This window comes from Kineococcus gynurae, assembly GCF_042433995.1.
Taxonomy (GTDB): Bacteria; Actinomycetota; Actinomycetes; order Actinomycetales; family Kineococcaceae; genus Kineococcus; species Kineococcus gynurae.
Genome location: NZ_JBHLUI010000008.1, coordinates 1 through 56,497, shown reverse-complemented (window position 1 = coordinate 56,497; position 56,497 = coordinate 1). Strand labels below are relative to the sequence as shown.

56 protein-coding genes, 1 tRNA gene and 1 other RNA gene (1 of these 58 cut by a window edge) are annotated in these 56,497 nt (G+C 74.3%); 12 read left to right on the top strand and 46 right to left on the bottom strand.

Annotation, left to right across the window (positions count from 1 at the left end):
* Window positions 1-459: the 5' portion of an NAD-dependent epimerase/dehydratase family protein gene (locus ACFFKU_RS06620; RefSeq protein WP_380136656.1), read on the bottom strand. The gene continues 399 nt to the left of window position 1, outside the view; the window shows 459 of its 858 coding nt (coding positions 1-459); its start codon is at window positions 457-459; its stop codon lies beyond the left edge, outside the window.
* Window positions 460-591: 132 nt separating this feature from the next.
* Here ACFFKU_RS06620 and ACFFKU_RS06615 point away from each other — a divergent pair, with 132 nt between their 5' ends.
* Together ACFFKU_RS06615 and ACFFKU_RS06610 are read left to right on the top strand one after the other, a co-directional pair.
* Window positions 592-1,509 (top strand): cation diffusion facilitator family transporter, encoded by a 918-nt coding sequence (locus ACFFKU_RS06615; RefSeq protein WP_380136655.1) that lies wholly within the window; start codon window positions 592-594, stop codon window positions 1,507-1,509.
* Between the two features lie 25 nt (window positions 1,510-1,534).
* The gene (locus tag ACFFKU_RS06610; RefSeq protein WP_380136654.1) at window positions 1,535-2,008 is read left to right on the top strand and encodes a hypothetical protein; all 474 of its coding nucleotides are present in this window, start codon (window positions 1,535-1,537) and stop codon (window positions 2,006-2,008) included.
* Window positions 2,009-2,020: 12 nt separating this feature from the next.
* On the opposite strand, the gene ACFFKU_RS06605 is transcribed toward ACFFKU_RS06610, so the two are convergent.
* The 5 genes from ACFFKU_RS06605 to ACFFKU_RS06585 form a co-directional block, all read right to left on the bottom strand.
* Window positions 2,021-4,426 (bottom strand): FdhF/YdeP family oxidoreductase, encoded by a 2,406-nt coding sequence (locus tag ACFFKU_RS06605; protein WP_380136652.1) that lies wholly within the window; start codon window positions 4,424-4,426, stop codon window positions 2,021-2,023.
* Window positions 4,427-4,435: 9 nt separating this feature from the next.
* Complete coding sequence (locus tag ACFFKU_RS06600) at window positions 4,436-4,861, bottom strand: RidA family protein (RefSeq protein WP_380136651.1); 426 nt, start codon at window positions 4,859-4,861, stop codon at window positions 4,436-4,438.
* Window positions 4,858-6,165: a cytochrome P450 gene (locus tag ACFFKU_RS06595; protein ID WP_380138023.1), complete on the bottom strand. Its 1,308-nt coding sequence runs from the start codon at window positions 6,163-6,165 to the stop codon at window positions 4,858-4,860. The genes ACFFKU_RS06600 and ACFFKU_RS06595 overlap by 4 nt, the downstream gene beginning before the upstream one ends.
* Window positions 6,166-6,236: 71 nt before the next feature.
* Entirely contained in the window at window positions 6,237-6,557 is a 321-nt protein-coding gene (locus ACFFKU_RS06590; protein WP_380136650.1) for a GroES family chaperonin, read from the bottom strand.
* 3 nt (window positions 6,558-6,560) lie between these two features.
* Window positions 6,561-6,851, bottom strand: a complete 291-nt coding sequence (locus tag ACFFKU_RS06585; protein WP_380136649.1) for a DUF3618 domain-containing protein — start codon at window positions 6,849-6,851, stop codon at window positions 6,561-6,563.
* A gap of 163 nt (window positions 6,852-7,014) precedes the next feature.
* On the opposite strand from ACFFKU_RS06585, the gene bcp reads away from it, so the two are divergent.
* The gene (bcp, locus tag ACFFKU_RS06580; RefSeq protein WP_380136647.1) at window positions 7,015-7,500 is read left to right on the top strand and encodes a thioredoxin-dependent thiol peroxidase; all 486 of its coding nucleotides are present in this window, start codon (window positions 7,015-7,017) and stop codon (window positions 7,498-7,500) included.
* A 25-nt stretch (window positions 7,501-7,525) separates the two neighbouring features.
* Window positions 7,526-7,607: transfer RNA gene (locus tag ACFFKU_RS06575), tRNA-Leu, on the top strand.
* A gap of 75 nt (window positions 7,608-7,682) precedes the next feature.
* Here ACFFKU_RS06575 and ACFFKU_RS06570 read toward each other — a convergent pair.
* From ACFFKU_RS06570 to clpS, 13 genes are all read right to left on the bottom strand, one after another.
* Window positions 7,683-8,813: a glycosyltransferase gene (locus ACFFKU_RS06570; RefSeq protein WP_380136645.1), complete on the bottom strand. Its 1,131-nt coding sequence runs from the start codon at window positions 8,811-8,813 to the stop codon at window positions 7,683-7,685.
* Window positions 8,814-9,060: 247 nt separating this feature from the next.
* Window positions 9,061-9,918: an anti-sigma factor gene (locus ACFFKU_RS06565; protein WP_380136644.1), complete on the bottom strand. Its 858-nt coding sequence runs from the start codon at window positions 9,916-9,918 to the stop codon at window positions 9,061-9,063.
* Window positions 9,915-10,493, bottom strand: coding sequence for an ECF RNA polymerase sigma factor SigK (gene sigK, locus ACFFKU_RS06560; protein WP_380136642.1), 579 nt, complete (start codon window positions 10,491-10,493; stop codon window positions 9,915-9,917). Before sigK ends, ACFFKU_RS06565 begins: the two co-directional genes overlap by 4 nt.
* Window positions 10,494-10,558: 65 nt before the next feature.
* On the bottom strand, window positions 10,559-11,230 hold the full coding sequence (locus ACFFKU_RS06555) for a fasciclin domain-containing protein (RefSeq protein WP_380136641.1): 672 nt from the start codon (window positions 11,228-11,230) through the stop codon (window positions 10,559-10,561).
* A 203-nt stretch (window positions 11,231-11,433) separates the two neighbouring features.
* Window positions 11,434-13,032, bottom strand: a complete 1,599-nt coding sequence (locus ACFFKU_RS06550) for a molybdopterin-dependent oxidoreductase (RefSeq protein ID WP_380136640.1) — start codon at window positions 13,030-13,032, stop codon at window positions 11,434-11,436.
* Between the two features lie 64 nt (window positions 13,033-13,096).
* Window positions 13,097-13,702 (bottom strand): RdgB/HAM1 family non-canonical purine NTP pyrophosphatase, encoded by a 606-nt coding sequence (gene rdgB, locus ACFFKU_RS06545; protein ID WP_380136639.1) that lies wholly within the window; start codon window positions 13,700-13,702, stop codon window positions 13,097-13,099.
* On the bottom strand, window positions 13,699-14,472 hold the full coding sequence (gene rph, locus ACFFKU_RS06540) for a ribonuclease PH (protein ID WP_380136638.1): 774 nt from the start codon (window positions 14,470-14,472) through the stop codon (window positions 13,699-13,701). The genes rdgB and rph overlap by 4 nt, the downstream gene beginning before the upstream one ends.
* A gap of 31 nt (window positions 14,473-14,503) precedes the next feature.
* A complete protein-coding gene (gene murI, locus ACFFKU_RS06535) occupies window positions 14,504-15,319 on the bottom strand; it encodes a glutamate racemase (RefSeq protein ID WP_380136636.1) in 816 nt (271 codons plus the stop codon).
* Window positions 15,320-15,376: 57 nt separating this feature from the next.
* Window positions 15,377-16,021 carry an HAD-IA family hydrolase gene (locus ACFFKU_RS06530; RefSeq protein ID WP_380136635.1) on the bottom strand — a complete coding sequence of 215 codons (645 nt, stop codon included), beginning with the start codon at window positions 16,019-16,021 and terminating at the stop codon, window positions 15,377-15,379.
* 34 nt (window positions 16,022-16,055) lie between these two features.
* Entirely contained in the window at window positions 16,056-17,078 is a 1,023-nt protein-coding gene (locus ACFFKU_RS06525; RefSeq protein WP_380136634.1) for an NAD(P)-dependent oxidoreductase, read from the bottom strand.
* Window positions 17,079-17,171: 93 nt separating this feature from the next.
* Window positions 17,172-17,726 (bottom strand): hypothetical protein, encoded by a 555-nt coding sequence (locus ACFFKU_RS06520; RefSeq protein ID WP_380136632.1) that lies wholly within the window; start codon window positions 17,724-17,726, stop codon window positions 17,172-17,174.
* 116 nt (window positions 17,727-17,842) lie between these two features.
* Window positions 17,843-18,451 (bottom strand): DUF2017 domain-containing protein, encoded by a 609-nt coding sequence (locus ACFFKU_RS06515; protein WP_380136631.1) that lies wholly within the window; start codon window positions 18,449-18,451, stop codon window positions 17,843-17,845.
* A 7-nt stretch (window positions 18,452-18,458) separates the two neighbouring features.
* Window positions 18,459-18,782 carry an ATP-dependent Clp protease adapter ClpS gene (gene clpS, locus ACFFKU_RS06510; protein ID WP_380136630.1) on the bottom strand — a complete coding sequence of 108 codons (324 nt, stop codon included), beginning with the start codon at window positions 18,780-18,782 and terminating at the stop codon, window positions 18,459-18,461.
* Window positions 18,783-18,858: 76 nt separating this feature from the next.
* Between clpS and ACFFKU_RS06505 the strand changes: the two genes are divergently transcribed.
* Both ACFFKU_RS06505 and ACFFKU_RS06500 read left to right on the top strand, forming a co-directional pair.
* A complete protein-coding gene (locus ACFFKU_RS06505; protein ID WP_380136628.1) occupies window positions 18,859-20,163 on the top strand; it encodes a nicotinate phosphoribosyltransferase in 1,305 nt (434 codons plus the stop codon).
* Entirely contained in the window at window positions 20,160-20,762 is a 603-nt protein-coding gene (locus tag ACFFKU_RS06500) for an isochorismatase family protein (protein ID WP_380136626.1), read from the top strand. Before ACFFKU_RS06505 ends, ACFFKU_RS06500 begins: the two co-directional genes overlap by 4 nt.
* A gap of 33 nt (window positions 20,763-20,795) precedes the next feature.
* Here the strand turns inward: ACFFKU_RS06500 and ACFFKU_RS06495 are convergent, their stop codons facing one another.
* The 6 genes from ACFFKU_RS06495 to ACFFKU_RS06470 all read right to left on the bottom strand — a co-directional run bounded on the left by ACFFKU_RS06495 (window position 20,796) and on the right by ACFFKU_RS06470 (window position 26,401).
* A complete protein-coding gene (locus ACFFKU_RS06495) occupies window positions 20,796-21,578 on the bottom strand; it encodes an RDD family protein (RefSeq protein ID WP_380136625.1) in 783 nt (260 codons plus the stop codon).
* A gap of 91 nt (window positions 21,579-21,669) precedes the next feature.
* Window positions 21,670-22,125, bottom strand: a complete 456-nt coding sequence (locus tag ACFFKU_RS06490) for an SRPBCC family protein (protein WP_380136624.1) — start codon at window positions 22,123-22,125, stop codon at window positions 21,670-21,672.
* A 49-nt stretch (window positions 22,126-22,174) separates the two neighbouring features.
* On the bottom strand, window positions 22,175-23,971 hold the full coding sequence (locus tag ACFFKU_RS06485; RefSeq protein WP_380138022.1) for a DEAD/DEAH box helicase: 1,797 nt from the start codon (window positions 23,969-23,971) through the stop codon (window positions 22,175-22,177).
* 26 nt (window positions 23,972-23,997) lie between these two features.
* On the bottom strand, window positions 23,998-25,461 hold the full coding sequence (locus ACFFKU_RS06480) for an MFS transporter (protein WP_380136623.1): 1,464 nt from the start codon (window positions 25,459-25,461) through the stop codon (window positions 23,998-24,000).
* On the bottom strand, window positions 25,461-25,781 hold the full coding sequence (locus tag ACFFKU_RS06475; RefSeq protein WP_380136621.1) for a DUF3039 domain-containing protein: 321 nt from the start codon (window positions 25,779-25,781) through the stop codon (window positions 25,461-25,463). Before ACFFKU_RS06475 ends, ACFFKU_RS06480 begins: the two co-directional genes overlap by 1 nt.
* A gap of 35 nt (window positions 25,782-25,816) precedes the next feature.
* Window positions 25,817-26,401, bottom strand: a complete 585-nt coding sequence (locus ACFFKU_RS06470) for a YqgE/AlgH family protein (protein ID WP_380136619.1) — start codon at window positions 26,399-26,401, stop codon at window positions 25,817-25,819.
* A 95-nt stretch (window positions 26,402-26,496) separates the two neighbouring features.
* On the opposite strand from ACFFKU_RS06470, the gene ACFFKU_RS06465 reads away from it, so the two are divergent.
* Complete coding sequence (locus ACFFKU_RS06465) at window positions 26,497-26,829, top strand: hypothetical protein (RefSeq protein WP_380136618.1); 333 nt, start codon at window positions 26,497-26,499, stop codon at window positions 26,827-26,829.
* 40 nt (window positions 26,830-26,869) lie between these two features.
* On the opposite strand, the gene ACFFKU_RS06460 is transcribed toward ACFFKU_RS06465, so the two are convergent.
* The 16 genes from ACFFKU_RS06460 to ACFFKU_RS06385 all read right to left on the bottom strand — a co-directional run bounded on the left by ACFFKU_RS06460 (window position 26,870) and on the right by ACFFKU_RS06385 (window position 40,317).
* Complete coding sequence (locus ACFFKU_RS06460; protein ID WP_380136617.1) at window positions 26,870-27,709, bottom strand: GGDEF domain-containing protein; 840 nt, start codon at window positions 27,707-27,709, stop codon at window positions 26,870-26,872.
* Between the two features lie 218 nt (window positions 27,710-27,927).
* Window positions 27,928-28,293: a transfer-messenger RNA gene (gene ssrA, locus ACFFKU_RS06455) on the bottom strand.
* A 123-nt stretch (window positions 28,294-28,416) separates the two neighbouring features.
* Entirely contained in the window at window positions 28,417-29,343 is a 927-nt protein-coding gene (locus tag ACFFKU_RS06450) for an NADP-dependent oxidoreductase (RefSeq protein WP_380136616.1), read from the bottom strand.
* 66 nt (window positions 29,344-29,409) lie between these two features.
* Window positions 29,410-31,275, bottom strand: a complete 1,866-nt coding sequence (locus ACFFKU_RS06445; RefSeq protein ID WP_380136614.1) for a DUF2207 domain-containing protein — start codon at window positions 31,273-31,275, stop codon at window positions 29,410-29,412.
* 106 nt (window positions 31,276-31,381) lie between these two features.
* Window positions 31,382-31,852 carry an SsrA-binding protein SmpB gene (smpB, locus tag ACFFKU_RS06440; protein WP_380136613.1) on the bottom strand — a complete coding sequence of 157 codons (471 nt, stop codon included), beginning with the start codon at window positions 31,850-31,852 and terminating at the stop codon, window positions 31,382-31,384.
* A gap of 95 nt (window positions 31,853-31,947) precedes the next feature.
* On the bottom strand, window positions 31,948-32,862 hold the full coding sequence (ftsX, locus tag ACFFKU_RS06435) for a permease-like cell division protein FtsX (protein ID WP_380136612.1): 915 nt from the start codon (window positions 32,860-32,862) through the stop codon (window positions 31,948-31,950).
* Window positions 32,863-32,915: 53 nt separating this feature from the next.
* Window positions 32,916-33,602 carry a cell division ATP-binding protein FtsE gene (ftsE, locus tag ACFFKU_RS06430; protein ID WP_380136611.1) on the bottom strand — a complete coding sequence of 229 codons (687 nt, stop codon included), beginning with the start codon at window positions 33,600-33,602 and terminating at the stop codon, window positions 32,916-32,918.
* A gap of 105 nt (window positions 33,603-33,707) precedes the next feature.
* Window positions 33,708-34,817, bottom strand: a complete 1,110-nt coding sequence (prfB, locus tag ACFFKU_RS06425; RefSeq protein ID WP_380136609.1) for a peptide chain release factor 2 — start codon at window positions 34,815-34,817, stop codon at window positions 33,708-33,710.
* A gap of 93 nt (window positions 34,818-34,910) precedes the next feature.
* On the bottom strand, window positions 34,911-35,600 hold the full coding sequence (locus tag ACFFKU_RS06420; protein WP_380136608.1) for an SDR family NAD(P)-dependent oxidoreductase: 690 nt from the start codon (window positions 35,598-35,600) through the stop codon (window positions 34,911-34,913).
* A 79-nt stretch (window positions 35,601-35,679) separates the two neighbouring features.
* Window positions 35,680-36,159 (bottom strand): pilus assembly protein TadG-related protein, encoded by a 480-nt coding sequence (locus tag ACFFKU_RS06415; protein WP_380136607.1) that lies wholly within the window; start codon window positions 36,157-36,159, stop codon window positions 35,680-35,682.
* A complete protein-coding gene (locus ACFFKU_RS06410) occupies window positions 36,156-36,602 on the bottom strand; it encodes a pilus assembly protein (RefSeq protein WP_380136605.1) in 447 nt (148 codons plus the stop codon). The genes ACFFKU_RS06415 and ACFFKU_RS06410 overlap by 4 nt, the downstream gene beginning before the upstream one ends.
* Window positions 36,599-36,976, bottom strand: a complete 378-nt coding sequence (locus ACFFKU_RS06405) for a TadE/TadG family type IV pilus assembly protein (RefSeq protein ID WP_380136603.1) — start codon at window positions 36,974-36,976, stop codon at window positions 36,599-36,601. The genes ACFFKU_RS06410 and ACFFKU_RS06405 overlap by 4 nt, the downstream gene beginning before the upstream one ends.
* Window positions 36,973-37,155 carry a hypothetical protein gene (locus ACFFKU_RS06400; RefSeq protein ID WP_380138021.1) on the bottom strand — a complete coding sequence of 61 codons (183 nt, stop codon included), beginning with the start codon at window positions 37,153-37,155 and terminating at the stop codon, window positions 36,973-36,975. The genes ACFFKU_RS06405 and ACFFKU_RS06400 overlap by 4 nt, the downstream gene beginning before the upstream one ends.
* 128 nt (window positions 37,156-37,283) lie before the next feature.
* On the bottom strand, window positions 37,284-38,201 hold the full coding sequence (locus ACFFKU_RS06395) for a type II secretion system F family protein (RefSeq protein WP_380136602.1): 918 nt from the start codon (window positions 38,199-38,201) through the stop codon (window positions 37,284-37,286).
* A complete protein-coding gene (locus ACFFKU_RS06390; RefSeq protein ID WP_380136600.1) occupies window positions 38,198-39,082 on the bottom strand; it encodes a type II secretion system F family protein in 885 nt (294 codons plus the stop codon). The genes ACFFKU_RS06395 and ACFFKU_RS06390 overlap by 4 nt, the downstream gene beginning before the upstream one ends.
* Complete coding sequence (locus ACFFKU_RS06385) at window positions 39,079-40,317, bottom strand: TadA family conjugal transfer-associated ATPase (protein ID WP_380136599.1); 1,239 nt, start codon at window positions 40,315-40,317, stop codon at window positions 39,079-39,081. Before ACFFKU_RS06385 ends, ACFFKU_RS06390 begins: the two co-directional genes overlap by 4 nt.
* 163 nt (window positions 40,318-40,480) lie before the next feature.
* On the opposite strand from ACFFKU_RS06385, the gene ACFFKU_RS06380 reads away from it, so the two are divergent.
* The 3 genes from ACFFKU_RS06380 to ACFFKU_RS06370 all read left to right on the top strand — a co-directional run bounded on the left by ACFFKU_RS06380 (window position 40,481) and on the right by ACFFKU_RS06370 (window position 46,001).
* Window positions 40,481-44,581, top strand: coding sequence for an FtsK/SpoIIIE domain-containing protein (locus tag ACFFKU_RS06380; protein ID WP_380136598.1), 4,101 nt, complete (start codon window positions 40,481-40,483; stop codon window positions 44,579-44,581).
* Between the two features lie 203 nt (window positions 44,582-44,784).
* The gene (locus ACFFKU_RS06375; protein ID WP_490054848.1) at window positions 44,785-45,207 is read left to right on the top strand and encodes an ATP-binding protein; all 423 of its coding nucleotides are present in this window, start codon (window positions 44,785-44,787) and stop codon (window positions 45,205-45,207) included.
* The gene (locus ACFFKU_RS06370) at window positions 45,204-46,001 is read left to right on the top strand and encodes a SigB/SigF/SigG family RNA polymerase sigma factor (protein ID WP_380136594.1); all 798 of its coding nucleotides are present in this window, start codon (window positions 45,204-45,206) and stop codon (window positions 45,999-46,001) included. The genes ACFFKU_RS06375 and ACFFKU_RS06370 overlap by 4 nt, the downstream gene beginning before the upstream one ends.
* 52 nt (window positions 46,002-46,053) lie before the next feature.
* Here the strand turns inward: ACFFKU_RS06370 and ACFFKU_RS06365 are convergent, their stop codons facing one another.
* A complete protein-coding gene (locus ACFFKU_RS06365) occupies window positions 46,054-46,431 on the bottom strand; it encodes a hypothetical protein (protein WP_380136592.1) in 378 nt (125 codons plus the stop codon).
* A 442-nt stretch (window positions 46,432-46,873) separates the two neighbouring features.
* On the opposite strand from ACFFKU_RS06365, the gene ACFFKU_RS06360 reads away from it, so the two are divergent.
* Window positions 46,874-47,122 carry a WhiB family transcriptional regulator gene (locus ACFFKU_RS06360; RefSeq protein ID WP_380136590.1) on the top strand — a complete coding sequence of 83 codons (249 nt, stop codon included), beginning with the start codon at window positions 46,874-46,876 and terminating at the stop codon, window positions 47,120-47,122.
* 87 nt (window positions 47,123-47,209) lie between these two features.
* On the opposite strand, the gene ACFFKU_RS06355 is transcribed toward ACFFKU_RS06360, so the two are convergent.
* Window positions 47,210-48,718 carry a sensor histidine kinase gene (locus tag ACFFKU_RS06355; RefSeq protein WP_380138020.1) on the bottom strand — a complete coding sequence of 503 codons (1,509 nt, stop codon included), beginning with the start codon at window positions 48,716-48,718 and terminating at the stop codon, window positions 47,210-47,212.
* A 50-nt stretch (window positions 48,719-48,768) separates the two neighbouring features.
* A complete protein-coding gene (locus ACFFKU_RS06350; protein ID WP_380136589.1) occupies window positions 48,769-53,736 on the bottom strand; it encodes an NAD-glutamate dehydrogenase in 4,968 nt (1,655 codons plus the stop codon).
* Between the two features lie 123 nt (window positions 53,737-53,859).
* Between ACFFKU_RS06350 and ACFFKU_RS06345 the strand changes: the two genes are divergently transcribed.
* Window positions 53,860-54,348: a DUF2505 domain-containing protein gene (locus tag ACFFKU_RS06345; protein ID WP_380136587.1), complete on the top strand. Its 489-nt coding sequence runs from the start codon at window positions 53,860-53,862 to the stop codon at window positions 54,346-54,348.
* A 6-nt stretch (window positions 54,349-54,354) separates the two neighbouring features.
* Here the strand turns inward: ACFFKU_RS06345 and ACFFKU_RS06340 are convergent, their stop codons facing one another.
* Both ACFFKU_RS06340 and ACFFKU_RS06335 read right to left on the bottom strand, forming a co-directional pair.
* Complete coding sequence (locus tag ACFFKU_RS06340; protein WP_380136585.1) at window positions 54,355-54,888, bottom strand: DUF6912 family protein; 534 nt, start codon at window positions 54,886-54,888, stop codon at window positions 54,355-54,357.
* Window positions 54,889-54,890: 2 nt separating this feature from the next.
* Window positions 54,891-55,625 carry a tetratricopeptide repeat protein gene (locus tag ACFFKU_RS06335; RefSeq protein ID WP_380136583.1) on the bottom strand — a complete coding sequence of 245 codons (735 nt, stop codon included), beginning with the start codon at window positions 55,623-55,625 and terminating at the stop codon, window positions 54,891-54,893.
* Window positions 55,626-56,497 lie beyond the last annotated feature (872 nt).

Here is a 56,497-nt window from a genome sequence, read left to right as displayed (position 1 = left end):
CGTCTTGACCAGGCTGTAGGTGGATTCCGGTCGCGGCCGGTACTCCTCGTCCACGGGGGCGTAGGGCGGGGGCGTCTCGAACGGCAGCCCGAGGACGGTCTCGCTGGAGGCCCACACGACGCGGCGGATCCCGGCGGCGCGCGCGGCGGTGAACACGTTCCACGTCGCGGGCATGTTGTTGGTGAAGGTCGCCGAGTTCGGCAGCAGACCCGGGGCCGGGACGGCGGCGAGGTGCACCACCGCGTCCACGGGCACGGTGCTGCGTTCGTCGGTGCGCGCCGCGAGGACCTCCACGACCTGCGCCTGATCGGTGAGGTCGACCTGCAGGAAGTCCCCCGCCCAGCCCTGCGGGCGCACCCGGTCCAGGGCCAGCACCGAGAACCCGTGCTCGGACAGGTCCTGGACCACCGCCCGCCCCAGCTTGCCCGCTGCTCCCGTGACGACGACGCGTTCGCTCATCGGTGATCCTCCGGTTCCCGCCGACCGGACGTCGGCGCTCGTGCTCGTACCCGTTGTAGTGTCTGTGGCCATGGCGACGCCCCACCCGGACGATGTCCTGGCGCGGGTCCCGGCGATCGTCCGGTCGCCCTGATGGGCGCCGGCCACGGGCACGGACACGGTCACGCTGGCACGGATCGCCGCCGGTTGCTCGTCGCCCTCTCCCTCACCGGGACCGTCCTCGTCGCGCAGACGGTCGGCGCACTCTGGTCGGGGTCGTTGGCCCTGCTGGCCGACGCCGGCCACATGCTCACCGACGCCGCCGGGCTGCTGATCGCCTTCCTGGCGGCCAGCCTGGCCGCGCGTCCCGCCGACCTGCGCCGCACGTGGGGGTTCCGCCGGGCCGAGGTCCTGGCGGCCGCCCTGCAGGCCGGGATCCTCCTGTGCGTCGGGGTCTTCATCCTGGTCGAGGGCGTGAAGCGGCTCGTGACGCCCTCGGAGGTGGCCTCCGGGGCCATGCTCGTCTTCGGCGTCGTGGGGCTGGCGGCCAACGTCGTCGCCCTGCTGGTGCTCTCCGGGGGCCGCAAGAACTCGTTCAACATGCGGGCCGCCTTCCTCGAGGTCGTCAACGACGCCCTCGGGTCGGTCGCGGTCATCGTGGCGGCCGTGGTCATCGCCACGACCGGCTGGACCCGCGCCGACGCGGTCGTCTCGCTCCTGATCGGGGCGTTGATCCTGCCCCGCACCGTGAAGCTGCTGCGGGAGACCGTGGACGTGCTGCTGGAGTCGGCCCCCCGGGGCCTCGACCTCGCCGACGTGCGCCGGCACCTCGAGGAGGTGCCGCACGTCGTCGCCGTCCACGACCTGCACGCCTCGACCATCGCGACGGGTCTGCCGGTGCTCTCGGCCCACGTCGTCGTCGCCGACGGGTGCTTCACCGACGGGCACGTGCCGGAGATCCTCGACCAGCTGCAGGAGTGCGTCGCGGAGCACTTCGCGGTGACCGTCGAGCACTCGACGTTCCAGCTGGAACCCGAGCAGCACGCCGAGCACGAGATCGCCACGCACTGATGGACGCCGGGACGGGGCCGCTCCCGTGAGCCGGGCCCGCCGCCCGACCACCCCCGGGGCGATCACGAGCGCCGTGACCGCGGCCGTGGCCGCGGCGGTGGAGCCGGACGTCACGGCGTTCGAGGCCGCCGTCCTGGAGCTGGCCACGATGGACGCGGAGCAGGTGCACGTCGTCCTCGGCTGGGCGCTGCGCGAGCAGCTGGAACGGGCCCATCCGGACGGGCTGGACGCCGACGACCTGCGCGACGCGGTGGCGTCCGCCGCCCGCGCCGCGACCTGGTGGCCGCGGCTCGAGCCGCAGCTGCTGGTCGTCGTGGTGACCGGGGCCCTCGGCGCGCACGACCTGGCCGAGACGATGGACGCGGCCTCCCCCGCCCTCACCCTGGGCCACGCGCTGCTGCTGCTGACCAGCCTGCTGCCGCCCCCGCCGGACCCCGGACCGACCCTGCGGTCGGCCCTGGCCGAGGTCCGGCGGGCGGAGCTCACCGAGATGCCCTGATCCCCGCGGGGCTCAGCTCAGGTGCGTGGTCTCCGGCGCCCGCTTGTCGGCGTCCAGGTCGCCGAACTCGGCCGCGACGTCGCGGATGTCGGCCCGCTCGGCCGTGGTCGGGTCGGTCGTCGAGGCCCGCAGCGTGACGACGACGCCCTTGGACGTGGGCGTGTTGCTCGCCTCGGCGGTGGAGTCCAGCGGCACCAACGGGTTGGTCTCGGGGTAGTAGGCCGCCGCGCACCCGCGGGCGATGTCGTAGACGACGACCCGGAACGCCGGGGCGATGCGCTCGACGTCGTCGTCCCACACACCGATGAGGTCGACCACGTCGCCGTCGGCGAAACCCCGCTCCTTGGCGTCGGCCGCGGAGAGGAAGACCACCCGGCGCCCGGAGTGGATGCCGCGGTAACGGTCCTCGAGCCCGTAGATGGTGGTGTTGTACTGGTCGTGGCTGCGCATGGTCTGCAGCAGGAGCTGCCCGGGCTGCAGCTCCAGGACCTGCAGGGGCACGACCCCGAACTGCGCCTTGCCGGAGGGGGTGTCGAAGGTCCGCGTGTCGCGCGGCGGGTGCGGCAGCTGGAAACCTCCCGGCCGGCGCACCTTGGCGTCGTAGTCCTCGCACCCCGGCACCACCCGGGAGATGTGGTCGCGGATGACGGAGTAGTCCTCGGCGAAGGCCGACCAGTCGATGGTGCCGGTGGCGTCCTCGCGTCCGGCCAGGGTCGCGGCCGCGATGCCGGAGACGATCTGCACCTCCGAGCGCACCCCGGGCGCGGGCGGCGCGAGCCGACCCCGGCTGGCGTGCACCTCGGACATCGAGTCCTCGACGGTGACGAACTGGTCGTAGACGCCCTGCCGGACGTCGCGCTCGGTGCGACCGAGCGTCGGCAGGATGATCGCGGTCTCCCCGCACACGGCGTGCGAACGGTTCAGCTTGGTCGAGACCTGCACCGTCATCCCGCAGGACGCCAGGGCGTTCTCGGTGACCGCGGTGTCCGGGGCCGCGGCGATGAAGTTGCCGCCCATGCCGAGGAAGAACCGGATCTTGCCCTCGGCCATGGCGCGGATCGAGTCGACGACGTCGTGCCCGTGCTCGCGGGGCGGGTCGAACCCGAACTCGTCGCGGATCGCGTCGAGGAAGTGCTGCGGTGCACGCTCCCAGATGCCCATGGTCCGGTCGCCCTGGACGTTGGAGTGTCCGCGCACGGGGCACAGACCCGAACCGGGCAGACCGATCGCCCCGGTGGCGAGGTGCAGGTTCACGATCTCCTTGATCGTGCCCACGGCGTTCACGTGCTGGGTGACCCCCATCGCCCAGCAGGTGATGAAGGACTTGGCCGACAGCAGCATCCGGGCGGCCTCGTCGAGCTGCACCCGGCTCAGACCGGTGGCCCGCAGGACCTCGGCCTCGTCCAGCGCCTCGACGTGGCGCGCCCAGTCGTCGAACCCGGACGTCTGCGACTCCACGAACTCCCGGTCGATCTTGCCGGCGCGCAGCGCGGCCCGCCCCAGCCACTGGAACAGCGCCAGGTCGCCGTTGCCGCGGATCGGCAGGAAGAGGTCGGTCAACCCCTGCCCCTTGACGAGCCCCTTGGGGGTCTGCGGGTTCTTGAAGGCCAGCAACCCGGCCTCGGGCAACGGGTTCACCGCGATGATGCGGGCGCCGTTCTTCTTGGCCTGCTCCAGCGCGGAGAGCATCCGCGGGTGGTTCGTCCCCGGGTTCTGACCGACGACCAGGATCAGGTCGGTCTCGGAGAAGTCGCGCAGGTGCACGCTGCCCTTGCCGATCCCGATGACCTCCCCGAGGGCGACCGAGGTCGACTCGTGGCACATGTTCGAGCAGTCCGGCAGGTTGTTCGTCCCGAACGCGCGGACGAACAACTGGTAGGCGAAGGCGGCCTCGTTCGAGGTCCGGCCCGAGGTGTAGAAGGTGGCCGCGTCCGGCGACGGCAGCGAGTTCAGGTAGGCCCCGATGATGCGGAACGCCTCGTCGTAGGAGACGGGCTCGTAGTGGCGCGACCCGGGACGCTTCACCATCGGCTCGGTGAGGCGCCCCTGCTGGCCCAGCCAGTAGTCGGTGCGACCGACCAGGTCGTCGACGGAGTGCCGGGCGAAGAACTCGCGGGTGACCCGGCGCAGCGTCGCCTCCTCGGCGACGGCCTTGGCGCCGTTCTCGCAGAACTCCGCCGTGTGGCGGTGGTCCGGGTCCGGGTCCGGCCACGCGCAGCCCTGGCAGTCGAACCCTCCCACCTGGTTCAGCCGCAGGAGCGTCTGGGCCGTCCGGCGCACGCCCATCTGCTGCACCCCGTGCTGCATCGCCACGGCGACGGCGGGCACCCCGGCGGCGTAGTGCTTGCGCGCGGAGACGTGCAGTTTCGACTCGTCGACGTCGTCGGTCGGCGCAGGCACACGTCCCAGGATGCTCATCCGGGGATGCTATCGATCACCCGCCGGACCGGCGGCCCCGACTCCGGCGACGAGGTCGACCTCCACGACGGCCCCGACCGCCAGCCCGCTCACCCCGACGCAGGTGCGGGCGGGCAGCGGCCCGCGGAACCAACCGCGGTAGGCCTCGTTGAACGCGTCGAAGTCGGCGAAGTCGGTGAGGTAGACCCGCACGTGCAGGGCGTCGTCGAAGGTCAGCCCGAACTGCGCGAGCACGGCCGCCAGGTTGGCCCGCACCTGCTCGGCCTGGGCCACCAGCCCACCCTCGACGAGGCGCCCCGTGGCCGGATCGGTCGGCATCTGCCCGGTGACGAACACCTGGTCGCCGAAGCGGACGGCGTGCGCGAACGGCCCCACCTGCGGCGGCACGCCGTCGGCGGGGGTGAAGACGAACGTCTGCTTGGCGGGGTGGCTCACCCGGGCAGTGTCTCGAACCGCAGTCGCAGGCCGCCCGCGGGCCGCAGGGTCACCAGCGACTCCACCCGGGGTCGGGGGCCGGTCCCGGGGCGGACGCGACGGTCGCGCAGCAGCGCGGCCAGGACGAGGACGGCCTCGACCAGGGCCAGGTCACGCCCGATGCAGAGCCGCGGACCGGCCCCGAAGGGCACGTACCCGACCTCGCGCCGGGGCGCCCCGAGGAACCGCTCGGGGCGGAACGTCTCGGGCTCGGGCCAGAGCTCGGGGTCGCGGTGCAGGGCCCAGGTGCAGACGATCACCAGCGTGCCGGCCGGGACGTCGACCCCCGCCACGGTGTCGGGGGCGAGCGAGGTCCGGGTGATCACCCAGGCGGGCGGGTAGAGCCGCAGCGCCTCGTCGAGCACGGCCCGGGTCCGGGGCAGTCGGGCGAGATCGTCCCAGGTGGGTTCCCGCGACTCCCCGGGGGCGCCCAGCACGTCGGCCAGTTCGGCGTGCAGCGCGGCCTGCTCGGCGGGATGACGGGCCAGCAGGTCCAGCGTCCAGGTGAGGCAGCTCGCCACCGTCTCGTGCCCGGCGACGACGAACGTCACCAGCTCGTCGCGGATCTCCTCGTCGCCGGAACCCGCGCGGAGCATGAGCCCGACCAGGTCGGTGGCGTCCTCGGCCACCGTCGCGGCCCGCCGGACCGCGACGATCCGGGCGCACACGGCGTCGATCTCGGCGACGGCGGCGCGCAACCGCCGCCGGGACGGGGTCGGCCAGGTCCCCGGGACGGGCGACTGCGCGCGGGCGACCACCAGTTCCAGCGCACGACCGACCGCGTCGACGAGCTGCTCGGCGACCCCGCGCAGGTCGGCCTCGGCCAGGGTCCGACCGATGACCTCCAGGGTCGCGCGGGCGGTGGCCTCGGCGACCTCGACCTCGGTGCCCCTCGGTCCCGGGTCGGTCGTGCGCCGCAACCGTCGCGCCGCGGCGACCGCCTGCTCGGCGATCCCGTCGAGGGCGGAGTGGTGGAAGGCGGGCTGCACGATCCGCCGGTGGGTCCGCCAGGGTGCCCCGTCGCTGGTCAGCAGGCCCTGGCCGGTGACGGTGGCCAACGCCTTGTACTGCAACGTGGCCCGTCCGTAGTTCCGGGCGTTCTCGACCAGCACCCGGCGGACCGCGGCGGGATCGGTCAGCAGCAGGACGGGGGTGCGGGGCAACGGGAAGGCGACCGCCCCGCCGTAGCGGGCCGCGGTGCGGGTGAGGAAGTCCACCGGGCTGCGCCGGATCGCCGGGACGGCGCGGACCATGTCCCACGGCAGCGGACCGTCGGCGGCCAGCGGGGTGTACCGGGCGTTGCGGAAGGGGCCCGGGACGGGCCCCGACGGAGCGCTCAGAGGTACAACCCCGTGTGCCCGTCCTCCACCCGGGGGGCGGCGACGGCGTGCAGGTCACGCTCGCGCAGCAGGGTGTAGGCCTTGCCCTGCAGCTCGACCTCGGCCTTGTCCTCGGGGTCGAAGAGGACGCGGTCGTCGAGCTGGACCTGCCGGACGTGCTGACCCAGGGCCATGACGGTCGCCCAGACCAGCCGTCGCCCGACGGCGGCCGTGGCCGGGATCACGATGCCCGCCGAGGACCGCCGTTCCGAGGCCTCGTCGGCGCTGACGAGGACCCGGTCGTGCAGCATCCGCACCGGGAGGCGGGACTCCGGCATCGACTACCTGCGCTTGCGGACGGCGCGGATGACGACGATCGCGACGACCCCGGTCACCGCCAGCCCCACGGCGGCGACGCGCTCGACCCGCAGCCCGCCGTACTCGTCGGTCGCGAAGTCGTTCACCGCGGCCCGGACCCGGGCGATGCTGCGCTGCTTGATGGCGGCGGGGGTGACCCGGCCGCTGAGCTCGTCCACGGTGCCGGCCAGCCGGTTCCGCAGCCGCTCGACCTCGGCCTCCAGGGCCCGCGGGTCGGTGATGGTGATCGGCTTCCGGCCCTCGGTACTCGTCACGGGCTGCTCCTGCTCTCATCGGCCTGCTCGGCGGGTCTGCGCAGGCCGACGCTACCGGAGCCGACCGGGGCCGCACCCTCGTACCCGCCGAAGCGCACCTCCCGGGGCGGTGCTCGCGGGGAGCGCCGCGGGAGGCGTCGGAGCCACGGGCTACGGTGCCGCCATGTCCGAGCCGTCCAGCCCCCGCCTGTCCCCCGGCGAGCCCGCCCCCGACTTCTCCCTCGCCGCCCACGACGGCAGCACGGTGACGCTCTCCCAGCTGCGCGGCGAGCACGTCGTCGTGTACTTCTACCCGGCGGCGATGACGCCGGGCTGCACGACGCAGGCCTGCGACTTCCGCGACAACATCGCCTCGCTGTCCGCGGCCGGGTATCGCGTCCTCGGCGTCTCGCCCGACCCGGTCGACAGGCTCGTGACGTTCGCCGAGCGCGACGCGATCCCCTACCCGCTGCTGTCCGACCCCGACCACGCCGTGCACGAGGCCTACGGCGCGTGGGGCGAGAAGAAGCTCTACGGCAAGACGTCGGTCGGCGTCATCCGCTCGACGGTGGTCGTCGACCCCGACGGGAACGTCGAGGTGGCGCAGTACAACGTCAAGGCCACCGGGCACGTCGCCAAGCTGCGTCGGGACCTGGGCCTCGACGCCTGACGCACGTCTAAGCTCGGACAGGTCGGCGGGAGTGGTGTAACTGGCAGCCACGCAGGATTTAGGTTCCTGTGCCTCACGGCGTGCGGGTTCGAGTCCCGTCTCCCGCACCGAGGACCGCCCCGACCCGGGTGGACCGCCCTGGGTGGACCGGCCCTCGTCGTGCGGCGGCGGGAGTCTCCGGGTCAGCGGGAGCGCTTGACCCAGGTCGCGGACTGCCCGCGGATCGCACGGGGCAGCGCCCGGCAGAACACGACCAGGGGCATCCCCACCGCCTGCCCGGCCAGCCGCAGCGGAGCGGTGGCCCTCCCGTGCAGGCGGTCGCCGACGGCGTAGGCCGCGAACGCGACCGCGTGACCGGCGAGCACCAGCTGCGAGGACCGACGCCGCGGGTGGGCCAGGGCCCCGGCCAGCAGCGCGACCTGCGCCGCCGGACCCACGGTCGAGCGCCACACCTTGTGGGCGGCGAACTGCCGGAACTCCCGTCGGCCGGTGAAGAACTGGGCGCGGTAGCGGGCGAACAACCGCAGCTGCCCCGCCATGATGCGGACGCGACGTTCCACCTGGTCGGGCCGGGGCGCGGACTCCTCCACCACCAGGCAGGCGGGTTCCACCCCGACGCTGTGCCCACGGGCGGCGAAGTCGAACGCCAGCCACAGGTCGTCGTTGGCGGTCCCGGCCGGGATGGGACGGAAGAGGTTGCGGCGGAACGCGATCGCCTCCCCCACCAGGGCCAGGCTGCCCCCCAGTCCCGCCTCGGAGGTCTTGATCCAGTTCTCGTAGCGCCAGTACAACCCCTCGTCGGCGGCGCCGCACTCGGCCCGCAGACCCGAGACCAGGTCGTAGCGTGCGACGCAGGAGTTCAGCAGCGCCCGCAACCCCGGCCCGTCGAGGACCGCGTTGGCGTCCACGACGACGATCAGCGGGGCCCGTGACGCGGCCACCCCGCGGTTCACGGCGGCGGCCTTGCCGGCGCGGACGGGCGCGTAGTCGACCCGGTACCCGGCCTCCCGGCACCGCACCCGTGTGGCCTCGTCGTCGTCGACGACGACCGTGATGGCGGAGCGCGGCACGGCGCAACGGCGTTCCAGCTGGCCGAGCGTCCGCAGGATCACCCCCGCCTCCCCGTGCGCGGGCACCAGCAGGTCGACGTCCTCCCAGGTCCAGCCGATCATCTCGTCGACCGGGGTGACGGCGTGCCGGTGGGAGCGATGGGCGAGCAGCCACGCGGGGTAGCCGACGTGGCCCGCGAACGCCGCGGCGGCGAGCAGCACGGTCCGGGCCGACGACGACGGCGGTGCGGTGATCCCGAGCACGATGTCCCCCCTGGCGAACCGGCACCTGGGGGTGCCGGGGACAGGACGCTAGCCAGGGCGTGCGAGCAGAGGAACCTGAAAATTCGCCGAACGTGGCAGCCGGGTGAACATCGCCAGAACTGGTCGGATCCCGTTACGCCGCAACCACACCGAGTAAGTCCTCCGCTCGACACCAGGTCGACGGAGAGTGCTTGTCCGAGTCCCCTGCGTGAATCCTTCGACGGCCGGGAGACCGCGGGACGGAGGGTCAGACGTTGGTCAGCAGGACCGGCGCCGTCGTCGGCACCCGGGAACCCCCCACGGGCTCGACCGAGATCGCGACGGCCTGTGCCGTCCCCGTGTTCTCGACCCACATGGTGGCCGCCGAGGTGCTCCCGAGCAGTCCGGCGGAGGTCACCCGGTCACCGTCCACCAGCCACAGCTGGTAGGTCCGGTCGTGCAGCTCGGGGAACCGGCTCGTCACGACGAGCGCGTGCCCGTCTCCCATGACCATCGTCGCCAGACCGCCGTCGGCGGCCTCGGCCCGGACGGTGCGGCTGTCGGAGGAGGCGAGGACCTGGTGGACCTGCTGCTCCGCCACCTGGCCCTGGTCCGCCAGCGCGGTCAACCGGACGACCTCGGCGCGGGCCGAGTCCGCGTCGCGGCGCGCGTCGACGGCGGACACGCCCCCGGCCACCGCGGCCACCAGGCAGGCCGCCGCAGCGAGCTGCCACCCGCGACGGCCGCGGTCGGCGCGACGCGGCGCGCTCCGGTGCGACCGGCGCGAGCGCGCCAGGGCCAGGTCCGTGATCTCGGCGGGCACGGTGCCACCGGGCGTGCTCTCCTGGACGCTGGAGGCATCCGCAGCCGGTTCCTGAGGCGTCGCGGCGACGGCCGCGAGGATCGAGGCCCGCAGGTGCTCCGGCGGCGCCACGGCGACCGCGTCGGCCAACCGGGCGGCGGTGTCCTGGAACTCGTCGGCCCGCTGCGCCGCAGCCGGTGAGACATCGAGTCGCCGCTCGACGGCGGCCCTCTCGGTGGGGTCGAGCGCGTCGAGCGCCCATGCGGCGAGGTCGGCGTCGTCGGGCCCGTCGTCGGGCGTGCGTCCATCCGTCCGGTCCTTCACGATCTCACCCCCATCACCGTCTTGAGTCGCAGCAGGCCGTCGCGCAGCCGTGCCTTCACCGTCCCCAGCGGGACATCCAACTCCGCCGAGATCTCACGGTGCGTGCGGCCCCCGAAGTAGGCCAGCTCCACCGCCTGTCTCTGCAACGGCGTGAGAGTGTCCAAAGCTTCCCGGACCTCGTCCCGTTCGGCGCGCGCGACGACCTCCTCCGTCACCGAGTCGAACGGGGACACCTCCTGCAGCGCGACCCGGTCGTCGCGCTCACGGTCGGCCCGGGCCGAGCGGACCCGGTCCACCGCCCGCCGGTGGGCCATCGTGACCACGAAGGAACTGGCGGCCCCCCGAAGCGGGTCGAAACGACCCGCCGTCCGCCACACCTCCAGGTAGACCTCCTGCACGACCTCCTCCGTCTGAGCCGGATCGCGCAGCACCCGCAGCACGACCCCGTGCACGGAGCCGACGGTGGCGTCGTAGAACCCGGCGAAGGCGTCGGCGTCCCCCGCGGCCGCGGCCAGCAGGAGGTCGTCCGCCGCCTTCCGGCCGGTCGCGCTCGGAGGGGAGGTGCTCACGAGCATCACTGTGGCACCTCCCCCCCGTCGTGCAACGTCGGTGGCACCCGCGTGGCGGGTACCTCCCCGGATCAGGCCGGGGGCATCAGGACGGAGTCGACCAGGTAGACCGTCGCGTTGGCGGTCTTGACGCCCCCGCAGATGACGTTGGTCGAACCGTCCACCGTCAGCATGTCCGGGGTGCCCGCGACCGTCAGGTCCTGGCCCTCGAGGGTCTTGTGGGTGCCCACGACCTCCTCGGGGCTCAGCTGTCCCTGGACCACGTGGTAGGTCAGGATCTTGGACAGCAGGGCGGTGTCGGTCTTCAGCGTCTCGATGGTGGCCGGGTCGATCTTGCCGAAGGCGTCGTCGACCGGCGCGAAGACCGTGTACTCACCGCCGTTGAGGTCGTTGACCAGGTTCACGTTCGGGTTCAGCTGGCCGGACACGGCCGCGGTCAGGGTCTTCAGCAGCGGGTTGTTGGACGCCGCGGTGGCCACGGGGTCCATCGCCATGCCCGACACCGAGGCGGGGCCGGAGGCGTTGGCCGCCGCGTAGTCGGCGCAGCCCGGGCCGACCGGCATGGCCATGGCGTCGGTGCCGGTGGTCGCCGACTCCGAGGGCGAGCTCGACGTCATCGACGGCGACGTGCTGCTCATGCTCGGGGCGTCCGAGCCGGTGGTGGTGGTGTCCCCGCCGCTGCAGGCGGCCAGCCCGAGGGTGGCGGTCGCGACGAGGGCCAACAGGGTTCCGGTGCGCTTCACGGGTTTCTCCTCGATCGGTGGGTGAACTTCCTGCACCGGTGATTCGGAACCCCGCCCCGGGTGGATGGGTCCGTCCCCAAGTTTTTTTCGTGCTCTCCGCCCTCACGGAGAAACCCCCGTGATCGAGGAGTTCCCGGGACGGCGGTCCGCGAAGATTCCTCGATCACAGGGGTGTGCCGGGTGGACGGGTGGGGGTGGGACGGTCAGGCGACGACGGTCACCGTGGTCGAGTCGTACCCGGAGGAACCGTTCGGGATGGGGGCGACGACCTCGTCGGTCTGCGGGACGCCCTCGCCGTCGGTAGCCCGCACCTCGACGACGTGCGACCCCTCCTCCTGCGCGTCCCAGTCGTAGACCCATTGGCACCAGGTGTCTTCCGAGGCCGACGGGACGATCGTGGCCGCCCCCCAGGAACCGGAGTCGATCCGCACCTCGACCTTCGACACGCCCCGGTGCTGGGCCCAGGCGACCCCGGCGATCGGGACCCGACCGCGGCGCACCTGGGCGAAACTGGCCGGCACGTCGATGCGGGAGGCGGTCTTGATCGGGGCCTGCTGGGCCCACCCCCGATCGGTCCAGTACGCCGTCTTCGCCGCGAACGTGGTGACCTCGATGTCGACGACCCACTTGCAGGCCGACACGTAGCCGTACAACCCGGGGATGACCATGCGGACGGGGAAACCGTGCTCGCGCGGGAGCGGGGACCCGTTCATCCCCACGGCCAGCATCGCGTCGCGGCCGTCGGTGGCCTCGCGCAACGGGGCGGAGAGGGTGAAACCGTCGACGCTGGTCGCGTAGAGCATGTCCGCGCCCCCGGTCGGGCGGACCCGCTCCAGCAGCGCGTCCAGCGGGTACCCCAGCCAGCGCGCGTTGCCGACGTAGGAACCGCCGACCTCGTTGCTGACGCAGGTCAGCGTGATCCAGCGCTCCCGCAGCGGGAGCGCGAGCAGGTCGGCGAAGGAGAGTTCGAGCTCCTCCTCGACCATCCCGTGCACGCGCAGGGACCAGTCCTCGGCCCGGACGTCCGGCACGGACAGGGCGGTGTCCACGCGGTAGAAGTCGGCGTTCCGCGTCGCGTACGGGGTGAGCCCGTCGGCCCCGATCCGCGGGTCGATCCCGGCCGGCAGGGCCGGGGCCGGCTCGGCGGGGGCGGGGAGGACGACGGCGGCGCGCGACGCCTCGGCGTCCCGGACCCGGGCCAGGAGGCGTCCCCCCGCCCCGGTCACCGCCCCGACGACGGCCACCCCGCCCAGCAGGCGGCGACGGGAGAGACGGGCGAGCGTCCCGCGCCGGGCCGGCCCCTCCTCCGGCCCGGTGCGGGTGGCCCGTCGCGTGAGCACGGTCAGGGCGAACACCCCGGCCCCCGCCCCCAGCAACGAGGGCAACGGGAACAGGGCGGTCGCATCCGGGCGCGTCGCGGCGGCCAGGACACCGACCACCCCCAGCAGGCCCACCAGCGCCACCCCGAGGGCGAGACGTCGACGGGCCAGCAGGCCCGCGGCCACGGCCAGCGCAGCCACGAGCACCCCGATGGTCAGGAGCAGGACGAGCTTGTCGTTCGAGCCGAACGTCGAGATCGCGAACTCCTTGACCGGCGCCGGGACGCGGTCGACGACCGCACCCCCGACCACCAGCAGCGGCGCCGCGGCCGGGGCGACGACCCCGGCGACGAGTTCACCGACCCCCAGCGTCAGGCCGGCCGAGGCCAGCCCGGCCAGGGCGGAGAAGCCCCACGAGGCGCGCCCGCCGGAGGCGTACGCCCGGCCGGGGACCGGTTCGCTGGTGCGTGCTGCTGCGCTCACACCTCTCCTTCGGAACGGACGGCCCGCCGGATGGGGTCCGCCGGCGGACGGGTGGCGAGGCGGGTCAGGCCAGCTCGGCGGCCAGGCGCGGGGCCAGCGCCCGGAAGGCCGCCCCCCGGTGGCTGATCGCGTTCTTCTCCTCGGCGGTGTGCTCGGCCAGCGTCCGGTGCGCGCCCGACGGCTCGAAGATCGGGTCGTAGCCGAACCCGCCGTCACCGGCGCGCTCCCGGCGCAGCGTGCCGCGCAGCTCCCCCAGCTCGACGAACTCTCCGCCCCCGGGGACGGCGAGCGCCGCGGCGCAGACGAACGCCCCGCCGCGGTGGTTGTCGCCCACGTCGGCGAGCTGGGCCAGCAGCAGGTCGAGGTTGGCCGCGTCGTCGCCGTGCCGACCGGCCCAGCGGGCCGAGAAGATCCCGGGCGCTCCCCCGAGGACGTCGACGGCGATGCCGGAGTCGTCGGCCACGGCCATCACCCCGGTGGCGTTCGCCACGGCCCGGGCCTTGAGCAGCGCGTTCTCAGCGAAGGTGACCCCGGTCTCGGCGACCTCGGGGACGTCGTCGAACGCGTCGACGCCGAGCACCTCGACCCCGTCGAGCAGGGGTTCGAGAACAGCGCGCAGCTCCCCGACCTTGTGCGCGTTGCGGGTGGCCAGGACCACGCGACGGGTCATCGCGACCCCTCTTCCTTCAGGGCGTCCTCCTGCAGGACGCGGAGTTCGGCGCACCCGGCGACGGCCAGGTCGAGCAGCGCGTCGAGTTCGGAGCGGTCGAAGGGGACGCCCTCGGCGGTCCCCTGCACCTCGACGAAGCGACCGTCGCCGGTGACGACGACGTTCATGTCGGTCTCGGCGGCGACGTCCTCGACGTAGGGCAGGTCCAGGACGGGGCGTCCGTTCACGACGCCGACGCTGATCGCCGAGACGGACCCGGTGAGCGGCTGCCGGGAGGCGCGCACGATGTTCTTCGACCGGGCCCAGGAGATGGCGTCGGCCAGTGCGACGTAGGCGCCGGTGATGGCCGCGGTCCGGGTGCCGCCGTCGGCCTGCAGGACGTCGCAGTCGAGGACGATCGTGTTCTCGCCGAGCTGCTTGGTGTCGACCACGGCTCGCAGGCTGCGGCCGATGAGGCGGGAGATCTCGTGGGTGCGTCCCCCGATCCTGCCCTTGACCGACTCCCGGTCGCTGCGGGTGTTGGTGGCCCGCGGCAGCATGGCGTACTCGGCGGTCACCCAGCCCTCACCGGATCCCTTGCGCCAGCGCGGGACCCCCTCGGTGAAACTGGCGGTGCACAGGACCCGGGTGCGACCGAACTCGACGAGGACGCTGCCCTCGGCGTGGTCGAGCCAGTTCCGGGTGATGCGGACGGGACGGAGCTCGTCGGGGCGGCGGCCGTCGGCGCGGGGGCCGTCGGGAGTGGTCGGGCCGTTCTGCGGGGTGCTCACGGGACCAGCCTGCCACTGCGATCGACAGCCGTCAGAGCGCGCCCAGGTAGAGGGGGCCGGTCTCCTCCACCGAGATCACCTGCGGGCCGAGGAACCGCTGGGCCAGGGTCCGGAAGGAGGTCGTGTCCCCGGTCGCGGTGAAGCGGTGCCGCGGCGGCGGGCCGCCGTCCCCGCGGAGCAGGTCGCGGGCCGCGAGCTCGCGGTAGACGTCGAACGCGGTCTCCTCGGCGCTGGAGACGAGGGTCACGTCGTCGCCGACGACACTGCGCAGCACGGCCATGAGGTGGGGGTAGTGCGTGCAGCCCAGGACCAGGGTGTCGACGTCGGCGTCGATGATCGGGGTCAGGTACTCCCGTGCCGCGGTGAGCAGCTCCGGCCCGCTGGTGATCCCGCGCTCGACGAACTCGACGAACCGCGGGCAGGCGGCCGAGGTCAGCGACAGGTCGGGGCGGGCGATGAAGGCGTCGTCGTAGGCGCGCGAGGAGATGGTCGCGCGGGTCCCGATGACCCCGATCCGGTTGTTGCGGGTGGCCCGGACCGCGCGGCGGACCGCGGGGTGGATGACCTCGACGACCGGGACGTCGTAGCGCTCGCGGGCGTCGCGCAGCATGGCCGCCGAGGCCGAGTTGCAGGCGATGACCAGCATCTTCACGCCCGACTCGACGAGGTTGTCGAGGACGTCGAGGGCGAACCGGCGGACCTCCGCGATCGGCTTGGGGCCGTAGGGGCTGTGGGCGGTGTCGCCGATGTAGTGGATCTGCTCGTGCGGGAGCTGGTCGAGGACCGCGCGCGCGACGGTGAGCCCGCCCACGCCGGAGTCGAAGATGCCGATCGGTGCGTCGTCCACGGGGACCGATCCTACGGTCGGAGGGGGCCGCTCCCCCCGTCGCGACGCGAGCCCCCGTCACCCGGGCAGCCGGTACTCCTCCTGCACGACGAGGTCGCCGCCCACGAGGCGGAGGCCCCGCAGGTCCTGCACGACCACGGCGGCCCCGTTCCCCCGGGCCCGCTCGCCGATGCCGACGACGGTCGCACCGGCGTCCAGCCCGGCCCGGATCCCGGCGGGGCTGTCCTCGCAGACGATGCAGTCGGCGGGGTCGACCCCCAGCCGGGCGGCGGCCGCGCGGTACCCCTCGGGCGAGGGTTTGCCCGCGGTGACGTCGTCGGCGGTGACCAGCACCTCCGGTCGCGGCAGCCCGGCGGCCCGCAGCCGCGCGAGGGCCAGGGCGGTGACCGCGGACGTCACGACGGCCCAGCTGCCCGCGGGGAGTCCGGTGACGAGCTCACGGCTGCCGGGCATCGCGGTGACCTGCAGCGCGTCCTCGACCTCGTAGCGGTCGACGGTGCTGAGCGCCTCCTGCTGCTGCTCGGCCGGGACGAGCAGCGCGACGGTGTCGGCGGACCGTCGACCGTGGACCATGTCGGCCACCTCGTCGGGGTCCAGCCCGTAGAAGATCGCCCACCGGCTCCAGGCCGAGTGCACGCTGGCGTCGGAGTCCACGAGGACCCCGTCGGAGTCGAACAGGATCGCGCGGTGCGGCAGTTTCATCGGTCCCTCCCGGGGCTCTGGCTGCGGTGGTGGCTCAGGTGACGGGGCGGTTGCGGTAGCGCCCCACCAGTTCCCGGGCGGCGACCTGCATGCGCACCGGCGGCAGGCCCCGCGCGATCAGGTCGAGGTCGTCGAGCACCATCTGCCCGATCTGCTCGAAGGCGGCCGGGATGCCGCCCGCGCGGTGGCCGGAGAACACCAGCCCGTCGATGCCGCGGGCCGGGTGGCCGGCCGGGACGGGTTCCTCGGGCCAGACGTCGACGGCGGCGAGGATCTCCCCGCGGGCCACGCGCGGGAGCAGGTCGTCGTAGTCGACGACGGCCGCGCGGCTGACCAGCACGAGCCGGGTGCCGGGGGCCAGGAGGTCGAGCTGGGGGCCACCGAGCAGGTGCTCGCTGTCGGCGGTGACGGTCGCGAGGACGAAGAGGAACCGGCTGCGCCGCAACACCTCCTCCAACGCGGCCGGGACGACGCCGTGCTCGCGGAGGTAGCTCTCGGGCAGCCAGGGGTCGTAGACCCGGATGGTCGCGTCGAAGGGGTGCAGCAGCCGGTGCAGGGCGCGGCCCAGGTTGCCGAACCCGAGCAGCCCGATGTCGGAACCGCGCAGCAGGACGGCGTCGGCGTTGCCCGCGGCGACGTAGGTCTCCTCCCCGCGGCGGAAGGCGCGGTCCTCGCGGCTGATGCCGCGCGCGACGTCCAGGGCCAGGCCCAGGGCGTGCTCGGCGACCGCCTGCGCGTAGGCCGGTCCGCAGCCGAGGACGTGGACGCCGAACTCGTGGCACGCCTGGTAGTCGACGTTGGGGAAGAAGTTCCCCTCCACGTTGCAGATGGCCCGCAACCGCTCGGCCCGGCTCAACCGGTCCCGGTCCAGGTCGGGTTGACCGATGACCGCGAAGGCCCGCGGCAGCGCCTCGTCGAGGCGGGCCGGGTCGTCGTCGTGCTCGAGGTCGACCACCTCGTAGCGCTCCTCCAGCGTGGCCCGGGCCTGCGGGGTGAAGATGCGGGCGGCGCTCTGGGGTTGCGGACGCAGGATGACCGTCGGGCGGCTGGGTTCCATCGTGCTCCTCGGGACGACCGGCCGGTCGGGAAGATCGCGCCGGGCCCGACAAGCTACCCCGCCCCCGACCGGCCCCCGACGGCGGTGGCGGCGTCAGCGGCGACGACGGCCCCACCGGGCTCGGAAGCGGCGCGTCGCACCCGAGGGCGGACGAAGTTCGACCTCGTCCCGGCTCTCCGGCAGGGCGGCCAGCCGGGCGGGGGCCGAGGCGAGCAGGGCCTCGTAGCGGGACCGGTCGAAGGTCAGCGTGGCCGGAACGCCCTCCACGAACGGTTCCTGGTCGTCGGGGACGTCGCGCCAGCGCAGGCCGGACCAGGTCACGGTCGTGGGGCCCAGGTCGAGCGCCGCGGAGACGTCGACCTCACCGCAGATGAAGCAGAGCAGGACGCCGGCCCGTCCCGGCCCGACCTCGCGGTCCGGATCGACCCGGCGACCGAGCAGGCTGTCGACCGTCTCAGGAACGTGCTCCTCCCATGGTCGGTGGAACGGGGTCACCCAGTTGTCGGCGGCCGGGATCCGACGACGCAGCGACTCGCCGTCGATCGTCCAGTCGAGGAAGTGCGAGGTCGTGCGGACGGTTCTGCGGCCTTGCTCACGGGTGGTCTCGACGGACGCCGGCGCCAACCCCAGCTCGACGATCTCCGTCACGCACCCAGTGTGGCGAGCCGGGTGGGCGGTGACCATCCGTTTACCCCGCCCCGGGACCGGCCTCTGGGGCAGGAGTCAGGAAATTCCTTGATCACGGAGAAATGGGGCGGGGCGGGTCAGCGGGAGGGGCGGCCGCGGGAGAGCGACTGGACGAGGGTCTCCTGCAGGTGGGTGGTGAAGTCGTAGACGGCCCAGGCGTAGGCCTCCGGGTCCTCGCCGTCGTCGGGGCCGTCGGCGAAGGGGTCGGGCTCGTCGTCGGGGTCGTCGCTCACGCCGAGACGGGTGCCGAGGGCGAGCCGGATGTCGTTGAGCGCCGCCAGCCAGGTCTGGGCCCCGGCGAGGTCGAGCTGCACGCGCCCGCCCTGGCCGAGGACGGGGGCCAGCGAGGCCAGCAGCGCGGTCGCGGCGGCCGCCTTGCGCTGCCGCAGCGAGGACTCGGTGAACCGCCGGAACTCGGCCGAGGCGTCGGGGTCGTCCCCGTAGGCGTCGGGCAGGAGTCGGGCGAGGACCTCGTCCTCGGGTGGCTCGACCGGTCCGCCACCCCCCAGGCCGGTGAGACCGAGCTCGATCGCCAGGGGATCCTGGGCCCCCGCGGTCCCCGCGGCGTCACCCCGGACGTCGAGCAGCTCGAGCACCTCCCGGGCCAGGGAGGCGAGCACGTCGGCCTCGACGGACTGGAGGTCCAGGGCGAGGGCGCCGTGGCGGGTACGCCGGAAGGTGGCCACGGTGCGCTCAGTCGTCCTTCTGCAACGTGGCCCACAGGCCGTAGCCGTGCATGGCCTCGACGTCGCGCTCCATCTGCTCGCGCGACCCGGTCGAGACGACCGCCCGGCCCTTCTCGTGGACGTCGAGCATCAGCGCCGAGGCCTTCTCGTCGGAGTAGCCGAAGTGGGTCCGGAACACGTAGGTCACGTAGGACATGAGGTTCACCGGGTCGTTCCAGACCAGGGTGATCCAGGGGGTGGCGAGGTCGGCGACGGTGTCGGCCTCGGGCACCTCCAGCTCGGTCGGAGCGGTCAGCACACCCGCGGCGGAAGCGGGGCGTGGCACGGTCACGGCCCGATTCTAGGAGCCTGCCGGGCGCGGGCCGTCCCCGCCGTCGGCGCCCGCCCCGAGGCCCTAGGCTCCGCGAATGGCTGCGAGCACGGCGCTTCTCACCGACCACTACGAGCTGACCATGCTGCAGGCCGCCCTGGCCGACGGGGCCGCCGGGCGCCGCTGCACGTTCGAGGTCTTCGCGCGTCGGCTGCCCGAGGGGCGTCGCTACGGGGTCGTGGCCGGGACCGCGCGGGTGCTGGACGCGATCCGGGACTTCCGCTTCGACCCGGACACGCTCGACCACCTGCGCGCCACCGCTCAGCTCGACCAGCGCACGCTGGAGTACCTGCGCGACTACCGCTTCACCGGTGACGTCGACGGTTACACCGAGGGCGAGCTGTACTTCCCCGGCTCCCCGTTGCTGACCGTGACGGGCACCTTCGCCGAGGCCGTGGTGCTCGAGACGGTGGTGCTCTCGATCCTCAACCACGACTGCGCGATCGCCTCGGCCGCCGCCCGGATGGTGACCGCGGCACGCGACCGCCGGCTCATCGAGATGGGCTCGCGCCGCACCCACGAGGACGCCGCCGTGGCCGCGGCCCGCGCCGCCTACCTGGCCGGTTTCGACGCAACGTCGAACCTGCAGGCCGGCGCCGACCACGGCATCCCCACCACGGGGACCTCGGCGCACGCATTCACCCTGCTGCACGACACCGAGGCCGACGCCTTCCGGGCCCAGGTCGCGGCCCTGGGGGTGGGGACGACGCTCCTGGTGGACACGTTCGACATCACCCAGGGGATCCGCACCGCGGTCGAGGTCGCCGGCCCCGAGCTCGGTGCGGTCCGCATCGACTCGGGCGACCTGTCCGTGCTCGCGGTCCAGGCCCGCAGGCAGCTCGACGACCTCGGCTGCCCGGGCACGCGCATCGTGGTCTCCGGCGACCTCGACGAGTTCGCGCTCGCGGCCCTGGCCGCCGCCCCGGTCGACGGCTACGGCGTGGGGACCTCGCTGGTCACCGGGTCCGGGGCCCCCACCGCCGGGCTGGTCTACAAGCTGGTGGACGTCGACGGGCGTCCCGTGGCCAAGCGCTCCACGTCGAAGAACACCCACGGCGGTCGCAAGATCGCCGTCCGGCGGCACCGGGCGACCGGTACCGCCACCGAGGAGGTCCTGGGCACGGACGTCGCCCCGCCGGAGGAACCCCACGACCGCCCCCTGCAGATCCCGATGATCCGCGGCGGGGAGCTCGTCGCCGGCCTCGACGACCTCGACGCCTCGCGCGAGCACCTGCGCCGGGCGCTGGTGACCCTGCCCTGGGACGGTCTGGCCCTGTCCCGCGGCGAACCGGCCATCCCGACGACCGTCCTGCCCCCGCCCCGTCGAGAGGGAACCGCATGACCCGCTGCCTCGTGATCGTCGACGTCCAGAACGACTTCTGCCCCGGCGGCGCCCTTGCCGTCGAGCACGGCGACGAGGTCGCGGCGGCGATCACGTCGCTGCTGGCCCGGGGCGACGTGACCTACGACCACGTCGTGGCCACCCAGGACTTCCACATCGACCCCGGCAGCCACTTCTCCCGCGAGCCGGACTACGTCGACTCCTGGCCCCCGCACTGCCGGGCGGGCAGCTACGGCGCGCTGCTGCACGACGCCCTGTCCACGAAGCGGATCGAGGCGGTCTTCCGCAAGGGGCAGTACGCGGCGGCGTACTCCGGGTTCGAGGGGTCGACCTCGACCGTGACCGCCGAGGGCGAGGAGGACGCCGTCGGGCTGGCGGACTGGTTGCGGGACAAGGGCGTCGACGACGTCCACGTCGTCGGGCTGGCCACCGACCACTGCGTACGGGCCACCGCGGCGGACTCCGCGGCCGCCGGTTTCCCGACCACCGTGCTGCTCGACCTCACCGCGGGGATCGCCCCGGCCACGGTCGAGGCGGCGCTGGAGCAGCTGCGCGCGGGCGGGGTCCGGCTGGTCGGCGAACCCCTGCTGCCCGGCTGACCCGGCGCCCCGCCGAGACGCCCGCCCGGCGGCTCAGCGCCGGACGACGACCGTCTTGCCGAGCTTGTCGTGCAGGCCCTGACGACGCTTGTCCCACAGCGGCCAGAGGGAGTCGAGCAGGAGGTAGACGCCCCCGACCACGCTCAGCAGGTTCGCCGGGGCCTCCCGGGTGAGCCACCGGAGGATGGCCTGGCCCCAGGTGGGCAGGCCGCTGCGGTCCCAGCCCCGCACCCGCAACCGGCAGAGCAGCTTCCCCGGCGTCCCCCCGAAGAACCGGGTGAAGGCGATGACGTAGACGGCGCTGATCACGACGGTGATCCAGAGGATCTGCGTCATGGCCGACTGCAGACCCGGCTGATCCATCAGTGAGAGCGCCGAGGGCGGGGGCGACCCGGCCCGGGCGGCGGCGAGCGAGTCACGGAACGTGGTCTCGAAGGCGGTGACGACGGTCTGCAGCGGGCCCCAGGCGGCCAGGGCCGTGATGGCCGACGTGAGCACGTAGTCGATGACCCGGGCCAGCAGGCGCAGGCCCAGGTTGCCCAGCGGCTGACCGTCGGGGGTGTGCGTCTGCCGGGCGGCCGGGTCGACGGCGGTCCCGCGGCTCCACGGGACCGGTCGGGCCTGAGGATGGGCCGACCCCGGCCCGCCCCATCGCTCGTCCGGCTTCTCGAAGCTCAGCCCGCCGACCGGCGTCTCGGGGACGTGGACGTTCTCGGTCCACGCCTGACCGTCCCACCAGCGCAACGGCCGGGGGGTCGAGGAGTCCCGGGCGGGCGGGGCGGACGGGTCGGGGTACCAACCGGCAGGCGTGCTCATGGTTCGACGGACTCCTCGTTCGGGTTCGGCCGGACCAACGTCCCACGACGCCCCGCCGTTCCGTCGCCGCCCCGACGACGCAGAGTCCCGGTCAGGAGAAGCGACGCACGATCTCGGTGTTCCGGTCGGCGAGCAGGGCGCGCAGGGTCCGGCGCACGAACAGCCCGTCGGCGATCCGACCGAGGGGGCCGAGCGGCGAGCGCCAGGCCATCCGGTCGGTCATGATCGTCATCTGCGGACCCTCGGTCTCGAAGGTGTGCTCGTGCCAGAACTCCGCGAACATCCCCTGGTTCATCCGGTCGACGAACCGCCGGGGGGCGGCGAGCTCGATGATCTCCGAGGTGTGGGTCACGGGGAGGCCGAACAGCCGCAACCGCCAGCGGACCGTCTCGCCCAGCCCGATCCGGCCGCTGGTCCGTCCACCGCCCTCGACCGCGCGGACCCGGAACCGTCGGCCCGCGACGCGTTCCACGTCGAGGTCGAGCGACATCGCGAAGACGTCGTCGACGGGCGCGCGGACCATGGTCCGCTGGACGATCTCGGGCACGCCGAGAACTTACCCGAGCACCGCCCGTGACGGAGGCGGGACGCCCAGGTCAGGTCTGGCCGAGCAGGTGGTCGCGGCGCCGGGTCAGCAGCTCGACCGGGGCCGAGGCGGAGGGGGGGCCGGGCACGGCGGAGCGGAGCTGGGCGTAGACCTTGGCGTGCGGCAGCTGCCGCCGCGCCGCGACCTGCCCGACGAGGCCGTGGATCTCCTTGCGCAGCAACGCGGCCGTGTGCCAGGTCGCGTCCTCGGCCGGGGCGCCGCCGGCGCCGGTCGGCTGCCCGGCCGGGTCCTCGACCTCGTCGACCGCGCGCGGGAGCGAGGTGCGCTTGCGGATCTCGGAGTCGCGCTGGGCGAGCAGGGTCGCGGTCTGCTCCGGGGAGAGCAGTCCCGGCAGCCCGAGGAAGTCCTCGTCCTCGCTGGTCAGGTCGCCGCCGGCGCCGTCGCTCCCGACGTGCGCGCGACCCCCGGAGAGCACGTGGGCGAACTCGGCCTGCGCCTCCAGCGCCTCGTACTCCTTCGGCCCGCCCGGTTCGCGCTCCGGCGGCGGCAACGGGTCGAGCTCGTCCCCGTCGGGCAGCTGCTCGCCGGAGGCCGGCGGGGCGATGACGTGGTCGCGATCGGTCTCCAGCGCCGCGGCCAGCGCCAGCAGGGGCCGGACGGCGGGGAGGAACACCGTCGCGGACTCGCCGCGGGCGCGCGAGCGGACGACGCGGCCGACGGCCTGGGCGAAGAACAACGGCGTCCGGTAGGACGTCATCCAGGCCAGGCAGGCGGCCCGGGGGACGTCGACGCCCTCGGAGACCATGCGCACGCAGACCGCGAACCGCTGGTCGCCGTCGGCGAACTCGTGGATCTTCTTCGACGCCTTCGGGTCGTCGGACAGGATCAGGACGGGCTTCTCCCCCGTGACCCGCTGGACGATCCTGGCGTAGGCGCGCGCGTCCTCCTGGTCCGAGGCCAGCACCAGCCCGGCGGCGTCGTGCATGCCGTGCTCGCGCAGGTGCTCCAACCGTTCGTCCATCGCGGCGATGACGTGCGGGACCCAGTCGCCGCGCGGGTCCAGCGCGGTCTTCCAGGCCAGCGCCTCGACCGACTTCGTCCCGGCGTCGGTGAGCGAGGCGGCGACCACCTCGCCCGCGGAGTTCCGCCACCGCGACGTCCCCGTGTAGGCCGCGAAGACGACGGGACGCACCACGCCGTCGGCGAGGGCGTCGCGGTAGCCGTAGGTGAAGTCGGCGACGCTCCGCAGCCCGCCCTCGGACTCCACGGAGTCGTCCTCGACGTAGGAGACGAACGGGATGCGCTCGTCGGCCTTGGTCCGGAACGGGGTCCCGGTCAGCGAGAGTCGACGACGGGCGTCGCCGAAGGCCTCGAGCACGGCCTCGCCCCACGACAGCCCGTCCCCGGCGTGGTGGATCTCGTCCAGGATCACCAGCGACCGCTTGGCCGTCGACCGGGCCCGGTGCAGCATGGGCCGGCCCGCGACCTGGGCGTAGGTGGTGACGTAGCCGCGCATGTCCGAGCGCACCGGGCCGACCGCGTTGCTCATGGTCGGGTCGAGCTCGATGCCCGCACGGTGGGCCGCCTCGGCCCACTGGGTGCGCAGGTGGTCGGTGGGGGCGACGACGACGACCCGATCGATCTGGCGACGCTGCAGCAGGTTCTGCGCCAGGGACAGGGCGAACGTGGTCTTGCCCGCCCCCGGGGTCGCGGTCACCAGGAAGTCGGCCGGCTCGCCGCGCCCGGGGTCCAGGTAGCGGGCGAGGGCCGCACGCTGCCAGGCGCGCAGCGGCCGACCGCCGGACTCACCGGCGGGGCGGTCGGTCGGGTCGGACTGGGCGGGGATGCCGAACAGGTCGGTGCTGGTCGTGCTCACGGTCCGGCCACCGTAGCCGACGTGGGCGCCCCCACCCCGCCGGTGCGCGTCGGGACGACGCGGGGGGCGAGGACCGCTGCCGCGAGCGCCACGACCCCCAGCCCGGCCCAGATGCCCGCGAACAGGGGCTCGTCGGCCCCGGCACCGACGTGCCCGGCGGAGAAGACGGCCCCGGCCACCGAGATGCCGAGCACCCCGCCGAGGTTGTCCGAGAGGGCCAGGGCGCTGGAGGCCCGCCCCTGCGTCCCGGGCTCGGCCATCCGCAGCGTCAGCAGGCTCGTGGTGGACATCCCGAGGCCCATGCCACCTCCGGCGGCCAGCCAGGCGAGCAGCACGAACCACCCGGGCGCCCCTGTCGCGGTGAGCACGGACAACGCCCCGATCCCGAGGGTCATGAGCACCCCGCCGGCCACGAGCAGGCGGTGGCGGGGGTAGTCGACGGGACGGCGGGCCTGGTAGGTCGTCCCGCAGAACCAGCCGAAGGCCCCGCTCACCAGGGCCAGTCCGGCCTGCGCGGGCGCGAAACCGCGTTCGCTCACCAGCATGAGCGGGACGAACGCCTCGGTCGCGAAGAACGCCGCGGTGAACAGACCGCGGACGGCGATCACGCTGGGCAGCCCGCGCACCCAGCGCAGGGTCCCGGGCGGCAGCAACCGCGGCAGCAGGACGACGACGACCACCGCCCCGAGGACCGTGGCGAGCACCGAGGGGACGCCACCGCGGGTGACCCCCTCGGCCCCGAGCTGGAAGGCGCCCGCGGCCAGCGCCAGGAGCAGACCCCGCAGCACGCGCGACCGGACGGTGCCCGGTGGTTCCCGTTCCCCGGACGCCTCGGCCCGACCGCCGATGCGGGGCAGGACGACGAGGGCGGCGACGGCCGCGAGCGGCACCACCCCGCCGAACACCCAGCGCCACCCCGCCCAGGCGGTGACCCAGCCCGCGACCGCGGGCCCGATCACCGCGGGCAGCACCCAGGCCGCGGAGAGGTAGCCGAAGATCTGCGGCCGCAGGGCGTCGGGGTAGCGGGCCCCGACGACGACGTAGATCGAGACCCCCACGAGGCCGCCTCCGGCCCCGGCCAGCGACCGGCCCAGCAGGAGCAGGGAGAACGTCGGGGTCAGGGCGCAGAGCAGCTGCCCGCCGGCGAACAGGGCGACGCCGACACCCAGGGGCGTGCGCGGCCCGGCCCGGTCGGCCCAGGGGCCGGCGGCGACGGTGCCGAACAGGCTGGCGGTGAGGAAGGAGGAGAACGCGAGCCCGTAGCTGCGGACGCCACCGAGCGCCTGCGCGGTGACCGGCATGGTCGTCGCGACGGCCATGCTCTCGAAGGCGATGATCGTCACCAGCCCGACGACCCCGAGGGTCGTGGCCCGGTGGGCGGGCGAGAGCGGTCCCCGACCGCGGGGCACCCCCCCGGTACCCGCCCCGTCCGGCGCCCCCGCGTCGGTGGGGGCCGCCATCAGGAGCGGGAGTCGTCCCCGCCGCCGCCCTGGATGCCCTCGTAGATCTCCTTGCAGGTGGGGCAGACCGGGAACTTCTTCGGGTCGCGACCGGGCACCCAGACCTTGCCGCACAGGGCGATGACCGGTTCCCCGGAGACCGCGGACTCCATGATCTTGTGCTTCTGGACGTAGTGCGCGAACCGCTCGTGGTCGCCCGCCTGGGTCTCCTCGCGGACCTGCTCCTCGCGGTCGAGGACCGCCGTGCGCGACGGGGTGGCCGAGGGCTGCGTCTGCGGCTGCGGCTGGTCGGAGCGGGGGTCGTCGAAGGGCGAGCTCATGGCCGCGATCCTACGTCCGGGACCGGCGGGCGGTCTCAGTTGAGGGTGGGGTCGGCGGGGAAGCTGGCCACCAGCGCGAGGTCGCCGCCCTGTCGCCGCAGGACGGCCGCCCAGAGATCCTCGGGATCGTCGGTGAAGGCGTCGCGGGCCTCGGCGGGGAGCACGAACCAGGCGCCGTCGGCGATCTCCTCCTCGAGCTGGGCCGCGCTCCAGCCCGCGTAGCCGGCGAAGATGCGGAGGCCGGCGAGCTCCGGACCGACGGTCTCCGGCGGGGTGTCGAGGTCGACGAGCCCGACCGAGCCCAGACCGGCGGAGCCGAACACCCGCCGCACGCCCACCGGGTCCGGCCGGTCGCCGGGGACGGCGACGAGGCCGAGCGCGGAGTCGAGGGCGACGGGACCACCCTGGAAGAGCTTGCCCGGAGCAGTGGCCAACGGCTGCCAGGCGGGCAGGACGACGTCGACGTCCACGTCGAGGGGCCGGTTCACGACCACGCCCAGGGCCCCGTCGTCGTCGTGGTTGAGGACGAGCACGACGCTGCGCGCGAAGTTCGGGTCGCGCAGCGACGGCGTGGCCGTCAGCAGACGTCCCGTGAGGCCCGAGGCGGGCAGCTTGCGCATGGCTCCATCATGGCCCCCCGCCGGGGCGCGGCGGGCGGTGAGCCGACGACCGGCCCAGGGTCGCTTAAGTGAGAATCATTATCTACAGTTCCGGGATGGACAGCGTCTTCCCCACCCCCCGCATCGCGTTCCTCCTGGTCCCGCCGCAGGAGGTCGGGCTGCTGCACCGGTTGCGCCCGGCCGTCCGGGCGGGTCGGCGCAGCGTTCTCGTCGTCCTCGACCAGGCCCCGGCCCCCGACGCCGTCCAGCTCGGGGTCGGGTGGGGGTCGGCCGAACCCGGCCGGGCCCCGGTGTGCCAGACCGTCAGCTGGTTCGGCGGGCTGACCGCGGTCGAGGTCGGCGAGGTCGTCCGCCTGGTCGCCGAGGACCGGGTGGGCGAGATCCGCGGTCACCTGGCCGACCGCGCCCGACCCACCCGCACCCGCTGACCGACGACGGGTCGGTGCCCCTGGCACCCGGGCGGGACCCTCAGTCCTGCTCGCCCCGTTTGCGCCGGTACATCCGGGCGTCGGCCTGGGCGAGCACCTGCACCGGGGGCAGCGCCGGATCGTCCACGACCGAGCCGATGCTGCTGCGGACCCGGACCTGCCGGTCCTCCCCCACGCCGACGACGACGTCGGCCAGCGCCTGGGCCAGCCGCGCGGTGAGCGCCTCGGCCCCGGAGTCCCCCGGGTTCTCGGCGAGGACGACGAACTCGTCGCCCCCGAACCGGGCGACGGTGTCCCCCGCCCGGGCGGTGGCCGCCAGCACCTGGGCCACCCCCACCAGGGCCGCGTCGCCCGCGGCGTGGCCGTACGTGTCGTTGACCTGCTTGAGCCCGTCGACGTCGCAGAAGACCACCAGCGGGGGTCGACCGCCACGGGCGGACCGCGAGCGCAGCAGACGCCACCGGTCCTCCAGCAGCGAACGGTTCGGCAGCCCCGTCAACCGGTCGTGGGTCGCCCGGTAGGAGAGGTCGCGCTGTCGTTCGACGTGGCCGGAGACGTCCCAGCAGGCGAGGCTGACCGACGGGATGCCGTCGACCTCGGTGACCCCGAGGAGCACCTCCAGCACCAGCGGGTCGGCGTCCCCCTCCGGTCGGCGCAGCCGCCACTCGGCGACCCCGCCGCCCCCGCGGGCCGCCCGGTCCAGCACGTCGGCCGCGTCGTCGCGGTCGTCCTCCTCCAGCAGCTCGACGAAGGCTCGTCCCACGGCCGACCCGCTCAGGGTCTCGGCCGCCGGGTTGGCCCACACCACGAGACCCTCCCGCACGACGAAGATCGCCATCGGTGAGTTCTCGACGAGTCCGCGGTACTCGTCCTGATCCACGTGCCCTCCACTCATGCGCCCCCCCGGGCAGGGTCAACGGTGCGGGGGCGGAGGGCGGACGTCCAACCACGTCCAGGGATCTCCTTCGGACGGCGGACACGAGGTGACTCAGCGTTCCCGGAGGGTGGGGATCGACGAACGATCAACCCCTGGATGAGGGTTCTGGGGCCGGGAACGACTCGAGGCGGCACCCCCGCAGGGGTACCGCCTCGATCAACCGGTGGAGATGGCGGGAATCGAACCCGCGTCCGTCAGCGTGTCACCAGGGCTTCTCCGGGTGCAGCTCGTCTATCGGTCTGCTCGGCCCCGGTGTTCCGACGAGCGAGTCACCGCCGGGCCCAGCCGCGTTGAGTGTCCCTCTCGCCTACGCGACCTCGGCGAGAGGTGAGCCTCCTAGTCGATGCCAGGACCCGGGGCGGAGGCGCACCCGGGATGACAGAGTCGCACTCGCTCAGGCGGCGAGGGCGAACTCGGTGCGCTTGGAATCGGCACCTATAGGTTTGCACGGAGCGTTGACGAGATAACCGTGCGTCCTCGACCCGCTTCCCCTGCTTCGACGACCGACGTCGAAACCTGTCATCCCCGTGTTGAGTTGTCGTCCCCCGGGCGGACCCGGGAAGCACGGCAAGTCTACGCCCGTCCGGCGGGAAGGACGAGCGGGTTACCGGTCCCCGCCCAGACCCCCGCCCGGCCCGCCTCCGCTCGCCTCAGACCTCGATGACGACCTTGCCGCGGACGTGACCGGTCTGCGACAGCTCCCAGGCGCGGGCCACCTCGGCCAGCGGGAACGTCCGGGCCAGGTCGACGTGCAGCTCGCCGGCGTCCACCAGCTCCACCAGGTGGGCCAGCCCCGCGGCGTCGGGCCGGACGAAGACGTAGCGCCCACCGAGCTCGGCCACCGCCGCGGCGTCGACCACGGTGACGATGCGACCCGGGTCGTGGACGAGGGCCGGGGAGACGTCCAGCGCGTCGCCCCCGACGAAGTCCAGCGCGGCGTCGACCCCGTCCGGGGCGAGGGCACGCACCCGCTCGGCCAGACCCTCGCCGTACTCGACCGCCTCGACGTGCAACGTCTCGCGCAGGTAGGCGTGGTTGTCCGGGCCGGCGGTGCCGATGACCCTGGCCCCCCGCAGCCGGGCCAGCTGGGCCGCGAACTGCCCGACCCCGCCGGCGGCCGCGTGCACGAGCACGGTGTCGTCGGGTCCGACGCCGACGGCCTCGACCGCCTGCAGGGCGGTCAACCCGGCCAACGGGAGGGCCGCGGCGTGGGTGAGGTCGACGGAGACGGGGGCGGCGGCGACGCAGCGGACCGGCACCGGGACCAGCTCGGCGTAGGTGCCCCACTGCACGTCGTCGCGGCGGGCGTAGGCGATCACCTCGTCACCGGGGGCGAACTCGGTGACGGCCGGCCCGACCCGCTCCACGACGCCGGCGACGTCCCACCCGGGGACGAGCGGGAACCGGTGCGGGAACAAAGGTTTCAGCTTCCCGGACGCCACCTTCCAGTCGACGGGGTTGACGCCGGCGGCGCGGACGGACACCAGGACGGTGTCGGGTCCCACGGGCGGATCGGCGACGTCGCGGAGGGACACCTTGTCGGCGCCCCCGAACTCGGTCAGTGCGGCTGCTCTCACGCCGTGACCGTAGGCAGGGGCGCGACGGGCCGCACGGCGAGACCGCGACGGGCCCCGACGCGCGGGTCACCAGGACCCGCCGCCCCCTCCCCCCGCCCCGCCACCGGTGAAGGTGCTCGTGCCCGAGGTGCTCGACGTCGCGCTCGGGGCCGGTGCCCCCAGGGCGTCGGAGGACCGGGCCGAGAAGGTGCCGATCAGCCCGCCGAACACGGCGATGTTGAGGGTGGCCCCCTCGGAGCGGCCGAACCAGTCGGGGACCGGCACGGGCGAGGTGGCCTGCAGGGTCCGGGCCCCGGCCGTCCACTCCTTGGTCGCGCCCAGGGCGACGGCGTGGGGCAGGAACTGCCCGAACCGTTCGCCGTCGGCCCCCGGCACCTGCGCGTACCGGGCCAGGGTGTCGCGGAAGGCCAGGCCGTCGGCCCGCACGGCGTGACCGGCCGGCGTCAACGGCGACACCCCGACCATCCCGACCAGCCCCGCCACCCCGACCAGGGTGAGCGCGGCACCGACCGCCCCGAACGTGGTGAGCCAGGCCAGCAGCCCCGTCGCCACCAGTCCCGCGACCAGCACCGCGACCGCCACCAGGACCCAGCGGCTGCGCGCCTCGACCGGACGACGGGTGAACCATCCGCGCTCGACCGCGGCCTCGTCGAGCAGCTGCCGGACCTCGGCGGTCCCCGCGGAGGCCCGGGTGCGCAGCGCCGAGAGCGTGCTCTCCCGGGACCGTTTGCGGAACAGGGTCTTCAGCAGCCGACGTTCGGCCGGGCTCAGCGCGTCACGGCCCTCCAGACGACGCAGGCGGTAGTCCGCGGGCGGCCCCTCCCCCGGTTCGTCCTCGCTCGTCGGGCCGGTTCCCTCGGCCTCGATCTCCAGGTGCCCGCGCCGGGCCAGGTCCAGGACGGTCGCCACCACGTGGTCGTCGGTGGCCCCGCCGTGCACCAGCGACCCGAGCACCCCGGGGGCCACCCCGTCGGGCGGGGTGGCGTGGTAGGCGCTCACCCCCTCGACCCCGTTGCCCCCGGGTCGCCGGTCGGGCCGGTCACGGTGGCGCCGTCGGGCCGCGACGATCGCGGCCCCGCCCAGGGCGAGCACGCCCAGCGCGGCCCCGAGCGGAGCCGGCGCGAGGCTGAAGGCGCGGGCCGGACTGAACGTCTCGGTGAGCACCGGGGCGGCGGGGGTGATCGCACCGGGCGGCAGGTCCACGCCGACCGTGACCCCCTCCTCCGGCCCCAGCCCGGTGACCTCGAAGCGGGCCCCGCCGGGGGACGTGACCGCGGCGGGGCAGGGGGTGCGCGAGCCGTCGGCGCCGAAGACGCACCGCACCGCGATCGGCTCGACCGGGGTCTCGACACTCACCCCGACCTCCCGGACGGGGACGGCCCATCCCGTCCCGACCGCGTCGACCGCGACGCTCACGCCGGTCGGGGTGCGATCGGCCACGGCCTGCATCCGGTAGTCCAGCACGTAGGTCTGCACACCCGTCACGTCGTCGCGGTCGGGATCGCCGATGCGCAGTTCCAGGACGCCGCCGTCGGTCTCCTGCTGGACCTGCACGGGCGCCCCGCTCGGGCTGCTCACCGTGAGGTCGCCGACCGGGTAGAGCCGGTCGTGCGTCTGGTCGAAGGGAGCCGTCACCGGGATCGTGCGCAGCAACCCGTGCCGTTCCTGCGACCCGAAGTCGTAGGTGATCTCCTCCCGCACCCGGAGGGAGCCGTCGCCCTCGACGGTCAGGGTGGCCTGGATGGAGCGGACCGCCTCGTCGTCGCCCGGCTCCTCGGCGGCGGCCGCGGAGGCCGCGAGCGGGCCGCCCGACACGCCGGCCGCCAGCACCACGGCGGCCAGCCGCAGGCCCAGGGTCCGTCCGCGCCCCCGCCGCGCGCCCGTCCCGGGGCACGGGATCGTCGGGGTCCGGGGGTGGGCGAACGCGGGCATGCCAGCGATCCGACCGCACCGGACCCCCCGCGCGCATCCCCAGGACGGCCCGGGCCCGACTCCGACGAACGACGGACGAACGCCGCCGGCGCTCAGCGGCCCTGCGTCAGCGGTTCTGCCGCAGCGACATCGCGCGTTCGGCCTCGCGGTTGTCCTGGCGCTCGCGCAACGCGTGCCGCTTGTCGTACTCCTTCTTGCCGCGGGCCAGCGCGATCTCGACCTTGACCCGACCGTCGCTGAAGTAGAGCTGCAACGGGACGATCGTGCGCCCGGACTCCCGCAGCTTGCCGGCCCACTTGTCGATCTCGTGCCGGTGGACGAGCAGCTTGCGCCGTCGGCGGGGCGAGTGGTTGGTCCAGGTCCCCTGCACGTACTCGGGGATGTGCACGTGCTCGAGCCAGAGCTCGCCGCGGTCGAGCTGGATGAACCCGTCGACCAGGGAGGCCCGCCCCATCCGCAACGCCTTGACCTCGGTGCCCATCAGCACGACGCCCGCCTCGAGGGTGTCGTCGATGTGGTAGTCGTGGCGAGCCTTGCGGTTGCTCGCGATCACCTTGCGGCCGGTCTCGCGGGGCACGGCGGAACTCCTCGACGTCGATCTTGACCCGGCCGCGCGGTGCGGGCGGAACGGTCGAGTCTAGTCGGGGCCCCGCCGCGGGCGCAGCGGAGAATTCAGACCTTGAGCCAGCGCCGCAGGCTGAACAGCGAGGCGAGGACGGCGAGGACCACCCCGACCAGCAGCATCCAGGGCGCGGTCTCCACGAGCACGTCGTGGGAGTCGATGAGGCGGGTGGTGAAGTTGGGCCGGTCGCGCAACCGGCCGAGGCCGTACTCGGTCAGGGCCCAGAGCGCCCCCGAGGCGAGCACCGACCCGATCAGCGCCGCGACGACGCCCTCGAGCACGAACGGCAGCTGGATCAGCAGCCGCGAGGCCCCGACCAGCCGCATGATGCTCGTCTCCCGGCGCCGGCTGAAGGCGGTCAGCCGGATCGTGGTCGAGACCAGCATGACCGAGCAGACCAGCATCAACCCCGCCAGTCCCAGGGCCACGACCGTCGCCGCGTCCAGGGCCGCGAACAACGGCCCGAGGATGCGTTGCAGGTCCGGAACCTCCTCCACGCCGGGGTAGCCCGTGAACGCGTCGCGGATCTCCTCGTAGCGGGAGGGGTCGGTCAGACTGACCCGGAAGGACTCCGGCAGCTGGTCGGGGGTGACGTTGGCCGCGTAGGCCTGGTCGAAGGTCTGCAGGAAGTTCTCGTACGCCTGCTCCTGCGACTCGTAGTAGACCTGGTCCACCAGCGGGGCCAGCGAGCCCGTGGTCAGCTCGGCCCGGATCGCGTCGCGCTGGGCGTCGGTCACCGCGCCCCCGGGGCAGGCGGTCGGCAGGCTCTCCGCCCCGCACAGGAAGATCGAGACCTGGACGCGGTCGTACCAGGTGCCCTTCATGATGTCGACCTGCTGCTGCACCAGCAGACCGGCGCCGAAGAAGAACAGCGACACCATGGTCACCAGGACGACCGAGACCGTCATGGTCAGGTTGCGACGCAACCCGATGAACATCTCGTTCAGGATGAAGCCGAGGCGCACTGCCGCGATCCCCTTTCTCGTTCAGAGTCGAGCGGTGCTCGAGCGGTGCGGGCTCAGCGCGACCCGTAGACGCCGCGGTCCTCGTCGCGCACGAGGCGGCCGTCGACGAGCTCGACCACCCGCTTGCGCATCTGGTCGACGATGTCGTCGTCGTGGGTGGCCATCACGATCGTGGTGCCGGTGCGGTTGATCCGGTCGAGGAGCTTCATGATCCCGACACTGGTGGTGGGGTCGAGGTTCCCGGTGGGTTCGTCGGCCAGCAGGATCGAGGGCCGGTTGACGAAGGCCCGCGCGATGGCGACGCGCTGCTGCTCGCCACCGGACAGCTCGTGCGGTCGCCGCTTCTCCTTGCCGGCCAGGCCGACCAGCTGCAGCACCTCGGGCACGGTCTGCGCGACGACGTGCCGAGGTTTGCCGAGCACCTGCAGGGCGAACGCGACGTTCTCGTAGACGCTCTTGTCGTGCAGCAGGCGGAAGTCCTGGAAGACGACGCCGATCTGGCGGCGCAGCGCGGGCACCTTCCAGCTGCGCAGGCGCCCGACGTCCCGCCCCGCGACGGTCACCGTGCCGCTGGAGGCGCGGTCCTCCTTCAGCGCCAGGCGCAGGAAGGTGGACTTGCCCGAACCGCTGGGGCCGACGAGGAAGACGAACTCGCCCTTGTCGATCTGCAGGGTCAGTTCCGACAGCGCGGGACGCTGCCCGGCGCCGTAGACCTTGCTGACGCGTTCGAAAGTGATCACTCGTCGGGGCGGTCAGTCTCGGGGACAGGTGGGGTGGTGCTGCTGACCTCGAGCCACTGTAGGCGACCGAACGGGTGAGATCTTCGACCCAGGGTGATGCGAGTGTCAGCCTGCGTGCTCAGCCTGACGGCGCCAGCGGATCCCGGAGGACAGGAAGCCGTCGATGTCGCCGTCGAAGACCGCGTCGGCGTTGCCGACCTCGTGGCTGGTGCGCAGGTCCTTGACCATCTTGTACGGCTGCAGGACGTAGGACCGCATCTGGTTGCCCCACGACCCGGAGTCCTCGCCCTTCAGGGCGTCGAGCTCGGCCTGACGGTCCTGGCGGGCCTTCTCCAGCAGCTTGGCCTGCAGGACGCGCAGGGCGGCGGCCTTGTTCTGCAGCTGCGACTTCTCGTTCTGGCAGGTCACCACGATCCCGGTGGGGATGTGGGTCAGCCGGACCGCGGAGTCCGTGGTGTTGACCGACTGCCCGCCGGGACCCGAGGAGCGGTAGACGTCGACCCGGACGTCGTTCTCGGGGATGTCGATGTGGTCGGTCTCCTCCACCACGGGCAGGACCTCGACGCCCGCGAAGGACGTCTGCCGCCGGCCCTGGTTGTCGAAGGGCGAGATGCGCACCAGGCGGTGCGTGCCCTGCTCGACCGAGAGCGTGCCGTAGGCGTAGGGCGCGGCCACCTTGAAGGTCGCCGACTTGATCCCCGCCTCCTCCGCGTAGGACGTGTCGTAGACCTCGGTCTTGTACCCGCGCCGCTCCGACCAGCGCAGGTACATGCGCATCAGCATCTCGGCGAAGTCGGCGGCGTCCACGCCCCCGGCCTCCGAGCGGATGGTCACGAGCGCCTCGCGGGCGTCGTACTCCCCCGACAACAACGTGCGGATCTCGAGGTCGTCCAGCGCCTTGCGGACCCCGGACAGCTCCCGTTCGGCCTCGGCGAGGGTGTCGGCGTCGTCCTCACCCTCGGCCAGCTCGACCAGCACCTCGAGGTCGTCGATGCGCGAGCCCATCTTCTCGACCCGGTCCAGCTCGGCCTGCAGCGTGGAGAGGCGGCTGGTCAGCGCCTGCGCCTTCTCGACGTCGTCCCACAGGTCCGGCGCGGCCGCCTGCTCGGAGAGCTCGGCGACCTCGCCCCGCAGCCGGTCCAGGTCGGACACCTCACGGATGGAGGCGTACTTGGAACGGAGTGCGCTGATCTCTACGGGGAAGTCGATGGCCACGACCGTCGAGCTTACGCGGCCCGCGGGCGGCCCCCGACGGCCCGGGACCGCCCCCGGGCCGCCTCGCACCTCGGCCGGCTCCCCGGGGTGGGCTCAGGAGAAGGCGGAGGAGGGCAGGTCGGTCTCGTCCTCGCGCAGTGCGGTGACGATGCGGGTCGCGACCGCCTCCGGGTCCAGCCCCTGCGGCAGCTTCGGCGCGGTCCCGGCCACCGGTCGGGTCGCGAGGCCCGTCTCGGTGTGCGGCGGACGGATGTCGAGGACCCGGACCTTGGCCCGTCGCAGCTCCTTGCCCAGGGCGGCGTCGAAGGCGGACAACCCGGCCTTGGCGGCGGAGTAGGCCGCCATGTGCGGCATGGGGGTCTCGGCGACCACGGCCGAGACGACCGCGGCGAACGCGTCCCCGCGGTCCTTCGCCGCCGCGGTCAACGGCTCCACCGCCGCCCGGAGCAGGCGGATCGGCCCGACGAGGTCGGCCAGCAGGACCTCGTCGAGCAGGTCGTCGTCGGCGTCGGTGACCGGGCCGAAGGCCACGACCCCGGCGGCGTGGACGAGACCGTCGAGCCCGCCCAGCTCGGCGACCGCCCGCTCGACGACCTCGGCCGGGCCGCCCGGGGTGCTGAGGTCGGCGGCGACGGCGGTGCCCGGCAGGTCCGCCAGGCGCCCGGCGTCGCGGGCCGAGACGACGAGGGTCGCCCCGGCGGCCGCGAGCTGCTGCACGAGGGGGCGGCCGAGACCGCCGGAGGCGCCCGTGACGAGGATGCGGGCCTGGGAGAGATCGCTCACCCCGACGACGGTACGGACATCACGGCCGGACGCATCCGGTGATCCCGGGCCCGGCGGGGGCCCGGTGCGGCGGAGGGGCTCAGCGCAGGACCGCCACGGCCCGGGCGTCGACCCGGGCCGCGATCCCGGCCCGGAACCGTCCCGGCAGCAGGTCGGCGAACGGTGGGTGCAGGCGTGCGTCCAGCACGACGACCGCGGTGGTGCCGTCGGGGGACCCGGTCGCCGGGTCGACCGCCACGTCCGGCAACCCCGCGCCCACGGCGGAGGCCCGGGACAGGTGCTCGCGGGCGACCCGGCGCACACCGGCGGGGTCCAGCGGCAACGGCCCGGCGCGCGTCCCCGTGTAGTAGGCCCGCAGGTCGACCTCGTCGGCCGCGTCCCGGGCCGCGGCGTCGGCCAGGGCGGTGAGTCGCTGCCGCTGCAGGTGGACGGCGGTGGCACTGCTCAGCACCAGGACGAGGAGCAGGGCCAGCAGGCCGAAGGCCAGGGACAGCAGCGCGATCCGTCCCTCGTCGCGTCCGGCCTCCACCGCCCCGACGCCGGGCCGCGGGCCGTTCACGCCGGTCCCGGGGCGAGGAACCGGTCCACGACCGCGACCTCCGTGACCCGCACGAGCACCGTGCCCCGCTCGGTGAGCCCGGACAGCAACGGCAGGGGCACGGTGACGCCCACCGTGGCGCGGACCTCGGCCTGCGGGGTGCGGCACGGGGTGGCCGAGCAGTGCAGGCGCAGGTCGCCCGCCCCGGCCGGGAACCCCTGGTCGCCCAGGGCGAGCACCACGGCCGCCCGCGCCCGCCGGGTGGCGAGCGCCGCCGGGTCGGAGGCGACCAGGAGCGCGGCCTGCCGGGCCGCCGTGCCCGCGGCGAAGGTGGCGGCCTGGACCCGTCCGAGGCAGAGCAGCAGGTAGGCGATCGGGACGAGCAGCAGCACCCCCACGGTGAGGAACTCGATCGCGGCGCTGCCGGCGTCACGGGGGCCGGCCCCGCGCGCGGACCCGGTCACGGCGCCTCCTCGGCCAGCGCGTGCCCGCGTACCTCCAGCGACCGCGCCGGTCCGGCCAGGGCCACGACCGGCAGCGGCGCGCGGACCACGACCTCCACCTCCGCGACCCCGTCCACGTCGACCACGCGGGCGCTGACGTCGCGGGCGTAGGCCGGGGACAGGGAGGCCGCGAGGAGCTCGCGGGTGCGTTGCGCCCCGGCCGCCGGGGAGACGGGCAGGCGCGCCCCCACCAGGGCGCCCGAGGTCGCGCAGTCGATGGCCGTCGAACGCACGTGCTGGGCCAGGGCCAGCTGCAGGACCGCGGCGAAGAGCAGGGCCAGCAACCCGGCGACCATCGCGAACTCCGCGACGGCCGACCCGTCGTCGGACCTCACAGCCCGGCGACGACCGTGTCGATCGCCTGGGTGAAGACGGCACCGAGACGGGGTGCGGCCACCGCCCACAGACCGACCACCAGACCAGCGGTCATGATCGTGACGAGCACCCACCCGGGGACGTCGCCGCGGTCGGCGGGGCCGCCGCTGGCGAAGCGGGTCCGGAGCAGGACGAGCAGGGTGACGAGCGGACGGGGCACGGGGACTCCTGGGGACGGTGGGCGAGCGTTCGGACGGTTCTGCCCGGATCGGGGGGCGCGGCGGGGTCGGGCGGGGATCGGGCTGGGTCTCGCGGGGATCGGGCGGCTCAGGGGCCGAGCGAGAGCGAGGACACCCCCGGGTACACGGCGAAGACGACGGTGGTGGGCAGCACGAGGAAGACCACGGGCACGAGCATCAGCACCTCCTTGCGTCCGCCCTCCTCGAGCAGCCGACGCCGTTCCGCGTCACGGGCGTCTGCGGCCTGGGCCCGCAGGACCCCGGCCAGCGGGCTGCCCCGCACCACCGCCACGGCCACCGCGTCGGCGAAACGCTCCAGCTCGACGACGCCGCTTCGCCGGGCCATCGCGACCAGCGCGTCGACGACGGTCGTCCCCGTCCCGACCTCGGCGAGGACCTCGCGCACCGCGTCGCCGAGCGGGCCCCGGGCCGCGGACACCCGGTGCAGCGCGGCCAGGACGTCCTCACCGGCGGCCACCGACAGCGCGAGCAGCTCGGCGACGACCGCGAACTCCTCGACCATGCGGCGGCGCCGGCGACGCACGGCCACGGTGAGGGCCCGGTCGCGGGCGGCGGCCCCGCCCGCGGCTCCGGCGACGAGCAACGCCAGCAGGGACGTCGGGCCGAGCCCGCGGTGCCAGGCGGCACCGCCGGCGAGCAGCAGGGTGAGCGCCCCGCCCAGGGCCGCGCAGACCACCTGCTGCGCGCGGAACCGGCCGAGGTCGGCCCGCGGGTCCAGGACGTGCAGGCGGGCCAGCGTGCCGCCCGGGGAGTCCGCGACCACCGGGCTCCAGGGCGTGATCCCGTCCGCACCCGGGCCGATGCCCGAGGGGCGCCCCGCCAGCGCCGCGAACCAGCGCCGCAGCGGTCCCGGGGCGACCGTCCGCCCGAGGTAGGGCTCGACCCGTCCGGCCAGGCCCGGACGCCGCCAGGGCCGCCCCGTCCAGGTGAGCAGGGCCCCGGCGCCCAGGGCCAGCCCCAGACCGGCCCCGGTCACGGCGCTCACGCGAACACCCGTCTCGGGGCGGGCAACCGGGCGATGCGCAGCATCGACAGGTAGGCGACCACCGACCCGAGCGCCCCGAGGAGCAGGACGACGCCTCCGGTGGCGTTTCGGAAGGCGTCCAGGGCCCCCGGTCGCGTGGCCAGCAGCGCGAGCACGATCCAGGGGGCGGCCACCCCCAGCCGGGCCGCGGTCACCGTCCAGCTCTGCCGGGCCAGCAGCTCCGAACGGGTCCGGGCGTCCTCGCGCAGGTAGGTCGACAGGGACCGCAGGGTGCTGCCCACGTCGCTGCCCCCCACCTGCCGGGTCATCCGCAGCACCGCGGCGATCCGGTCGGCGACCGGGTCGGCGAGGCGGTCGCACAGCTGGTCCAGCTCGACCTCGAAGGACCCCGACACCCGGTAGGCGACCGCGAAGGCGGCGAAATCGGGGCGCAACGCCACCGGCCCCCGTTCGGCGAGGTGGCAGACCGCCTCGGGCAGCGCGGCCCCCGCGCGCACGGCCGACCCGAGATGGTCGACGACGTCGGGCCAGGCCTCGGCCCGACGCACCGCCCGGGCACGGACCCGGGTCCGCAGCAGCAGCAGCGGGGCGGCGGCGACGGCGCCGGCCGCGAGCAGGGCGAGGGTTCCCACCCCGGTGAGGGCCTGCACCAAGGCCGCCACCACGAGGGCGGGGATCGACACGGCGAGCAACGCGACGACCACCGGCACCCCCGCGAGGCCCGCCGCGTCGAGCCGTCGGCGCAGGGGCCGGGACCGTCGTCGGAGGGAGCGGGGGGACGCGGGCCAGCACGACCACCAGAGGCAGAACACGCCGCCCGCGAGGAGGACACCCACCAGCACGGCCGGGGTTCCGGGAGCCGTCGGGAACGACGGGCTCATGCGGCACCGGCCAGGATGCGCGGGAGGTCCAGGCCCAGCCGGGCGAACCTCTCCCGGTGGGGGGGCCACCCGCTGCCCCGACGGAGCTCGGCCGTCACCGGGTCGCGCCGGAACACCGACGCGGTCTCGACGACCCCGGCCTCGACCCGTCCGGGCACGGCGAGGATCTCCTCGACCCGACGGGTGCCCTCCGGCGAGGTCGCGACGTGGACCACGAGGTCGACGGCGGCGGCCACGGCCGGCACCACGAACGGGGAGGTGACGTTCTCCCCGGCGAGCAGGGGCAGCAGGCACATCTTGGCCACGGCGTCGGCCGCGGAGTTCGCGTGCACGGTGGCCGCCCCGGGAGTTCCGGAGTTCAGGGCGATCAGCAGGTCCAGGCTCTCGGCCTGGCGGACCTCGCCGACCACCAGCCGGTCGGGACGCATCCGCAGCGCTTCCTTCACCAACCGCCGCAGCGGGATCTCCCCGCGTCCCTCGAGGTTCTCCCCGCGGCACTGCAGGGCGACGTGGTCACGGGAACCCGTCCGGAGTTCGAAGACCTCTTCGCAGGAGACGATCCGCTGCTGGGGTGGGACGGCGGCCAACAGGCAGGACAGCAGGGTCGTCTTCCCCGCGCCGACCCCGCCGGAGACGAGGACGTTCAAGCCGGCCACCATCGCCGCCCGGAGGAACCCGGCCGCGGGTGCGGTCAGCGAACCGAGGACGACGAGATCCTCCAGGCGGTGCGCGCGGGCCACGAACCGCCGGATGTTCACGGCCCAGTGCTCGCGCGTGACGTCGGGGACGACGACGTGCAGCCGGGAACCGTCGGGCAGCGTCGCGTCGACGAACGGGCTGGACAGGTCCACCCGGCGACCGCTCGGGGACAGCATGCGCTGCACCAGGTCTGCGACCGTCGAGGCGTCGAGGATGGTCGTCGTGAGTTCGGGGCGACCGTTGCGGGCGACGAACACCTTGTCGGGTTCGTTGATCCAGATCTCCTCGACCTCGGGGTCGTCGAAGTAGGGCTGCAACGGGCCGTACCCCGAGACGGCCGCGAGCACCTCCCGACCGGCGCGCTCCCGGTCGAGCAGGGGCGGGACCGAACCGTCGAGGGAACGCAGGTCGTAGGCGGTCAGCGCGCTCTGCACGAGCGCCCTGACCTCCTCGTCCCCGGGGCGGGAGTTCCCGGCCGAGATGAGCCGCCGCAGTTCGTCCCGGACCCCGGCCTCGACCTGTCGTACCGCCTCCACGACCTCCCCCTTCCCGTGCGCCACCCGGGTCGGATCCCGGGTGGGTGCGGGTCACCGTAGGTTCTGCCGGAGCCTGCGCGTTCGGGTGATGTGGACAACTCCGTCGGACCCGGTCGCTGTGGACGACGGCGGGCGCCGGGTCCGGCGCTGCCACCATCCCCGGGTGCAGCTGAGGTGGGAGGTCGACGGGATCGCGGTGGTGGTCGAGGCCGCCCCCGGGACGGGTTTCGACGCCGTCCGGGAAGCCGTGGCGGCCGTGGCGGACCGGCCGGCCGTGACCGCGTGGTGGGTCGGCGGCGCCCAGCTCGGGGCCGGGCACGTCCTGGGTCGTCCGCCCCTGCTGCAGGGGGCCCGGTTGTCCTCCCGTCCCGGAGGGCCGCGACCGCGTGAGCGGGACGGGATCGCCGTGATGGTCGACGGCGGCCCGGACGCCGGTGCGTGCCGGTTCCTGGCGCCCGGGCCCCACGTGATCGGTCGCCGGGCCGCGGGCGGGGTGCGCATCGACGACCCGGCGTTGTCGCGCGAGCACCTGCTGCTCTCCGTCGGGTCCGACGGAACCGTGACCGCGGAGGACCTCGGGTCGACCAACGGCACCCGCCGGTGGGGCGCCGGCGGGCTCGCGTCCGGGCCCGGTCCGTCCGCCCCGATCGGTCCCGGTCCGGTCCCGTTGCCGCGCGCCTCGACGCTGCTCCCCGGTGACAGCCTGATCCGGGTCGCCCCCGACCCGGTCCCCGGGGCGGCGGTCCGGGCCGACGGGGAGGGCCACCTCCTCCTCAACCCCTACCCGCGGTTGCCGGGCTCCACCGTGGCGACGGTGCTGACCTGGCCCGAGCTCCCGGCCGCGCGGTCCCCGCACCGGCTCCCGGTCGCGGCCCTCCTCGTCCCGCTGGGCACCGCCGTCGTCCTCGCGCTGGTCTGGAGCCCCCTGTCGCTGCTGCTCGGCCTGGCGACCCCGCTCCTGGTCGGGCTGCAGTGGGTCGGCGAGCGCCGCCACGCCCGCAGCACGAGCGGCCGCGAACGGGCGGGGGTGGAGCAGGAGCGGGACCGGCTCCGCCGCCTCCACGGGCGGGCCCTGGCCGAGGAGACGGTCCGGCGCCACGACGCGTGGCCGGGCCCGGCCACCCTGCTGGCCGAGGTCGCGGCCCCCGGCACCCGCGTGTTCGCCCGTGCCCCGGGCGACGAGGACCACCTGCACCTGCGGGTGGGTCTGGGTGAGCTGCCCGCGGCCTGCCGCCTGGAGCGGCGGGCCGGGACGGTCGGGGGCCCTGAGGGTCCGGATGCCGGGAGCGACGACCGGACGCCCGACGCGGGGCGCCCCGGGTCCCCACCCCCCTCCCGGCTTCTCGACGTCCCGGTGACCGTGGACCTCGAGGCGCTCGGGATCCTGGGTGTGGCCGGCGGTCGCGAGCGGGTCGTGGCCTCGGCCCGGTTCCTGATCGCGCAGCTCCTGGCCTGGCACCGACCCGGTGCGGTACGGGTGCAGGTGCTGGCGGCGGACACCGAGCGGGCCCGGTCCTGGCGGTGGACAGAGGACCTGCCGCACGTCCCCACCCCCGTCCTGGTCGGGGACGCCGCGGTCGGGGCGCTGCGCCGACTCGCCGCCCCCCCGCCGCGGGACGGACGGGGCGACGGGCGCGACCGTCCGCCCGGTCCGGTCACGGTGCTGCTCGTCGACGGGACCGACGACCTGCGCCGTCGGGGGCCCCTGGCGCAGGTGCTCAGCGGTGGAGGGGTGCTGGCCGTGTGCCTCGACTCGACGCGGGCCCGGCTGGCGGCGGAGTGCCGGGGCGTGCTGGACCTGTCCGCCGACGGTCGGGGGCGTCTGGTGCTGCCGGGGACGGAGCACGTCGTCCGCGTCGACGGCGTGGACGCGGCCTGGGCCCGGGAGGTGGCCGGGGGGCTCGCCCCGCTGCGCGAGGCGGGGCCGGGACCCGCCGACACGCCACCGACGGGTCGCCGGTTGCCCGAGCTGCTGGGTCTGCCCGCGACCGGATCCGGGCGTCGGCGGGCCGTGGCCGCCCGGTGGGACGCACCGGCACCCGGCGGGCTCGCCACCCCGTTGGGGACGGTGGCCGGCGGAGGCGTCTGGGTGCTGGACCTGGTCCAGGACGGCCCGCACGTGCTGGTCGCCGGGACCACCGGGGCCGGCAAGTCGGTCCTGCTGCGCTCGCTCGTGCTGGGGTTGGCGCTCGGGCACCCCCCGGAGCGGCTGCAGTTCGTCCTCGTCGACTTCAAGGGCGGGGCCGCCTTCGCCGCGGCGGCGGACCTGCCGCACGTCGCCGGTCTGGTCACCGACCTGGACGACCGGACGGCCGCCCGGGTCCTGCGCTCGCTCGGTGCGGAGGTCCGGCGCCGGGAACGGGAGCTGGCGGTGCTCGGGGCGCCCGACGTCGCTGCCGTCCCGGCCGGGCACCCGGTCGCGGCCCGGTTGCCTCGTCTGGTCGTGGTCGTGGACGAGTTCCGGGTGCTCGGGGAGGAGCTGCCCGAGTTCGTGCCGGGCCTCGTCCGGCTCGCCGCCGTGGGCCGCTCCCTCGGCATCCACCTGGTGCTGGCGACCCAACGCCCGGCCGGGGCCGTGAGCCCCGAGATCCGGGCGAACGTCGACCTCCGCATCGCGCTGCGCGTGGCCGACCGGGCCGACTCCGAGGACGTCCTCGCCGATCCCCGGGCCGCGTCGATCGACCCGGCCACCCCCGGCCGGGGTCTGGCGCGGACGTCGGACGGTCGGTTGTCCGAGGTCCAGGTGGCCGCGACGTCGGGGCCGGTTCTCGCGGACCCGACGGGGCCCCGCGTCCGCCGACGCGACCAGGCCCCTCCGCCGACCACCGCGGTCGACGACGTGACCGAGATCGTCACCGTGCTCGCCGACGTGACCCGCCGGCGCGACCGCCCCCTCCCGTCCCCGCCGTGGCTCCCGCCGCTGCCGTTCCCGGTGGACCCGGCCGATCCGGCGCCCACCGGCCCGGACCTCCTGCCCTGGGGCATGCTCGACGAACCCGACGCCCAGCGCCGGTCCGTCGCGGGGTGGGACCTGGGTTCGGCCGGGCACCTGCTGGTCGTCGGGACGACCCGCAGCGGACGCTCGACGCTGCTGCGGACGCTGGCCCGGGCGGGCGCCCGTCTTGCCGCCGAGGTCGTGGTGCTGGACGGCGGGGGGACGGCCGCCGACCTTGCGGCGACCGACCCGGCGACCGTGGTCGTCGGGGGGCACGAGCCGTGGCGGGCGGCCCGTGCGCTCGACCGCGTCCTGACGGAGCTCCTGCGTCGTCGGCGCGACCCCACCGCCCCCCGGGCCCGCATCCTCCTGCTGGTCGACGGCTGGGAGGGCTGGCACCGCAGCCTGTCGGAGGCCGACACGGGTGCCGGCCCGGGTGCGGCCCTCGACGTGCTGCTGCGCGTCCTGCGCGAGGGGGCCGGCGTCGGGATCCACGTCGCACTGGCCGGGGACCGGGGACTGCTGACCGCTGCACCCGCGGCCCTCGCGACCGAGGTGGTGCTGCTGCGGCTGGCCGACCGGGCCGACGCCGTGCTGGCCGGGGTGAAGGTCGCCGACGTCCCCCGGGCCGCCCCGCCGGGTCGGGGTCTCCTGGTCCGCGACGGTGCGGCCCGGGAGGTCCAGGTGGCCCTCCCGGGGGGCCCGGGCGGCGCGGCGACGACGAGCCCCGCGGGGACGGGCCCGGCGCGGCGACCCGCCGTCCTGGTCCGGGCTCTCCCTCCCGAGGTGGGGCGGGGGACCCTGCCGCCCGCGGAGGGGTACCGGGTCGCCGTCGGACGCGGTGGGGACGCGGCCGACGTGGTGCGGCTGGACACCTCCGGTCCCGTCCTGGTGGCGGGTCCCGCGGGCAGCGGTCGCAGCACCCTGCTCGCCACGATCGCGGCCGGCGTGCCCGACGCGGTCCGCGTCGGGCCGGGGTCGGCCGCCGAGGTCTCCACCGCCCTCGCCCGGGCCGCCCCTCCCCTGCTCCTGCTGGACGACCTGGCGACGGTCGCCGGGACCGTCGTCGAGGACCTGCTGCTGCAGGGGTTGCGACGGCCTGGCGGCCTCCGGCTCGTCGCCTCGGGCGGGACGGCCGAGATCGCCGCGGAGTACCGCGGGGTGGCCGCCGCGCTGCGGTCGACGCGCACGACCGTCCTGCTCGGCCGCGGCGACGACGTCCCCGCCGAGCTGATGGGACGGCGGTCCCTGCTGGCCCCCGGACCGGGACCGGGGGCAGGATTCGTGGTGGTCGACGGCTCCTGGACCAGCCTCCGCGTCGCACGCTGACCCGTCCCGGGGTTGCACGGGGCGCCAGGTGGGCCACCGTGGACGGGAAGACGCTCCCGACCCGACACTTAACCCACAGTCACACGAGTAACACGTTGGGCATCTGCCAAGCTGGAGGCGGCCCGCATCACCACCCGTCGAGAGGATCACTCGTGTCGAGCCACGAAGCCCCGGGGAACCCCGGTCTTCTCGCCGCCGGGCCGATCTCCGACCGCGTCAGCGCGAGCCCCCCGGACGCCGCGGACCTGGTGGAGCTCAAGGTCCCTGCCGATCCGGCCTACCTCACGGTCGTGCGCACGGCCAGCGCCGGCCTCGCGGCCCGGCTGGACCTGACCCTCGACGAGATCGAGGACCTGCGGATCGCGGTCGACGAGGCGTGCACCCTGCTGCTGGACGGTTCCGACAGCACCTCGGAGCTGACCGCCACGTTCCGGCTGGGCGCCGACACCCTCGAGGTGGAGGTCCGCGGTCCCGCCCGGGAACTGCCCGAGCGCTCCAGCTTCGCCTGGGCTGTGCTGGAGGCACTGGTCGGCGAGGTGTTCACGGGCACCTCCGCCCAGGGCGCCTGGATCGTCCTGCGTCACCACCGGGAGAGCGCGCTGTCCGACCTGGTGGGGCCGGGGTGAGCGGTCCGGGTCCCGCCGACGGTGCGCGGGACCACCCGTCCGGAACCGCCGTCCGGAGCGAGCCGGGGGACGACCCCGAGCTCTCCGCCCTGCACCACCGCTACGCCGGGCTTGGCGCCGACTCCCCCGAGCGGCCCGCCGTGCGCGACGCCCTCGTCCGTCGCCACCTCGCCCTGGCCGAGCACCTGGCGGCCCGCTTCCTCGGTCGTGGCGAACCGCACGACGACCTCGTGCAGGTCGCCGTGATCGGGCTCCTCAAGGCCCTGGACCGCTTCGACCCCGCCCGGGGCGTCCCCTTCGGCGCCTTCGCGGTCCCGACCATCACCGGTGAGATCAAGCGCCACTTCCGCGACCGCGGCTGGGCGGTCCGGATCCCGCGCCGGCTGCAGGAGAGCGGTCGCCTCCTCTCCCGCTCGCGCGAGGTCCTCACCCAGGAGCTCGGTCGGGCACCGACCGTCGCGGAGCTCGCCGCGCGGGCCGGCCTCGACCCCGACGACGTCGTGGAGATCCTGGAGTCCGCCCACGCCTACGCGACCGTGCCCCTGGACACCGACTCCCCCGGCTCCCAGCTCGGCGCGCCGGACGAACGGCTGGAGGGCATCGAGAACCGCGAGGCCCTGCGCCCCCTCCTCGCCGGACTCGGCGCGCGCGAACGCCGCATCCTGGCGCTGCGCTTCGTCCGGCAGATGTCGCAGTCGCAGATCGCGGCCGAGGTCGGCATCTCTCAGATGCACGTCTCCCGGCTCCTGAACCGGACCCTGGCCGAGTTGCGGGACGGATTGCGCGAGCCCTGACGGCGGCACCACGCATTCCCGAATCGTGCCCCCCCGTCGGGGGACACGGCTTTCATCTCCGGGTGGCGGCCACGACCGACGGCAGGAACAGGCCGACGAGGGTGAGAACCGCGGGCAGACCGATCGCGACGCCCGCCCACCAGACGCCCGCCCCGAACGCGGGGATCCCGACGGCCAGCTGCAGGACCTGCCACACCACCACGGGCGACCGGGCCCAGGACGCGCAGTCCCGCAGACCGCGGGCGCACAGCAGCAGGCCCGCGGCGAAGAGCAGCGCCATCGCGGCCAGCGCGGCGGCGGCGACCGGGTCGAAGGCCTCCTCGGGGGCGCGGACCAGACCCCACACCTCGTACACCGCCGCCGCGACCAGCAGCAACGCCTCGAGGACGACGAGCAGGGCCACCACGGTCAGGGCCGGCGGGCGCGACACGGGCTCGAGTGGCGCCGGACCACCCGACGGCCGATTCTTGTTGGGCACCCGAGCACCGTACGGCCGTCGGAAGCAGAGGCGGACCGTGAACCGGCCGTCACCGGAGGGCGTGGCGAGGGGAGCAGCCGTGCCGGGTCAAGCCGAACGAGGGATTACGCGACGATGCCGCACACGTTACGTCCGTGTGACGAAGCTGACACACCCGCTTCACCGACTCGATGCGATCAACCCCTTGTGGACGGAGCCAACTGATGTGAACCTAGTCCGGACGCGATCCCCGCATGCCGTGCCACCTGCGTAGATTCCCTCACGGGAAGAAGCCTGAGGGCATTGCCCAAGGCACCGCCGGCGTTGCCGGTGCTCAGGGATCTTGCGCGACGACCCCGCAAGGGGTGGCTGCGCACGCTGAGAACCGTGAACGTACTGAAGGAGTGGACCCCCCATGGACTGGCGCCACCGCGCTGCCTGCCTCGACGAGGACCCGGAGCTGTTCTTCCCGATCGGCAACACCGGGCCCGCGATCCTGCAGATCGAAGAGGCCAAATCCGTCTGCCGCCGTTGCGACGTCGTCGACTCGTGCCTCAAGTGGGCCCTCGAGACCGGGCAGGACGCCGGGGTCTGGGGTGGCCTGTCCGAGGACGAGCGTCGGGCCCTGAAGCGCCGCGCCGCCCGCGCGCGCCGCGCCGGCTGAACGTCCCCAGCACGACGCGGAAGAGCCCCCGACCGGAACCGGTCGGGGGCTCTTCTGCGTCCGGTGACGGGCGAGGCCCGCGGCGGGTCAGCCGCGGGTCGCTCCGACGGTGGCCGCCCCCCGTCGGACCCGGAGGTCCAGCCGGACCTCCGTGCCCCCGGAGGCACTGGCGCCGAAGTCCATCCGCCCCCGCAGCTCCCCCGCGACCAGCGACCGGACGATCTGCGTCCCCAGCCCGGAGCTCCCGACCTGGAAGCCGTCGGGCAGACCCACCCCGTCGTCGCTGACGACCACCAGGATGCGGTCCTCGGCGGTGTGCTCGACCTTGACGACCACCGTGCCGGCCCGGCCCGAGCCGTACCCGTGCTCGACCGCGTTCGTGACGAGCTCGGTCAGCACCAGCGCGAGCGCCGTCGCGTCCTCCTGCCGCAGCTCGCCGAAGCGGCCCTCCCGCACCGTGCGGACGTGCTCGGAGTTCTCCATCGCCACCTCGGCCGCCATCATCAGGCAGCGGTCGAGCACCTGGTCGAAGTCCACGTTCTCGTCGATCCCCTGCGAGAGGGTCTCGTGCACCGTGGCGATGGTCTGCACGCGACGCATCGCCTCCTGCAGGGCCGAGGCTCCCTCCTCGCTCTTGATGCGCCGGGCCTGCAGCCGCAGCAGGGCCGCCACCGTCTGCAGGTTGTTCTTGACCCGGTGGTGCACCTCGCGGATCGTCGCGTCCTTGGTCAGCAGCTCCCGCTCGCGCCGTCGCAGCTCCGACACGTCGCGCACGAGCAGCAGCGCGGCCACGCGCGTCGGAACGTTCTCGGACTCCTCGCGCCGGGTCAGCGGGATCGCGCGCATGGACAGTGTCGCCTTGTCCGTCTCCAGGTCGGTGCGCCAGGGTGCCCGTCCGGTGACGACGAGGGGCAGGGACTCGTCGACCGGTAGGTGGCTGGCCGCGAGGTTGCTGCTGACCTCGGCCAGGTTCGCTCCCACCAGCTCGCCGAGCAGCCCCGCCCGGTGGAAGGCCGACAGCGCGTTGGGACTCGCGTAGGTGACGACCCCCTCGGCGTCGAGGCGTAGCATCCCGTCACCGACGCGGGGGGCGCCGCGCCGCGGCCCCGTCGGCGCCGCGGTCTGCGGGAAGTCACCCGTGGCGATCATCCGGGCGAGGTCGTCGGCGCACTTGACGTAGTTCAGCTCGAGACGGCTCGGGGTCCGCGAGGTGGACAGGTTGGTGTGCCGGGCCAGCACGCCCAGCACCGTCCCGTCGCGGACCACCGGGATGGTCTCCTCGCGCACGGGGACGTCGTCGTCCCACTGGGGATCACGACCCCGCAGCGACCGCTTCTCCTCGAAGGTGGTGTCCACCTGCGGACGACGACCCCGGGGCAGGACGGCCCCGACGACGTCGTCGTAGTGGACCGTCGGACCCGTGGTGGGTCGGCAGTGCGCGACGGCCACGAAGTGCTGCCGGTCCGCGGACGGGATCCACAGCACGAGGTCGGCGAAGGACAGGTCGGAGATGAGCTGCCAGTCGCCGACGAGGAGTCGGAGCCATTCCGCCTCGGCGGCTCCGATCCCGGTCTCGGACTCCAGCAGGTCCGCCATGGTGGGCACGGGACGAGCCTACGCATCCCCGGGTCGGCGTCGCACCGTGCTCACGTCGTCCGCAGGACGGTGCGCAGGGTCCGCAGCGCGACGGACAGCGCCGCCAGGTCGGAGTGGTCGGCCGCACGCAGCTCCCCCAGGGTCTGCCGGGCGCGGCGGACGGCCGCCGCGTGGGCCTCCTCCCAGGCCTCGGCCGCGGCGTCGGCATCGACCCGACCGGCCCCCGAGGGGTCCTCCGGCGCGTGCTCGAGGACCGAGGCGGTGAGGTCGCGCGTCGCGGAGTACAGGTCGTCGCGCAGGGCGGCCCGGGCCAGCGACGTCCACCGGTCGGTGCGGTCGAGCGCCGAGATGGCCGTGAGCAGCCCGTCGATCCCGTACCGCTCGGCCAGGACGAACCAGGTCTGCGCCACCTCGGCGGGCGACCGACCGCTCGCCTCCGCGATCTCGACGACGTCGAGGAGGGGGTACTGGTCGAGCAGGGCGGCCGTGGCCAGGGCGATCTCGGACGGCACCCCTGCGTCGAGGTACTCCTGGGCCTCCGACCGCAGACCGTCCACGTCCACGCCGCGCATGAGCTCCGGGACCCGGGGTCCGATCTCGGCGACGGCCGGGCCGAACCGGGCGATCTCGGCGGACACGTCGATCCCGGCGGGGCGGTTGTGCAGGAACCAGCGGACCGCCCGGTCGAGCAGTCGCTGCTGCTGCTGGCGCAACGTGTTCTGCACGCGGGCCGGCACCCGACCGTCCATCTCCTCGACCGCGGCGGCGTGCTCGGGCAACCCGAACACCGCGACCGCGACCGCGAAGGCCCGGACGACGTCGGCCGGTTCGCTGCCGGTCTCCTCGGCGGCCCGGAAGGCGAAGGTCAGACCACCCGTCCCGACGACCCGGTTCACCAGGACCGTCGTGACGATCTCGCGCCGCAACGGGTGCTCGTCCATCGAGTCGCCGAAGCGCTCGCGCAGCTCGGCCGGGAAGTAGTCGCGCAGGGTCTGCCCGACCCACTCCTCGTCGGGCAGGTCGCTGGCCAGCACCGAGGCCCCCAGCGTGATCTTCGCGTGGGCGGCGATCACCGACAGCTCGGGCATGGTCAGCGGTCGCCCGTCGCGGACCCGACGGTCCAGCTCGCTGGTGCTGGGCAACGCCTCCAGCCGGCGGTCGATCGCGCCCGTGGCCTGCAGCACCTCCAGGAACCGCCGGTGCGCGGGCATCAGCCCGGGGGCGAAGGTGCCCTCGACCGAGAGCATCACGTTCTGCTCGTAGTTGTCGCGCAGCACCAGCGAACCGACCTCGTCGGTCATCCGCAGCAGGGTCTCGTCCCGGTCGTGCTCGTCCAGCTTCTGCGTCGAGACGAGGTGGTCCAGGAGGATCTTGATGTTGACCTCGTGGTCGCTGCAGTCGACGCCGGCGGAGTTGTCGATCGCGTCGGTGTTGAGCTTGACCCCGGTCCGCTCGCCCCCCTCGACCGGTCCACCCGAGAGGGCCGCCTCGATCCGACCGCGCTGGGTGAGCCCCAGGTTGCCGCCCTCGCCCACCACCCGGACCCGCAGGTCGACCCCGTCGACTCGGACCGCGTCGTTCGCCTTGTCCCCGACGTCGGCGTGCGACTCCGTGGAGGCCTTCACGTAGGTACCGATACCGCCGTTCCAGAACAGGTCGACCGGCGCGGCGAGGATCGCCCGCATCAGTTCCGGCGGGCTGAGCGAGGTCACCGACTCCTCTAGCCCCAGGCGACGGGCCACCTCCCGGGAGATGGGTACCGACTTGGCCGAGCGCGGGAAGACCCCGCCGCCGGCCGAGATCAGGGAGGCGTCGTAGTCGGCCCAGCTCGACCGGGGAAGTTCGAACAGTCGCTGCCGTTCGGCGTGCGCCGCAGCGGGTTCCGGGTCCGGGTCGAGGAAGATGTGACGGTGGTCGAAGGCCGCGACGAGGAGGATCTCGCGGGAGAGGAGCATGCCGTTGCCGAACACGTCGCCCGACATGTCGCCGACCCCGACCACCGTCGTCGGCTCGGTCTGGACGTCGTGGTCGAGCTCCCGGAAGTGCCGGCGCACGCTCTCCCAGGCGCCGCGGGCGGTGATGCCCATGGCCTTGTGGTCGTAGCCGACCGACCCCCCCGAGGCGAAGGCGTCACCCAGCCAGAAATCCCGTTCGACGGAGATGGCGTTGGCGATGTCGGAGAACGTGGCGGTGCCCTTGTCGGCCGCGACCACCAGGTAGGGGTCGTCCCCGTCGTAGCGGACGACGTCGACCGGGGGCACCGTGCGGCGCTCCGTCCCGCCCCCGGGGGTGTCGGTCACCCGGAGGTCGTCGGTGACGTCGAGCAGACCCGAGATGAACGTCTTGTAGCTCGCGACGCCCTCGGCCCACCACGCCTCGCGGTCGACGGCGGGGTCGGGCAGGCGCTTGGCGACGAAGCCACCCTTCGCCCCGGTCGGGACGATGACCGCGTTCTTGACGACCTGGGCCTTGACGAGCCCGAGCACCTCGGTCCGGAAGTCCTCCTGCCGGTCCGACCAGCGCAGGCCCCCGCGGGCGACCTCGCCGTAGCGCAGGTGCACCCCCTCGACGCGCGGGGAGTACACCCAGACCTCCGCGAAGGGCGCCGGCGCCGGCATGCCGAGGACCCCGGTCGGGTCGAGCTTGAACGACAGGTACGGGTGCGGCGCACCGTCCGGGTCGGGCTGGTAGGCGTTGGTGCGCACGGTCGACTGCACGACCGAGAGCACGGACCGGAGGATGCGGTCGGCGTCGAGGCTCTGCACGCCGTCGAGGGCGCCCTGCGTCTCCTCGACGAGGGCGTCCACCGTCTCGGCCCGCTCGTCCTCGTACCCACCGCGCAGCGGGGCGAAGCGCGCCTCGAACAGGCGCACCAGGAGCCGTGTGATGCCGACGTGGCCCACCAGGCAGTTGGTGACGTAGTCGACGGAGTACGACAACCCCACCTGCCGCAGGTAGCGCGTCATGGCGCGCAGGACGGCGACCTGACGCCAGTCCAGCTGGGCCGCCAGCACCAGGCGGGCCAGGCTGTCGCTCTCGGCCGCCCCCGTCCAGGCCGCGGCGAACGCGGCGCAGAAGCGGGCCCGCGCGGCCCGGGGGTCGGAGTCGAGCTGCCAGACGTCGGCGGGCAGCCGGAGACCGACGTCGTAGATCCAGACCTGCCGACCGTCGTCGCGGCGCAGCACGTGGGGACGCTCGTCGGTGACCTCGACCCCGAGGTCGGCCAGGACCGGCAGCACCGCCGACAGGGTCACCGGGGAGGTGCGGTAGGACGTCAACCGCCAGGTGCGGGGCTCGCCGTCGGGGGCGTCGCGCAGCGACAGGACCGGGGCGGGTTCCTCGTCGTCGGCGCCCTCCGTGACCGTCAGCAGGTCCTCGACCCGCAGGAGGTCCTCGACGGCCTGCGTCGCGGGCACGTCGGCGCGGTAGCTGCCCGGGACGCCCCGGGCGTAGCGACGGACGAGCTGGCTGCCGGTGTCGGCACCGAGCTGCTCGCGGGCGGCGTCGTCGAGGTCGTCGTCCCAGGAACGGGTGGCCGCGGCGACGTCCTCCTCCAGCGCGGCCACGTCGACGTCGGGCAGCTCCTCACCGGGGCGGGCCCGCACGACGACGTGCAGCCGGGCCAGGACCGAGTCCGACACCGTCAGCTGGTGCTCGGAGCTGCCGCCCTGGAGCGCCTCGCGCAGCAGGGTCTCGACGTTGCTGCCGACCCGCGTCGTGTACCGGTCCCGCGGCAGGAAGACGAGGCAGGAGGTGAAGCGCCGGTAGTCGTCGCGGCGGACGAACAGCCGGGTCCGCCGGCGTTCCTGCAGCTGCAGGACGGCCAGGGCCGTCCCCAGGATCCATTCGACCGACGCCTGGAAGAGCTCGTCGCGGGGGAACGACTCGAGGATGGAGAGGAGGTCCTTGGCCGAGTGCCCGCTCGACCCGAACCCGGCCCGGCGCAGCACCTCCTGGACCTTCTCGGCCACGACGGGAACCCGTCGGACGCTCTCGGTGTACGCGCTGGAGGTGAACAACCCCAGGAATCGGCGCTCCCCCACCACCCGCCCGTCGGTGTCGAACGTCTTGACCCCGATGTAGTCCAGGAACGCCGACCGGTGCACGGTCGCACGGGCGTTCGCCTTGGTGACGAAGAGGACCTGCGCCTCCCCGGCCTTCTCCCGGACCGGTCCGGACAACCGGCGGGAGTTGCCGGCCGGGCGGGGGTGCCGGTCGGCGAGCAGCCCGAGCCCGGTGTCGGGCCGGGCCACCAGGCTGACCTCCCCGTCGCTCTCCCCCAGGTCGTACTCGCGGTAGCCGAGGAAGGTGAAGCGGTCGTCCGCCATCCACCGCAGGAACCGCTCGGCCGTGCGCAGGTCCTCGGGAGCCGCCCCGACCGGAGGATCGACCTGCAGCTCGTCCGCGATCTGCAGGGCCTTGGCCTTCATGGGCTGCCACCCGCGGACGGCGGCCCGGACGTCGTCGAGGACGGACGCCACCCGCTGGCGGACGGCGTCCGCGTCGGCCTCGCCCGACCGGTCGACCTCGACCCGGATCCAGGACTCCGCGACGTCGGAGGGGGAGGCGGTGTCGATGTCGTGCAGGTCCAGCAGGACCCCGTCCCCGTCGCGACGCGCGGCGAGGCGGGGGTGGACGAGCAGGTGGATGCCGCAGCCGAGCCGGGTGAGGGCGGAGGTGATGCTGTCGACCAGGAACGGGATGTCGTCGGTGACCACCTCGACGGTGAGCCGGGCGCGGCTGCTGCCGTCCGGGACGCCGTCGTGCACGCGCACGGTCGCCGTGCCGGGCAACCGTCGCGTCCCCGTGCGCACGTGCGAGGCGACGGCTGCCGCCAGCAGCTCCGGGTCGCGGTCCTGCAGGTCCTCGACGGGCGTGTGCGCGTAGTAGTCGAGGAGCAGACGCTGGGCCGGGGTGTCACCGGCCAAGGCCTCGGGGACGCCCTGCCAGACCTCGGCCCGGACGGCACAGGCGGACTTCACGAGGGGACGGATGGTCGGACTGGTGCTGCGCTGCATCATCTGCTCCGTGGGCTGACCGGCGGTCGATCCGACCCTAGCCCTCGGCTCGGACACGGGCCGGTCGGGCCCCTAGGGTGGCCGGGTCGCACCCGTTCCCCACCGCCCGCCCCAGGAGCTCCCTTGCGCGTCCACGACAGCGCCCTCTACCCGGGCCCCCCGGACGCCGTCGTCGCCGTCCTGACCGATCCGACGTTCGTGGCCGAGCGCGCCCGCGCCTCGGGGGCGCTGGAGCAGAGCTGCGACGTCACCGACGTGGACGGCACCACGGTCGTCACCTCACGTCTGGTCGTGGGCACCGACCAGCTGCCCGACGTGGCCCGTCGGGTCGTCGGCTCGAGCACGATCGTGCGCTCCACGGAGTCGTGGCGGCCGGCATCGGCGGCGGGCGGGCGGACGGGCACCCTGGCGTTGGAGGTCCAGGGCGCCCCCGCCCGGCTCGAGGCCGACCTGACGTTGACCCCGGTCCCCGAGGGGAGCCGCTACGACCTCGACGGCACCCTCACCGTCCGCGTCCCCCTCTTCGGGGCCGCGGTCGAGCGGGCCGTCGAGCCGCTGCTGATGAACCTGCTGCGCTCGCACGCCGACCTGCTGCGTCGCCGGTTGGTCTGAGCCGCCTCACGGCTCCAGCAGCAGCAGCGCGACCTCGGTCGCGTCGTACCAGAGCAGGTCGTGCCCCTCGGTGTTCTCCACGACGAAGGCCGCGTCCTCGTCACCCGCGTCGGCCGCGGGCAGGGCGGCCAGGGCGGCGCGCACGTCGGCCTCGGCCTCCTCGCCGTCGACGTGGACCGACACGAGCTGCGCCGGACGGAGGTCGCCGGCCAGCACGACCTGCGACCGTTCCGGCGCGCTCCACGACCCGCGCCCGCCGGGCCCGTCGAGGACACCTCCGTCGGCCACCTCGAGCGCCGCGACGCAGCGACGAGGTCGTGCGGCGTCCCCCTCGCCCGCGAGCAGTCGGAGCGACTGCCCGGCGGCGTCGGTCATGGCCACGAACTCCAGCTCCTCCTCGAGGTCGCGGGGATCCGCATCGGCGTAGTAGTCGCGCAGCGTCGGGGTGACGGCGTGCACGGTGACCGGCCCCGACGCCAAGGTCTCGCCGCCGAGGGTCTCCGCCAGGTGCGCGAGGGTCGTCGGCCAGTAGACGCGCACGGTCAGCGCCCCTCGCCCGACGTGTCCGATCCGTCCGAAGCGTCGGTCACCGGCGCGGACGGCCGCGGGGCAGCGGGAAGCTCCTCCTCGCTGAAGGAGTACCCGGCCAGCTCGTCGAGCCGCTCGGCGGCGTCGGTCTCGCCGTCGACGTCGGCCACGGCGGCCCGCTCGAGCCAGTCCCGTGCCTCCGCGGCCCGGCCGGCGTCGGCGAGCGCTTCGGAGTAGGCGTAGAGCAGTCGCGCCCGCCACGGAGCCTCCTGGGCGGTGCGCAGCTCCGGGACCTGCAGACCGACGACGGCGGCCGCAGTCTGCCCCAGGTCTCGCCGGGCTCCCGAGGCCACGATCAGCATCTCGACGCGACCGTCCTCGTCGAGGCGCCCCGCCTCGGGCGAGAGGGCCAGGTCCAGGGCGCGCTCCGGACGGCCGAGGCCCCGCTCGCAGTCGGCCATCATCGGCAGGAAGCTGTCGTCACCCGTCATCCGTCGAACGGTGCGCAGCTCGGCCAGCGCTTCGCGGAAGTGGCCGGCCGTGTAGGCAGCGATGGCCGCGGCCTCGCGGACGACGGCCACCCGCCCACCGCGCCGCTGCGCCGCCTGGGCGTGCTGCCACGCCATCTCGGGGTTGTCGTCGAGCAGGCGACCGCTCATGACGAGGTGCCGGGCGACGTAGGTCGCGTTCTCCGGGGTCAACCCGGTCAACGACTTCTGGGTGACGATGTCCAGTTCCTTGCCGGTCACGTCCTCGGGCAGCCGCGGGCCCGAGGGCCGCGGCGGTCGGTCACCCGCCGGCCGATCCGGACGCGCCCGATCCGTACGCGGACGATCCGGCCGGGACCCCTCGGTACGCGGACGGTCGCTGCGGGGGCGGTCGGTGCGGGGGCGGTCCGTGACGGGGCGCTCCTGACGTCCGGCTCCTCCCGCGCGCTCGGTGCGCTCGGTGCGCTCGGTCCGCGGACGGTCGCGACGAGGGCGATCGGTCCGAGGACGGTCGCTGGTCGGCCGGTCTCCGCGCGGACCGCCGGAGCGAGGAGATCGGGTCCCGTCCGCGCTGGGGCGCCCCGCTCCTGCACGAGGACGGCCGTCACGGCTCTCCTCCGACCGGTCGGACCAGGGACGAGGACGACCCCCGCGGTCCGAGCCGTCGCGCGTCGGGCGTCCGCCCTGGTCGCCCCGGGACCGTTCGCTGCGGTAGGGAGTGCCACCATCACCGTCACGCCGCGGACGCTCGCTGCGCGGGGAGGACGGGCGACCGGTGCGACCCGTCTGCGACGACGAATCCGGTCGGCTGCCACGGAAGGGGCGGGCCCCGCCCTGCGTGGACCGACGCCCCTCGGACGAGCCGCTGTTCCGACGAGGACGATCGCGGTCGTCCGGCCTCTGATCCGTCATGGTGCTCCTACCGCCCCGACCCGAGGGTCGCGTCGTCGTCGAAATGCCTGCTCGTCGCTGTTCTGATGTTCAACCCGTTCAGGGTGCCACACCCGTGGCCCCCATGGCGTGTGGGTGGATGCAGAAAAGGGTGTGGGGCCCCCGCAGAAGACTCACGTCTCCCACGAGGACCCCACACCCCACCCACAAAAGTGAGCGGTCCGGCAGTGACCTACTCTCCC

Excerpts from the sequence above, each read along its gene's own strand:
- ACFFKU_RS06355 (WP_380138020.1), bottom strand. The coding sequence starts at position 48,718 with ATGGCGGACCTGCTGGAGTCCGAGACCGGGATCGGAGCCGCCGAGGCG.
- ACFFKU_RS06475 (WP_380136621.1), bottom strand. The coding sequence starts at position 25,781 with ATGAGCTCGCCCTTCGACGACCCCCGCTCCGACCAGCCGCAGCCGCAG.
- ACFFKU_RS06470 (WP_380136619.1), bottom strand. The coding sequence starts at position 26,401 with ATGCGCAAGCTGCCCGCCTCGGGCCTCACGGGACGTCTGCTGACGGCC.
- bcp (WP_380136647.1), top strand. The coding sequence starts at position 7,015 with ATGTCCGAGCCGTCCAGCCCCCGCCTGTCCCCCGGCGAGCCCGCCCCC.
- ACFFKU_RS06465 (WP_380136618.1), top strand. The coding sequence starts at position 26,497 with ATGGACAGCGTCTTCCCCACCCCCCGCATCGCGTTCCTCCTGGTCCCG.
- ACFFKU_RS06500 (WP_380136626.1), top strand. The coding sequence starts at position 20,160 with ATGACCCGCTGCCTCGTGATCGTCGACGTCCAGAACGACTTCTGCCCC.
- ACFFKU_RS06495 (WP_380136625.1), bottom strand. The coding sequence starts at position 21,578 with ATGAGCACGCCTGCCGGTTGGTACCCCGACCCGTCCGCCCCGCCCGCC.
- ACFFKU_RS06480 (WP_380136623.1), bottom strand. The coding sequence starts at position 25,461 with ATGGCGGCCCCCACCGACGCGGGGGCGCCGGACGGGGCGGGTACCGGG.
- ACFFKU_RS06360 (WP_380136590.1), top strand. The coding sequence starts at position 46,874 with ATGGACTGGCGCCACCGCGCTGCCTGCCTCGACGAGGACCCGGAGCTG.
- ACFFKU_RS06525 (WP_380136634.1), bottom strand. The coding sequence starts at position 17,078 with ATGGAACCCAGCCGCCCGACGGTCATCCTGCGTCCGCAACCCCAGAGC.
- ACFFKU_RS06390 (WP_380136600.1), bottom strand. The coding sequence starts at position 39,082 with ATGAGCCCGTCGTTCCCGACGGCTCCCGGAACCCCGGCCGTGCTGGTG.
- ACFFKU_RS06350 (WP_380136589.1), bottom strand. The coding sequence starts at position 53,736 with ATGCAGCGCAGCACCAGTCCGACCATCCGTCCCCTCGTGAAGTCCGCC.
- rdgB (WP_380136639.1), bottom strand. The coding sequence starts at position 13,702 with ATGACCCGTCGCGTGGTCCTGGCCACCCGCAACGCGCACAAGGTCGGG.
- ACFFKU_RS06530 (WP_380136635.1), bottom strand. The coding sequence starts at position 16,021 with ATGAAACTGCCGCACCGCGCGATCCTGTTCGACTCCGACGGGGTCCTC.
- ACFFKU_RS06505 (WP_380136628.1), top strand. The coding sequence starts at position 18,859 with ATGGCTGCGAGCACGGCGCTTCTCACCGACCACTACGAGCTGACCATG.
- ACFFKU_RS06605 (WP_380136652.1), bottom strand. The coding sequence starts at position 4,426 with ATGAGCATCCTGGGACGTGTGCCTGCGCCGACCGACGACGTCGACGAG.
- sigK (WP_380136642.1), bottom strand. The coding sequence starts at position 10,493 with ATGCTCGTGAGCACCTCCCCTCCGAGCGCGACCGGCCGGAAGGCGGCG.
- ACFFKU_RS06445 (WP_380136614.1), bottom strand. The coding sequence starts at position 31,275 with ATGCCCGCGTTCGCCCACCCCCGGACCCCGACGATCCCGTGCCCCGGG.
- ACFFKU_RS06615 (WP_380136655.1), top strand. The coding sequence starts at position 592 with ATGGGCGCCGGCCACGGGCACGGACACGGTCACGCTGGCACGGATCGC.
- ACFFKU_RS06590 (WP_380136650.1), bottom strand. The coding sequence starts at position 6,557 with ATGCCGGAGTCCCGCCTCCCGGTGCGGATGCTGCACGACCGGGTCCTC.